The sequence below is a fragment of the Methylobacterium sp. Gmos1 genome, from assembly GCF_053764715.1.
This window is the reverse complement of sequence record NZ_JBSNCC010000016.1, coordinates 51709-109379: the sequence shown is the minus strand read 5'-3', so window position 1 is coordinate 109379 and position 57671 is coordinate 51709. Positions and strand designations below refer to the sequence as shown.

The 57671-nt window shown below is 71.8% G+C and carries 47 protein-coding genes (2 of these 47 only partly in view); 30 read left to right on the top strand and 17 right to left on the bottom strand.

The features are described from left to right. Positions 1-10, top strand: the final stretch of a protein-coding gene (locus ACS5PV_RS24845; RefSeq protein ID WP_455398024.1) for an aminopeptidase P family protein. 1826 nt of this gene lie to the left of the window's left edge; only the last 10 of its 1836 coding nucleotides appear in the window; the start codon falls outside the window, past its left edge; it ends in the stop codon at positions 8-10. A 300-nt stretch (positions 11-310) separates the two neighbouring features. Here ACS5PV_RS24845 and ACS5PV_RS24840 read toward each other — a convergent pair whose 3' ends face one another. Then, positions 311-481, bottom strand: a complete 171-nt coding sequence (locus ACS5PV_RS24840) for a hypothetical protein (protein WP_455398023.1) — start codon at positions 479-481, stop codon at positions 311-313. A 474-nt stretch (positions 482-955) separates the two neighbouring features. Here ACS5PV_RS24840 and ACS5PV_RS24835 point away from each other — a divergent pair, with 474 nt between their 5' ends. Next, positions 956-2134, top strand: coding sequence for a serine hydrolase domain-containing protein (locus ACS5PV_RS24835; protein ID WP_455398022.1), 1179 nt, complete (start codon positions 956-958; stop codon positions 2132-2134). A gap of 27 nt (positions 2135-2161) precedes the next feature. On the opposite strand, the gene ACS5PV_RS24830 is transcribed toward ACS5PV_RS24835, so the two are convergent. Further along, the gene (locus tag ACS5PV_RS24830) at positions 2162-3412 is read right to left on the bottom strand and encodes a NupC/NupG family nucleoside CNT transporter (protein WP_455398021.1); all 1251 of its coding nucleotides are present in this window, start codon (positions 3410-3412) and stop codon (positions 2162-2164) included. A 178-nt stretch (positions 3413-3590) separates the two neighbouring features. Here ACS5PV_RS24830 and ACS5PV_RS24825 point away from each other — a divergent pair, with 178 nt between their 5' ends. Continuing rightward, positions 3591-6047, top strand: coding sequence for a caspase family protein (locus ACS5PV_RS24825; RefSeq protein ID WP_455398020.1), 2457 nt, complete (start codon positions 3591-3593; stop codon positions 6045-6047). Between the two features lie 174 nt (positions 6048-6221). On the opposite strand, the gene prfB is transcribed toward ACS5PV_RS24825, so the two are convergent. From prfB to ACS5PV_RS24795, 6 genes are all read right to left on the bottom strand, one after another. Continuing rightward, a protein-coding gene (gene prfB, locus ACS5PV_RS24820) for a peptide chain release factor 2 (protein ID WP_455398019.1) occupies positions 6222-7350 on the bottom strand; the annotation gives its coding sequence in 2 pieces (ribosomal slippage) (positions 6222-7280 and positions 7282-7350; 1128 coding nt in all). A 78-nt stretch (positions 7351-7428) separates the two neighbouring features. Beyond that, on the bottom strand, positions 7429-7800 hold the full coding sequence (locus ACS5PV_RS24815; RefSeq protein WP_455398018.1) for a type II toxin-antitoxin system PemK/MazF family toxin: 372 nt from the start codon (positions 7798-7800) through the stop codon (positions 7429-7431). Continuing rightward, entirely contained in the window at positions 7800-8078 is a 279-nt protein-coding gene (locus ACS5PV_RS24810) for an AbrB/MazE/SpoVT family DNA-binding domain-containing protein (RefSeq protein ID WP_455398017.1), read from the bottom strand. Before ACS5PV_RS24810 ends, ACS5PV_RS24815 begins: the two co-directional genes overlap by 1 nt. Before the next feature lie 107 nt (positions 8079-8185). Continuing rightward, positions 8186-10453, bottom strand: a complete 2268-nt coding sequence (locus ACS5PV_RS24805; RefSeq protein WP_455398016.1) for an HAD-IIIC family phosphatase — start codon at positions 10451-10453, stop codon at positions 8186-8188. A gap of 281 nt (positions 10454-10734) precedes the next feature. Next, positions 10735-13164, bottom strand: a complete 2430-nt coding sequence (locus tag ACS5PV_RS24800; protein ID WP_455398015.1) for a penicillin-binding protein 1A — start codon at positions 13162-13164, stop codon at positions 10735-10737. Positions 13165-13358: 194 nt separating this feature from the next. Further along, entirely contained in the window at positions 13359-14669 is a 1311-nt protein-coding gene (locus ACS5PV_RS24795) for an N-acetylmuramoyl-L-alanine amidase (RefSeq protein ID WP_455398014.1), read from the bottom strand. A gap of 761 nt (positions 14670-15430) precedes the next feature. Here ACS5PV_RS24795 and ACS5PV_RS24790 point away from each other — a divergent pair. The 7 genes from ACS5PV_RS24790 (at position 15431) to ACS5PV_RS24760 (ending at position 23564) form a co-directional block, all read left to right on the top strand. After that, complete coding sequence (locus tag ACS5PV_RS24790; RefSeq protein ID WP_455398013.1) at positions 15431-18700, top strand: Rne/Rng family ribonuclease; 3270 nt, start codon at positions 15431-15433, stop codon at positions 18698-18700. 231 nt (positions 18701-18931) lie between these two features. Then, positions 18932-19321 carry a YciI family protein gene (locus ACS5PV_RS24785; protein WP_455398012.1) on the top strand — a complete coding sequence of 130 codons (390 nt, stop codon included), beginning with the start codon at positions 18932-18934 and terminating at the stop codon, positions 19319-19321. After that, positions 19318-20580, top strand: coding sequence for an RNA polymerase sigma factor (locus tag ACS5PV_RS24780; RefSeq protein ID WP_455398011.1), 1263 nt, complete (start codon positions 19318-19320; stop codon positions 20578-20580). Before ACS5PV_RS24785 ends, ACS5PV_RS24780 begins: the two co-directional genes overlap by 4 nt. Positions 20581-20662: 82 nt before the next feature. Beyond that, entirely contained in the window at positions 20663-21073 is a 411-nt protein-coding gene (locus ACS5PV_RS24775) for a VOC family protein (RefSeq protein WP_455398010.1), read from the top strand. 59 nt (positions 21074-21132) lie between these two features. Continuing rightward, positions 21133-21597, top strand: a complete 465-nt coding sequence (locus ACS5PV_RS24770) for an SRPBCC family protein (protein ID WP_455398009.1) — start codon at positions 21133-21135, stop codon at positions 21595-21597. A 19-nt stretch (positions 21598-21616) separates the two neighbouring features. Beyond that, positions 21617-22093 carry a VOC family protein gene (locus ACS5PV_RS24765; RefSeq protein ID WP_455398008.1) on the top strand — a complete coding sequence of 159 codons (477 nt, stop codon included), beginning with the start codon at positions 21617-21619 and terminating at the stop codon, positions 22091-22093. 91 nt (positions 22094-22184) lie between these two features. After that, positions 22185-23564, top strand: coding sequence for a sulfatase family protein (locus tag ACS5PV_RS24760; RefSeq protein ID WP_455398007.1), 1380 nt, complete (start codon positions 22185-22187; stop codon positions 23562-23564). Between the two features lie 141 nt (positions 23565-23705). Here the strand turns inward: ACS5PV_RS24760 and ACS5PV_RS24755 are convergent, their stop codons facing one another. After that, entirely contained in the window at positions 23706-24497 is a 792-nt protein-coding gene (locus ACS5PV_RS24755; RefSeq protein WP_455398006.1) for a class I SAM-dependent methyltransferase, read from the bottom strand. A 17-nt stretch (positions 24498-24514) separates the two neighbouring features. After that, on the bottom strand, positions 24515-25681 hold the full coding sequence (locus tag ACS5PV_RS24750) for an aminotransferase class I/II-fold pyridoxal phosphate-dependent enzyme (protein ID WP_455398005.1): 1167 nt from the start codon (positions 25679-25681) through the stop codon (positions 24515-24517). 183 nt (positions 25682-25864) lie between these two features. Between ACS5PV_RS24750 and ACS5PV_RS24745 the strand changes: the two genes are divergently transcribed. From ACS5PV_RS24745 to ACS5PV_RS24710, 8 genes are all read left to right on the top strand, one after another. Then, the gene (locus ACS5PV_RS24745) at positions 25865-26677 is read left to right on the top strand and encodes a DsbA family protein (protein ID WP_455398004.1); all 813 of its coding nucleotides are present in this window, start codon (positions 25865-25867) and stop codon (positions 26675-26677) included. Positions 26678-26845: 168 nt separating this feature from the next. After that, positions 26846-27337, top strand: a complete 492-nt coding sequence (gene accB / locus ACS5PV_RS24740; protein WP_455398003.1) for an acetyl-CoA carboxylase biotin carboxyl carrier protein — start codon at positions 26846-26848, stop codon at positions 27335-27337. A 117-nt stretch (positions 27338-27454) separates the two neighbouring features. Continuing rightward, positions 27455-28810 carry an acetyl-CoA carboxylase biotin carboxylase subunit gene (gene accC / locus ACS5PV_RS24735; RefSeq protein ID WP_455398002.1) on the top strand — a complete coding sequence of 452 codons (1356 nt, stop codon included), beginning with the start codon at positions 27455-27457 and terminating at the stop codon, positions 28808-28810. A 245-nt stretch (positions 28811-29055) separates the two neighbouring features. Beyond that, positions 29056-29343 (top strand): hypothetical protein, encoded by a 288-nt coding sequence (locus ACS5PV_RS24730; RefSeq protein WP_455398001.1) that lies wholly within the window; start codon positions 29056-29058, stop codon positions 29341-29343. Between the two features lie 169 nt (positions 29344-29512). Further along, complete coding sequence (gene aat, locus ACS5PV_RS24725; RefSeq protein ID WP_455398000.1) at positions 29513-30175, top strand: leucyl/phenylalanyl-tRNA--protein transferase; 663 nt, start codon at positions 29513-29515, stop codon at positions 30173-30175. A gap of 276 nt (positions 30176-30451) precedes the next feature. Beyond that, complete coding sequence (locus ACS5PV_RS24720) at positions 30452-32917, top strand: TonB-dependent receptor (RefSeq protein WP_455397999.1); 2466 nt, start codon at positions 30452-30454, stop codon at positions 32915-32917. A gap of 173 nt (positions 32918-33090) precedes the next feature. Continuing rightward, entirely contained in the window at positions 33091-34503 is a 1413-nt protein-coding gene (locus ACS5PV_RS24715; protein ID WP_455397998.1) for an ATP-binding protein, read from the top strand. Beyond that, on the top strand, positions 34500-35132 hold the full coding sequence (locus ACS5PV_RS24710; RefSeq protein WP_455397997.1) for a response regulator: 633 nt from the start codon (positions 34500-34502) through the stop codon (positions 35130-35132). The genes ACS5PV_RS24715 and ACS5PV_RS24710 overlap by 4 nt, the downstream gene beginning before the upstream one ends. Before the next feature lie 21 nt (positions 35133-35153). On the opposite strand, the gene ACS5PV_RS24705 is transcribed toward ACS5PV_RS24710, so the two are convergent. Together ACS5PV_RS24705 and ACS5PV_RS24700 are read right to left on the bottom strand one after the other, a co-directional pair. Beyond that, positions 35154-36101, bottom strand: coding sequence for an AEC family transporter (locus ACS5PV_RS24705; RefSeq protein WP_455397996.1), 948 nt, complete (start codon positions 36099-36101; stop codon positions 35154-35156). 411 nt (positions 36102-36512) lie between these two features. Further along, positions 36513-37796 carry an FAD-dependent monooxygenase gene (locus ACS5PV_RS24700; protein WP_455397995.1) on the bottom strand — a complete coding sequence of 428 codons (1284 nt, stop codon included), beginning with the start codon at positions 37794-37796 and terminating at the stop codon, positions 36513-36515. A 129-nt stretch (positions 37797-37925) separates the two neighbouring features. Here ACS5PV_RS24700 and tesB point away from each other — a divergent pair, with 129 nt between their 5' ends. From tesB to ACS5PV_RS24680, 4 genes are all read left to right on the top strand, one after another. Further along, the gene (gene tesB, locus ACS5PV_RS24695; protein WP_455397994.1) at positions 37926-38819 is read left to right on the top strand and encodes an acyl-CoA thioesterase II; all 894 of its coding nucleotides are present in this window, start codon (positions 37926-37928) and stop codon (positions 38817-38819) included. A gap of 254 nt (positions 38820-39073) precedes the next feature. Then, entirely contained in the window at positions 39074-39412 is a 339-nt protein-coding gene (locus ACS5PV_RS24690; protein WP_048450383.1) for a P-II family nitrogen regulator, read from the top strand. A gap of 87 nt (positions 39413-39499) precedes the next feature. Further along, a complete protein-coding gene (locus ACS5PV_RS24685; protein WP_455397993.1) occupies positions 39500-41002 on the top strand; it encodes an ammonium transporter in 1503 nt (500 codons plus the stop codon). A 515-nt stretch (positions 41003-41517) separates the two neighbouring features. After that, entirely contained in the window at positions 41518-44136 is a 2619-nt protein-coding gene (locus ACS5PV_RS24680) for a DNA translocase FtsK (RefSeq protein WP_455397992.1), read from the top strand. A 234-nt stretch (positions 44137-44370) separates the two neighbouring features. Here ACS5PV_RS24680 and ACS5PV_RS24675 read toward each other — a convergent pair whose 3' ends face one another. Beyond that, positions 44371-45492 (bottom strand): NADH:flavin oxidoreductase/NADH oxidase, encoded by a 1122-nt coding sequence (locus tag ACS5PV_RS24675; protein ID WP_455397991.1) that lies wholly within the window; start codon positions 45490-45492, stop codon positions 44371-44373. A gap of 137 nt (positions 45493-45629) precedes the next feature. Further along, positions 45630-46037: a hypothetical protein gene (locus tag ACS5PV_RS24670; RefSeq protein ID WP_455397990.1), complete on the bottom strand. Its 408-nt coding sequence runs from the start codon at positions 46035-46037 to the stop codon at positions 45630-45632. A gap of 413 nt (positions 46038-46450) precedes the next feature. Here ACS5PV_RS24670 and ACS5PV_RS24665 point away from each other — a divergent pair, with 413 nt between their 5' ends. After that, positions 46451-47698 carry a sensor domain-containing phosphodiesterase gene (locus ACS5PV_RS24665; protein ID WP_455397989.1) on the top strand — a complete coding sequence of 416 codons (1248 nt, stop codon included), beginning with the start codon at positions 46451-46453 and terminating at the stop codon, positions 47696-47698. A 210-nt stretch (positions 47699-47908) separates the two neighbouring features. Here ACS5PV_RS24665 and ACS5PV_RS24660 read toward each other — a convergent pair whose 3' ends face one another. After that, positions 47909-49819 carry a propionyl-CoA synthetase gene (locus ACS5PV_RS24660; protein ID WP_455397988.1) on the bottom strand — a complete coding sequence of 637 codons (1911 nt, stop codon included), beginning with the start codon at positions 49817-49819 and terminating at the stop codon, positions 47909-47911. Between the two features lie 362 nt (positions 49820-50181). Further along, positions 50182-50928, bottom strand: a complete 747-nt coding sequence (locus tag ACS5PV_RS24655; protein WP_455397987.1) for a glucose 1-dehydrogenase — start codon at positions 50926-50928, stop codon at positions 50182-50184. Positions 50929-51033: 105 nt separating this feature from the next. Here ACS5PV_RS24655 and ACS5PV_RS24650 point away from each other — a divergent pair, with 105 nt between their 5' ends. The 4 genes from ACS5PV_RS24650 (at position 51034) to ACS5PV_RS24635 (ending at position 55007) form a co-directional block, all read left to right on the top strand. Next, positions 51034-51399, top strand: coding sequence for an ArsR/SmtB family transcription factor (locus ACS5PV_RS24650; protein ID WP_455397986.1), 366 nt, complete (start codon positions 51034-51036; stop codon positions 51397-51399). A 339-nt stretch (positions 51400-51738) separates the two neighbouring features. Further along, the gene (locus ACS5PV_RS24645) at positions 51739-52914 is read left to right on the top strand and encodes an acyl-CoA dehydrogenase family protein (RefSeq protein ID WP_455397985.1); all 1176 of its coding nucleotides are present in this window, start codon (positions 51739-51741) and stop codon (positions 52912-52914) included. 14 nt (positions 52915-52928) lie between these two features. After that, positions 52929-54023, top strand: coding sequence for an LLM class flavin-dependent oxidoreductase (locus tag ACS5PV_RS24640; RefSeq protein WP_455397984.1), 1095 nt, complete (start codon positions 52929-52931; stop codon positions 54021-54023). 36 nt (positions 54024-54059) lie between these two features. After that, a complete protein-coding gene (locus ACS5PV_RS24635; RefSeq protein ID WP_455397983.1) occupies positions 54060-55007 on the top strand; it encodes an ABC transporter substrate-binding protein in 948 nt (315 codons plus the stop codon). A 5-nt stretch (positions 55008-55012) separates the two neighbouring features. Here ACS5PV_RS24635 and ACS5PV_RS24630 read toward each other — a convergent pair whose 3' ends face one another. After that, complete coding sequence (locus ACS5PV_RS24630; protein ID WP_455397982.1) at positions 55013-56260, bottom strand: Hsp70 family protein; 1248 nt, start codon at positions 56258-56260, stop codon at positions 55013-55015. 183 nt (positions 56261-56443) lie between these two features. Between ACS5PV_RS24630 and ACS5PV_RS24625 the strand changes: the two genes are divergently transcribed. The 3 genes from ACS5PV_RS24625 to ACS5PV_RS24615 all read left to right on the top strand — a co-directional run. Beyond that, positions 56444-56647: a CsbD family protein gene (locus tag ACS5PV_RS24625; RefSeq protein WP_455397981.1), complete on the top strand. Its 204-nt coding sequence runs from the start codon at positions 56444-56446 to the stop codon at positions 56645-56647. Between the two features lie 131 nt (positions 56648-56778). Then, positions 56779-57150, top strand: coding sequence for a CsbD family protein (locus ACS5PV_RS24620; protein WP_455397980.1), 372 nt, complete (start codon positions 56779-56781; stop codon positions 57148-57150). Positions 57151-57289: 139 nt separating this feature from the next. Next, positions 57290-57671: the 5' portion of a NepR family anti-sigma factor gene (locus ACS5PV_RS24615; protein ID WP_455397979.1), read on the top strand. It continues 356 nt past the right edge of the window; the window shows 382 of its 738 coding nt (coding positions 1-382); it begins with the start codon at positions 57290-57292; the stop codon falls past the right edge of the window.

The window sequence follows — 57671 nt, the reverse complement described above, 5'->3', positions numbered from 1 at the left end:
CTTCTCGTAGGGTCCGTCGACGGTCACGTTGCCCGGGAATGGTGGAGCGCCATCCGATCGCGTTGCAACACGGCACACGACACGGGAGGCTGCGCACCGTGGCGCGGCACCCGAATGGCGCTCCAGATACCTGATTTCGCGTTCTTTTCTTCGACGAGCCGGCATCTGCGCCGTCGGAAGATGCTCAAGCCTTCGAGGCTCGCTCCGTTCGCACCTCGGGGTAAGGTCGCGGGTGAGGCGCCCCGGCCCGTCGTGGACAGGGAGAACCGACCACGATCCATGACGGCAGCGCGAGAGCCCGGCGCCGCCGTCAGTTGGCGTCGCAAGGGGCGGCATCCTCGAGATGCGCGCGCAGGGTGATCTCGCGGGTGTCGATGCTCGGGCCGGGCCGGGCCTCGCTGGTCGGCGGGCGGGTCAGCATCGTGCCCCAGAACAGTCCGGTGGCGAGGGCGAGGGCGCTGAGAGCGGTCAGAACACGCATGTCGGCCTCCTGCGGCCCGTCACGTGCGGGCCGGCTGGTCACGGGTCGGCGTCGGTCGAGCGGGCATGCGGCACCGGCCGGCCCGTGAGGGCACGGGTCCAGGCGGACCGCATCTCCTTAAGGTTCGCTCCGGTTGCGCGATCGGATGCTTGGTCCGGCCCGCTGAAGACGAGCGGACGCCCTCCCGCCGGGACAAAGGCCCGACGGCGTGCGCTCACGCCTGCTTCTTTATTGAAGAGTGTCGTAGAGGCAGAACTTGGCGATGTCATCCGCCATTTTGATGAGACGGCGCCGTCTTGGCGACAATACCGGCGCGTTAGGCCACTTGATTGTCGGGCGCCAATCTAAATTGAGAACGAGACGATCGCGCCCTCGTGATGGGCGCGCGGTGGTCGCAACCTCCTGCGGGCCTGACACGACGACACGCGGCAGGGTAGGCTGCCCGCATAAGAACGAGGATCGGGAGGACGCGGGATGGACGACGATCTCAAGCGAGCGGCCGATGCGATCCTGCGGCGCGGGGTGGAGCAGGCCCCGCACCTGCCCGGGATCGTCGCCATGGCGACCGACCGGGAGCGCACGCTCTACGCCGGCGCCGCCGGGCAGCGGGGCGAGGAGGCGCCGATGACCCCCGACACGGTCCTGGCGATCTTCTCCACCACCAAGGCGGTCACCGCTACCGCCGTGCTGCAACTGGCGGAGGAAGGCCGGCTCGACCTCGACGCCCCGGCCTCTTCCTACGTGCCGGACCTCGACGGGATCCAGGTGCTCGACGGCTTTTCGGACGACGGCGCCCCGCGCCTGCGCCCGCCGGCGCGCCCGATCACCACCCGGATGCTGCTGCTGCATACCGCCGGCTTCGGCTACGACATCTTCAACGAGGCCTACGCCCGGCTCCTGCGCCAGAGCAAGCGGCCGGGGGTGACCAGCGGCACCCGCGCCTCGCTGATGATGCCGCTGCTGTTCGATCCCGGCGAGTCCTGGGAATACGGCAGCAACCTCGACTGGGCCGGCCAGGTGGTCGAGGCGGTGACCGGCCACCGCCTCGGGGCGGTGTTGCGGGAGCGGATCCTCTCGCCTCTCGGCATGGATTCGACCGGCTTTACGCTCACCTCCGCCATGCGCGCCCGCCTCGCGCGGATGCACCAGCGGGCCGAGGACGGCAGCCTGTCGGTCATCGCCGGCTTCGAGCTGCCGCAGGAGCCGGAGGTCGAGATGGGCGGCCACGGGCTCTACTCGACCGCCGAGGACTACCTGCGCTTCATCCGGATGTGGCTCAACGACGGCGCCGGCCCGCACGGGCCGGTGCTGCGGCCCGAGACCGTCGCGATGGCGGCGACGAACGGCCTCGGCCCGGCGCTGAAGATCCGCGCCCTGCCGGGGGTGAAGCGCCACCTCTCGCACGACGCCGAGTTCTTTCCGGGCATGCCGAAATCCTGGGGCCTGAGCTTCATGATCAACGACGAGGCGGCGCCGACCGGGCGCTCGGCCGGCTCGCTCGCCTGGGCGGGGCTCGCCAACCTGTATTTCTGGATCGACCGGACCGCCGGGATCGGGGGGTTCTGGGGCACCCAGCTCTTCCCCTTCGCCGATCCCGCCGCGGTGGAGAACTTTCTGGAGTTCGAGACTGCCGTGTACCGGAGCGTGTCCTGACGGCCAGCCGGTCCGACGGTCCCGCCCTCACGCCCCGATGAACACCCCGGCGATCGCCGCGCTGGTCAGGTTCGACAGGGTGCCGGCGAGGATCGCCCGGAGCCCGAAGGCCGCCACCTCCGCACGGCGCTCCGGCACCAGGCTGCCGAAGCTCGCGAGTTGGATCGCGATCGACGACAGGTTGGCAAAGCCGCACAGGGCAAAGCACAGGATCGCGGTCGTGCGGGGGCCGAACTCGCCGCTCTTCAGGATCGGCGAGAGGTTGGCGTAGGCCAGGAACTCGTTGAAGGCGAGCTTCTGGCCGATGGCGCCGCCGACGAGCGTCGCCTGCTCCCACGGCACGCCGAGGAGCCAGGCGAGCGGCGCCAGCGCCGTCCCGAGCAGCCCCTCGATCGAGGCGCCCGGCATCCCGGCGAGACCGCCCGCATAGGCGACGAGGCCGTTGACGAGCGCGATCAGCCCGACGAAGGCGATCAGCATCGCGCCGACCGCGGCGGCGACCGCCAGGCCCTTCTGGGTGCCGTCGGCGGCGGCCTCGATCACGTTGACCGCCCGGGTCTCGCCGAAGGTCACCCGCATGGTCTTGACCCGGCTCGGCTCGGTCGAGGGCACCAGGATCTTGGCGTAGAGGAGCCCGCCGGGAATCGCCATGAACGAGGCGGCGAGCAGGTAGGGCATCGGCACGCCGAGGGCGGCGTAGCCGGCGAGGATCGAGCCGGCGGTGGAGGCCGCGCCGCTCGTCATCACGGCGAACAGCTCGGCGCCGGTGAGGAGGGCCAGGAACGGCCTGAGCGCCACCGCGATCTCGCTCTGCCCGATGAAGATCGTGATGACCGCCGAGAAGGTCTCGATCCGCGAGGTGCCGAGCACCCGCTGCAAGGCCGCGCCGAGCGCCCGGGCGAGCGCCTGCATCACCCCGAAATGGTAGAGCACCGCGATCAGCGCCGAGACGTAGATGATCTGCGGCAGGACCCGCAGGGCCAGCACGAAGCCGCCGCCGCCGAACAACTCGAACATCTTCGGCTCGACGAGGCCGCCGAACAGGAACGCGACGCCCTTGTCGCCGTAGGACAGGACCGCCTGCACCGCGTCGGCGACGGCGCCGAGCGCCGCCTGGCCGGCGGGCCAGAACAGCACCAGGGCGCCGATCCCGACCTGGACCGCGAGCGCGGACAGCACCACCCGCGGCCGGATCGCGCGGCGGTTGGTCGAGAACAGGACCGCGATCGCGATCAGGACCGCGATGCTGGCGGCGGCGTGGATCAGGCGGTCCGGCATGCAGTCTTCCTCTCGGTCAGGGCCCAGCAAGCCTGATGCCGCATCGTTCAGTGCCGGTTCAAGCGCGACGGTCCGAGATGGGGCACGCCACGGTGCTGCCCGGATCCGAGGCGATCCAACGCGAAAACCCGGAGCGAACGCTCCGACTTCGATCGTCCGCCACGGGAGGGCAAACGCCATGCCGCCGCTCCGACCCCTGCTTCTTGCCCTCGCGGCCCTGGCGGGTCTCCTCGCCACCGCGCTGCCCTCGGCCGCGGCCGAGCGGCGAATCGCCCTCGTCGTCGGCAACGGCGCCTATGCGGGCGGCGCGATCCCGACCGCCGCCAACGATGCCGGCCTCGTCGCCCAGACCCTGCAGGCGGCGGGGTTCGACGTCGTCGGCGCCCGCGACCTCGACGAGGATTCCTTGCGCCGCAGCTTACGCGACTTCACCGACAAGGCCGCGGCCGCCGGCTCGGACGCGGTGGCGTTCGTGTACCTCGCCGGCTACGGGCTGCAACTCGAGAACGAGGCCTATCTCGCCCCCGTCGACGCCCGGATCGAGACCGCCTCCGACGTGCCGCTCCAGGCCCTGCGGGTCTCGGACTACGTCAAGCGCCTGGCCGCGCTGCCGCTCAAGGCCCGCTTCGTGGTGCTCGACGCGGCCCGGACCGCGCCGTTCCGCCTGCGCGGCGATCCGCTCGCCGGCGGCCTGCCGCTCGTCGAGGCCGAGCCCGGCAGCCTGATCGCCTACAATGCCGCCCCCGGCACCGTCGGCCCGGCGGAGACCGGACCCTACGGCGCCTACGCCCTGGCGCTCGTCGAGATGATCCGCGAGGGCGGCCTCGCGCCCGCCGCCCTGTTCGAGCGGGTGCGGCTGCGGGTGGCGGAGGCGACCCGCGGGGCCGAGGTGCCGTGGAGCGCGTCGCGCATCGAGGCGCCGTTCGTGTTCCTTGAGCGCGAGGCCGGGGCGCCGTCGCTCGCCGGGTTCGCGCCGCCGCAGAAGCCGCTGGGCGAGATCGGCGCGCGCGAGGCCTACGCCGCCTGCCTCGGCCGCGACACGCTCGCGGGATACGAGGAGTTCGTCGCCGCCTATCCGCACGACCCGCTCAGCCGGCGCGTGCGGGCGATCATCGCGGCCCGGCGCGAGGCCCTGACCTGGCGGCGCTCCGCGCTCGCCAACACGCCGGAGGCGTACTGGTCGTATCTCGGCCGCTATCCGCGCGGGCCGCATGCCTGGGACGCGCGCCGGCGCCTCTCGGCGCTCGCCGCCGCCCTCGCACCGCCGCCAGACTATCCCGTGCTCGCCTACGACGTGCCGCCGCCCCCGCCCGACGAGGTGATCTACGTCGAGCGCCCGGCCCTCTACCTCGACGACCCGGCCTACGCCCTGCCGCCGCCGCCCATCGCCTTCCTGCCGCCGCGGCCGACCGTGCTGGTCGAGCTGGCCCCGCCTCCGCCGCAGGTCGAGGCCTACCTCCTGCCGGTGCCGGCCTACGTGCCGGTGCCGACCTACGTCGTCGCCCCACCTGCCGTGGTGCCGCCGCCGAACCCGGTGCTGTTCCAGAACCTGCACGTCCAGACCACCACGGTCGTGAACGAGCACGCCCCCGAGCCGCTGCAGCCCGGCGCCTCCCGCCTCGCGCCGGTGGTTGGCACGGTCGCGGGCGCGGCGCTCGGGGCCGCCGCCTCCCGGGTCGCCCTGCCGCCGGCCCTCGCCCAGAAGGCGGCACTCCGGCCCGATCCCCGGACCGCACCGAACCAGGGCGCGCCGGGCCAGATCCCGCGCGCCGGCGGGCCGATCGGGGGACCGCCTCCCGGCGCGACCGCCCTGCGGCCGGGCCTGCCGGGTCAGGCACTTCCTGGCCAGATCCCGTCCCAGGCCCCGGCCGGACCGCGCCCGAACCCCGCGCAGGCGCTGCCCGGCGCCGGCGGCACGCCGCTGCCGGCCGTCGCCGGCCGGCCCGGCGGTCCCCAGCCGGGCGGGCGGCCCGTCGGGCTCGGCCAGATTCCCAGTCAGGGACCAAATCAGGCTCCTGGGCAGACCCCTGGCCAAGCGCCCCCTGGCCAAGCGCCCGGTCAGGCTCCCGGCCGGATCCCGCCGGCCGTCGCGCAACCGACGGGCACGCCGGGCCAGCCCGCGCTCGCCGCCCGTCCCCCGCAGGGACCGGCCGCCGCGGCACCGCCGCAGGGCTTGCAGCCTCAAGGCGTGCGGCCCCCGGTCGTGCCCTCGCGCCCGGTCCAGCCGCCGCGGATGGTCGCTCCCGCGCAAGCCCCGCGACCGCCGATGCCGCCCCCGGGCGCGTCCGCGCCCCGCATGGCCGCCCCCGCCCGGGCGCCGCGGCCCGACGACGTGTTGCACCGGATGCGGATGGAGCAGCAGGTGCGCCAGCAGGCGATGCAGCGCCAGCAGATGATGCAGGCCCAGCAGGCGCAAGGCCGCCAGCGCGTCGAGGCGCAGCAGATGATGCAGCGCCAGCAGCAGCAGATGCAGGACGCGATGCGGCGCCAGCAGGCCCAGGCCCTGCGCCAGCCGCAGATGATGGCGCCGCGGCCACAGCCGATGCAGCCGCCCCAGGCCGCGCCGCGACAGGCCCCCCACGCCCCGCCGCCGGGCCATGGCTGCGGGCATCCGGGCGCACCGCCCTGCCGGTAGAGCGTTTTCCGACGAACCGGACACCGGTTCGTCGCGGAACCAGAGGTCGTTTTCAACGGCCGTCGGCCGAGGGAACCGCACTCAGGGCCTAGGCGAAAACGCAACGGGCGCAGCCCCTCCCCCGCTTCGGAGAAGGGACCGCGCCCGTTCGCGTCATCCAGAACCCGAACGATGTCAGTCGATGTCTTCGACCGCCTCGGCCCCGCCATAGACCCGGTGGGCGAGCGACGCCTCGATCAGGTCGTCGATGTCGCCGTCGAGGACGTCGTCGGGGCTGGTCGACTGGGCACCGGTGCGCAGGTCCTTCACCAGCTGATAGGGCTGGAGCACGTAGGAGCGGATCTGGTGGCCCCAGCCGATATCGGTCTTCGAGGCCGCCTCGGCGTTGGCCTTCTCCTCGCGCTTCTTCAGTTCGAGCTCGTAGAGCCGGGCGCGCAGCATGTTCCAGGCGGTGGCCCGGTTCTTGTGCTGCGAGCGCTCCTGCTGGCACGCCACCACGATTCCCGTCGGGTTGTGGGTGATGCGCACCGCCGAATCGGTGGTGTTGACGTGCTGGCCGCCCGCGCCCGACGAGCGGTAGGTGTCGATCCGGCAGTCCGACTCCTTGATCTCGATCGTGATCCGGTCGTCGATGACCGGGTAGACCCAGACGCTGGCAAAGCTGGTGTGCCGCCGGGCGTTGGAATCGTAGGGCGAGATCCGCACCAGGCGGTGGACGCCCGACTCGGTCTTCAGCCAGCCATAGGCGTTGTGGCCCTTGATCAGGAGCGTGGCGCCCTTGATCCCGGCCTCTTCGCCGTCGGCCCACTCGACGATGTCGACCTTGTACTTCCGGCGCTCGGCCCAGCGGGCATACATGCGCTGGAGCATGTTGGCCCAGTCCTGGCTCTCGGTGCCGCCGGCGCCGGCATGGACCTCGAGGTAGGTGTCGTTGGCGTCGGCCTCGCCGGAGAGCAGGGTCTCGATCTGGCGGCGGGCCGCCTCGACCTGCACGGCGCGGATCTGCTCCTCGCCCTCACGGATGCTGGCGGCATCCGCCTCCATCTCGCCGAGTTCGATCAGCGTCGCGCCGTCCTCCAGCCCCTGCTCCAGGCGCCGGATCGCCGTCACGGCCTCGTCGAGCTGCGTGCGCTCGCGCATGACCTTCTGGGCCTCCTCCGGATCGTTCCAGAGCGAGGGGTCCTCCGAGCGGGCGTTCAGCTCCGCGAGGCGCTTGTCAACGGTATCCCAGTCAAAGATGCCTCCTCAGCAGTCCGATCGACTGCTTGGCGGCATCCGAGAGTTGCTCGATCTCGGCGCGCATCTGGTGTGGGTTCACTCGCGTGAGGGTGGGGCCAGGGTGATAGCGCCGGGGGGCGCGGGTGTAAACGGCGGGGCGGGCTCACGTCTCGGGCGCGGGGTCGATGAGGCTGGCGACGCGGGAGGCGATCTCATCGACCGTCGCGGCATCAGCAACGCCAGCAAGGCGCGCTGTCCCGTCCGCAAGCCGGGCTCGGAGGTCGAAGCTGCGCAGATGCGTGCAGACCGCCACACCCGTGACGCCGCCCCCGCTCGCCCGGACGGTCAGGCCAGCGGCGCGGGCACCCGTCGCGGCGGTGGAGATGGCGACAGCGACCGCGACGCCGTGGGCGTTCACGGCTTCGGGCGTCAGCACGATCCAGTAGTGCCGGTCTCGCATCTCGCGTCCGGCCACCGGGTTTGGATCGATGGAGTAGATTTCGCCGCGCTTGGGAACCTTCGGGCGAGATCCCATCAGCCCGGCTCGCGGCCGACCGGATCGCCGTCGAGCGCTCCTGCGATGCTGTCGTAGATCTCGGGCAGGTGCTCGGCACCGATCAGAAGCTCGGCCATCGTGTAGCGTCGGCGAGGCTTCACCGTCTCTTCCTGGACCGGGACCGCCACGATAGCCCCGTCCTTCACGTCCAGCGCCAAGGCGGTTCCGACATCCGCGCCGATCCGTTCGAGGAGTGCGCCCGGCAGGGTGACAACGCGCGCCCCGCCCTGCTGACGCACCTTCATGATGGTCGACATCCGCCTACCTTCCAATTTTGTGCTACATAAGTAGCACGGATCGGGCGGTTAAGCGAAGGCCATTCTCTCCAGGCGACGAACCGGCATCCGGCTCGTCGCAGTCGGCGCTACCGCCGCCCGAGCCCGAACAGCCGCTTGGTCCACCCCAGGCCGCCGGCCCGCGCCGCGGGCGCGGCCGGGCCCGAGGCGTCGTTCGCCGCCCGCTTCAGCCCGATATCGGGCGTCACAGCGACGTGGGCCGGGGCGACGACGTCCTGGTCCGGCGCGAGCCGGAAGGCGGGGCCGTCGCCGTCCTCCACCGGCGCGAAGCCGGCGCGCGCGAACACCTCGCGGCAGGGCCCGTTCGCCGGGGTCTCGACGAGCCGACCGATGATGGTGCAGGCGGGCCGGGTCTCGCGCAGCCGGGCGCAGAGATAGGCGAGCGCCGCCTTCTCGACCTCCATGCCGAGCACGCGGCAGCTCATCACGAACTGCACGACCTCGGCGCCGCTCTCGCCGGCCCTGGCGTAGAGGATGCCGACGAGGCCGTACTCCGAAAACTTGTCCCTGACCGTGAAGGCGTGGATCTCGCCGCCCTCGGCCAGGAAGGCCAGGATCTCGGGATGGGTCCAGCGCCGGCCCGTCGTGTTGAACTGGTTGGTCTTGTTGGTGAGTTCCAGCACCCGCGGGAATTCCGGCTGGTCGGGCGAGGTGACGCGGGTGAAGGCGACGGCGCAGCCGAGGCCGGCGAGGAACTCCTCGCGGCTGAGTTTCACCCGGGTCTCCTCGCGGGCGGCCTGGTTTCGGATCGAGGTCTCGCGCAACCGGGCCTCGGCCGAGAGCCGGGGCAGTTGCAGCTCGGGCGCCCAGAGCAGGATGCGGCGAGTCAGGTAGGGGTTCGAGCCGATGGTGCGGATCTCCGGCAGGGCGTGGCGCACCGCCTCCCGCTCGACCGGGTTGTCGTCGACGAACACCACGCTCTTCGGCGTCAGGTTGAAGGCGCGGCAGATCTCGGCGACGTTCTCGGCCTTGGGCTGCCAATTGATCTTGGCGAGCGCGAAGTCGGACAGCTTCAGGAAGGGCGGATCGACGACGTTGTCCCAGTGCGCCTCGACGATGTGGTGGTCGTTCTTGGAGCACACCGCGACCAGGATGCCGCGGGCGCGCAGGTGCTGGATCGCCTCCCAGATCCCGTTCTGCCAGCCGCCGCGCGGCCAGGGGAAGCGGTCGGGGTGGAAATCCTCGGCGATCAGGCCGCGCCAGAGCGTGTTGTCGAGGTCGAAGATCACCGCCTTGACCTGGTCGATCTGCCGGACCGTGCGGTAGGTCGCCACCGCCTGCTCGTAGACCGCGAGCAGGAACTCGCGCTGGCGCGACTCGTAGAAGGTGTTGAGGAGCGGCACCGGCTCGATCCGGGCCGAGGGCACCAGGTCGACCCCGTCCTGCTGGACGTTGGAGCCGTGGGCGAAGAAGCCGGTGATGTCGTCGAGGAAGTAGCGCTTGCCGAGGCTCGAGGCGACCGCATCGACGTCGCACAGGAAGACGTTCTGGTACGGCTTGATCGCTTGCGCGATGTAGTGGTTCAGCCGCCGGATCAGGAAGGCGAGGTCGCCGTCGGCCGAGCGGCGGTCGAGGCTCGCCGCGATGTCGAGCTGCGGCACGATGAAGGTCGCCACGAAGGTCAGGAGCCCGTGCGCCCGGTTGTAGGCGAGGCCGGCCTCCAGCATCGCGTCGATCATCACGCAGCCGTCGCGATAGGTTTCTTCCAGGAAGGCCGGATCGAAGATGCGCCCGCCGGTGATGATCCGGTCGGTCAGCACCGTGCGCAGCGGGATCTGGAGGTACTGGAAGTCGTAAGCCGCGACCGGCTGGGGCGGGTTCGCCGGCAGGTCGCTGGCGCTGTTGAACAGCACGTAGTCGAAGGCGACTTCGGGAATCGCCTGGGCGTAGGTGCGCTGATAGAGCTCGGTCAGGCACGAGCCGACGAGCAGTACCCGGGTGATGCCGGTCGGCGTGACCTGGAGGTCGCGGGGAAACAGGAACTCGCCCGCCGGCAGCCCGGCCTGGCCGCCGAAGCCGAGATGGCCGTCGGGGGTGCACTCGTAGAGCAGCGCCTCCCGGCCCGGATCCTCGACCCCGCGCAACGCGACGTGCAGGCTGCCGTCGCGGACGTAGAGGTGGTCGGCGCGCCACGAGTCCTGGCCCTTGGCCGAGGCGAGGTGAAACTCCTCGCCCTCGATCGCCCAACGGTCGCCGCCGAGCGGGCCGTCGCCGGTGATCGCGCCGTTGGGGGCGAAGTGGACGTTCGTCGATAGCGGGTGGCCTTCGGCGGTGGCGAAGGCCCAGCGGGTCGCCACGAGCTTCTGGGCCGGGAGGCTTTTGGTCAGGTGCAGCATCGCCGAAGGCGTCCGTCTTTCGCAGCTAATGAAGCTTTTGCTCGATCGAGCTTGGAATAAAGCACGAGATACCCTGTCGCGTGCGGCAGGGCCGCCCAACGACAGGAACTGGAGCGGGCTTCCCCCTCTCCCTACGGAAATCCCTGCTCAGGCGGGGAGAGGGAGAAGCCCGCTCCACCTATGTCTTCGACTGAGCAAGCGGTCGTCGTATGGGCGCCGACCATACCGGCACCCCCGACACGAAACGGGCGGGGCCCTGGCCCCGCCCGCATCTCACCCCGTCAGTACAGCCCGCCGGCCTGCGCCGCCCGGTCCGCATCCGCCGGCACCGCCGCGGGAGCCGCCGGCTGGGAACTCGCCGGCGCCGAGTAGCTGTCCGGCGGGGCGGTGCCGGGCTTGAACGCCTCGAGCAGGCCCCCCTCCGATCCGCCCGCGCGGGTGCCGGTGGCGGCGTTGACGCGGATCAGCTTGATGCCCGGGGGCACGCGGAACGGCGTCGGCGGCTTGTCCTTGAGCGCGGCCTTCAGGAAGTCGCGGGCGATCGGGGCGGCGAGTCCGCCGCCGGTGGCGCTGTCGCCGAGCGAGCGCGGCTTGTCGTAGCCGATGTAGATGCCGACCGCGAGGTCGGGCGAGAAGCCGACGAACCAGGCGTCCTTGGAGTCGTTGGTCGTGCCGGTCTTGCCGGCGAGCGGCTTGCCGATCTCCTTCAGGATCGTGGCGGTGCCGCGCTGGACCACGCCCTCCATGATCGAGACGATCTGGTAGGCGGTGAGCGGGTCCAGCACCTGCTCGGAATCGTCGACCAGCTTCGGCTCGTCCTGGCCCGACCACTTCTCGGCGTCGCAGCCGATGCACTTGCGGGTGTCGTGGCGGTAGATGGTCTCGCCGTTGCGGTCCTGGATCCGGTCGATCAGGGTCGGGCGGATGCGCCGGCCGCCGTTGTCGAGCATCGAGTAGGCGGTGACCATCCGCATCACGGTGGTCTCGCCGGCGCCGAGCGACATCGGCAGCACGGGCAGCATGTCGTCGTAGACGCCGAAGCGGCGGGCATACTCGGCGATCAGCGGCATGCCGACGTCCTTGGCGAGCCGCACCGTCATCAGGTTCTTCGAGTGCTCGATGCCGTAGCGCAGGGTGTGGGGGCCGCCGCCGGCCTTGCCGCCGTAGTTGGTCGGGGTCCAGGCCTCCTGGCCGGGGCCCGCCTCGATGGTGATCGGGGTGTCGAGCACCATCGAGGACGGGGTGTAGCCGTTGTCGAGCGCCGCCGAGTAGACGATCGGCTTGAACGACGAGCCGGGCTGGCGCATCGCCTGGGTGGCGCGGTTGAACTCGCTCTCGTCGTAGGAGAAGCCGCCGACCATCGCGTGCACGCGGCCCGTATAGGGATCCATGGCGACGATGGCGCCCGACACTTCCGGGATCTGGCGCAGGCGGTAGGCGTTGCCGGCGCCCTCCATCCGCTCGACGTAGACCACGTCGCCGGAATTGAGCGCCGAGGCGACGCTGCGGCCGGTCCAGCGCACGCCCTCCGCCGTGATGATGCCGGTCTCGCGGTCCCGCGAGACTTGCCCCGAGCTCTCGCGCTTCGGCTGCAGGCCGATCGTGGCGCGGCCGCCCGAGGTGTCGAGCACCACGGCGAGACGCCAGGGCTGCACGTCGCCGAGCGCCGGCACCTCGGCCACCGCCATGCCCCAGTCGCGGCCGGCGAGCTCGACCCGGCTCTTCGGCCCGCGCCAGCCTCTCGCCTGGTCGTACCGCACGAGGCCGTCGACGAGGGCGCGGCGGGCCATCGCCTGCATCTTCGGGTCGAGGGTGGTGCGCACCGACAGGCCGCCCTCGTAGAGCTTCTTCTCGCCGTAGCGCTCGGAGATCTCGCGGCGGACCTCCTCGGCGAAGTAGTTCGCGTTGGCGGTGTTGGGCGAGACGCTGCGCGGGTTGACGCCGAGCGGCAGCTTGCGCTCCGATTCGGCCTCCTCCTTGGTGATGTACCCGTTCTGGGCCATCAGGCCGATGATCTCGTTGCGGCGCGCGAGCGCCTGCTGGGTGCGGCGGTAGGGGTGGTAGTTGTTCGGGCCCTTCGGCAGCGCCGCGAGATAGGCCGCCTCGTGGATCGTCAGCTCGTGCACCGACTTGCCGAAATAATCGAGGGCTGCGGCGGCGATGCCGTGCAGGTTGCGGCCCGGAACGATCGTGCCGAGGAAGATCTCGTTGAGGTAGAGCTCGAGGATCTTGTCCTTCGAGTAGGTCGATTCAATGCGCAGCGCGATCAGCGCCTCGCGGACCTTGCGGTCGAAGGTCTGCTCGGAGGAGAGCAGGAAGTTCTTGGCGACCTGCTGGGTGATGGTCGAGGCACCCTGCTTCTTGCCGCTCGAGGCGTTGGTCAGGATCGCCCGGACGATGCCCTCGGGGTCGATGCCGCCGTGCTTGTAGAAGTTCTTGTCCTCGGCCGACAGGAAGGCCGCGATGACGATCTTCGGCATCGCCTGGATTGGCAGGTAGAGCCGGCGCTCGCGGGCATATTCCGCGAGCAGGCTGCCGTCGGCGGCGTGGACCCGGGTCATCACCGGCGGCTCGTAATTGGCGAGCGCCGCGTGGTCGGGCAGGTCGCGCGAGTACTTCCAGAAGAAGTAGCCGCCCACCGCGGCACCGATGACGACCGCCATCGCCGCGATGCTGAACAGGAAGCCGAAGAAGCGGAGGATGAAGCGCATCGAAACCCGATCCGTCGATGATGCCGCGCGGCCCCACGGGGCCCGAAACTCAAGCCCGAGGCAACGCCCGGGCACGGCTCCTCACGGAAAACGCGACAGCCATGGCGACGCGGGACGCCGTCCCCGCGCTTAGCGGAAGAGGCGTGCGAAAGCCAGGACAGCGAGGGGCCGACGAGGCCCTATCGACACGGGATCTATGGTGAAACTGGGGCGGGTCCGATCTGGGCGGCGCGCCCGAGCCGGGGCGCGTCGGCCCCGCGGGCGGTCACGGTGGCCGGCAGGCGGCCGGCGAAGAAGGCCTCGATCGCCCCGGCCATCTGCCCGGTGACGTTGGCGCGCCACTCCTCGGAGAGCAGCAGATCGAGGTCGCGCTTGCTCGACAGGTAGCCGAGCTCGACCAGCACCGAGGGCACGTCGGGCGAGCGCAGCACCCGGAACCCCGCCTCGCGGTGGGGCTTCGCGCTCATCTCCATCACGCCGGAGAGGCGGGTGAACAGCCCCTTGGCGAAGCGGGCCGAGAAGCCGCGGGTCTCGCGCAGGGTGAGCTCCTGGAGGATGTCGGCGACGTCGCCCGGGCCGTCGCCCTGGTCGGCGCCGGCGGCGGCATCCGCCTTGTTCTCGCGGTCGGCGAGCCGGGCCGATTCGGCGTCGGTGGCCTTCTCCGAACCGGTATAGATGGTGGCGCCGCGCACCTGGGGCGCGGCCGAGATCGAATCGGCGTGGATCGACACGAACAGGTCGGCGCGGGTGTCGCGGGCGATGCGCACGCGCTCGTTGAGCGGCACGAACACGTCGCGGTCGCGGGTCATCCGCACCCGGATGCGGCCCCCGGCCTCGAGGCGCTGGACGAGGCCTTGGGCCACCCCGAACACGATGTCCTTCTCGTAGACGCCGCTGCCCGCGATGGCCCCCGGATCGATGCCGCCATGGCCGGCATCGACGATGACGAGGGGGCGCGAATCGACGCCCTCGCGGGCCGGCGCCTCGGCCGCGCGGGCGGGCTCGGGGGCCTGCGCGGCGCGCCGGAAGGCCTCGCGGTCGCTGCGGGAAAGATCGATGGTGAGCAGGGTCGCCCCGTCGCGCGGGCGGGTGGTGGTGGCGACCCGCGCCACGGTCGCGGCCTGGGCGAGGTCGATGACGATGCGCGAGCGCCCCGGCGCGAATAGGCCGTAGCGGTAGGAGGCGACGAGGCCGTCGCGCTTGCGCCCCGCCTCGGGCGGCAACTGGAAATTGACCTCGGGCAGGTCGACGATCGCGCGGTCGGGCCGCTCCATCACGAAGGCCCGCGCCTCGACCGGGCGCGACAGCACCACCGTCAGGCGGGTACCGCCCTCCGGGATGACCGCCGTCTCGGCGGCGATGGCGACCGCCGGCCGCTCCGCCGGGCGATCCGCGGCGGCGCCCGGCGCCGAGGGCGTGGCGCCGGCTGCGGCCGGCGCGAGAAGGCCCGCGGCCAGCAGGGCGGCGCGGACGAGCAGGCGGATCGGACGTGCGCGTGTCGGCATGGTCTCGCGGCGACCTCAAGCGGCATCCCGGTTACGCGATAACCGCGCCATGGTTAACGCTTCGCGAAGGCCTCCGGATCGCCGGCGCGAGGCTGTGGCCGCGCGGGTACACAGGGGATGGCGGGGCCGCCGGCCTCCGCCCCGGCGATGATGCTTGCAAATCCCGTCGGACACTCTGTAATGATGACGACCCCTGCCCGTTGCCGCCGGCTTTTCGCCGCGGACCTCGGGCTCGCCCGGGCGCTTTCGCAGCGGCTTCGGCGCTGGCCGGCCGCCGGCGGATCGTCCGACGATCTCGCGAGCCGGGCAGGAGTCGCTGATCCGCGGCGGCGTTCGTGAACGTCGTCGCCCGTTTTTACCGGCGGCCGGACCTTCGCGTCCCGGCGCCTCGATTCGAAAGGTCGGTGGGAGTATGCGTGGACGCACAGCCTTCGGTCTCGAAGCTGCCGTCCCCGGCGCACGCGTCCGGCGTCGCGCCCGTCCGCGCCCCCTGCCCCCGGCCCTCGTCAACCCCTCGCGCGCGTGGATGCGCGCAGCGGCGATTGACGGCACCCCCCGCACGACATCATCCGCCGCGCCCGACCGGGCACGGCACGGGACGGCCCTCCCGGCGCAAGATTCCGCGCCCGGGACGGCACCGGACTACGGAGGCTCGTCCTCCCGCGCACGGCCAGGATCCTCGGGGCTTTCGTCCTCGGGATCCGTTCCCGGATGCCCCCGTCCAGCGGCGCTGCCGTCGGTCGCCATGCCGAAAGTTCGTCATGGCCAACAAGATGCTCATCGATGCCGCCCACCCGGAAGAGACCCGGGTGGTGACGGTCAAGGGTTCGAAGGTCGAGGAATTCGACTTCGAATCGGCTAGCCGCCGCCAGCTGCGCGGCAACATCTATCTCGCCAAGGTCACGCGGGTCGAGCCGTCGCTGCAGGCCGCCTTCGTCGAGTACGGCGGCAACCGCCACGGCTTCCTCGCCTTCAGCGAGATCCATCCCGACTACTACCAGATCCCGATCGCCGACCGGATGGCGCTCCTCGAGGAGGAGGCGCGGGCCGAGCGCGAGCACGAGGAGCGGCCCGAGCGCCAGGAACGCGGCGAGCGCCAGGAGCGCGGCGAGCGTCCGGAGCGGGCTGAGCGCAGCGACCAGCCGCGCCGCCGCCGCCGCCGCGGCCGTCGGGCCGAGGCCTCGTCGCGCCCGGCCGACGCTGTGGTGACCGCCCCCGCCGGGGAGGCGCAGGAGAACGGCCACGAGAACGGCGCCGAGGCGACCGGCTGGCAGGACGCGCACCCCCAGGCGATGATCGGGCAGGAGACCTTCGCCCAGGAAGACGCCGCGCAGGAGGCCCCGCGGCCGGAGGGCTTCGAGCCCGAGACCGGCGAGCACCCGGCGCAGGAGACCGCCTCGGCGGGCGAGCCCCAGGACCGCGCCGAGGCGCCGGCCGGAGACGCTCCCGCCCAGGAATTCCCAACTCAGGAACATTCGGCTCACGAGCACCCGGCCGAGGCTTCGTCCCCGCAGGAAGCCCCCGCCGAGGCCCACGCGCAGGCCGGCGAGACGCAAGCGGCCGAGGCCGCCCCGGTGCAGGATACTGTGAGCGGCAGCGTCACCGACGTCGCGCCCGAGCCGCCGGCGATCGCCGCCGCCGTCTCGGCGGAGCCGGCGCCCGTCGCATCCGCCGCCGACGAGGCGCCCGCGTCCCAGGCTACGTCCGAGGCGTCCGACGAGGGCGTCCTGCCCCAGCCCGTCGCCGCCTCGCAGCCGGTCGATGCCGCGGACGCCGCCGAGGATGAGGACGAGTCCGACGAGGACGAGGACGACGATTCGGACGAGGACTCGGAGGACGACGCCGACGAGGACGACGACGAGGACGACGACGAGGACGACGGGGAAGACGAGGACGACGACGAGGACCACGAGGAGCCGGTCGTCGAGCAGGTCGGCGGCCGCGGCGACGCGCTCGCCGAGATCCCCGAGCGGCCGCGCACCCCGCGCCGGCACTACAAGATCCAGGAGGTGATCAAGCGCCGGCAGGTCATCCTGGTCCAGGTCGTCAAGGAGGAGCGCGGCACCAAGGGCGCGGCGCTCACCACCTACCTGTCGCTCGCCGGCCGCTACTCGGTGCTGATGCCCAATACCGGCCGGGGCGGCGGCATCTCGCGCAAGATCACCAGCGCGGCCGACCGCAAGCGCCTGAAGGAGATCGCCACTGACCTCGAGGTGCCCGAGGGGATGGGCGTCATCCTGCGCACGGCGGGCGCCTCGCGCACCAAGCCGGAGATCAAGCGCGACTTCGAGTACCTGATGCGGCTGTGGGAGAGCGTGCGCGAGCTCACCCTGTCGTCGGCCGCGCCGGCTCTGGTCTACGAGGAGGGCTCGCTCATCAAGCGCGCCATCCGCGACCTCTACAACAAGGACATCGATGAGGTTCTGGTCGCGGGCGAGGAGGCCTACCGCGAGGCCAAGGACTTCATGCGGATGCTGATGCCGACGCAGTCGAAGGTGGTGAAGCCCTACCGCGACCCGACGCCGGTCTTCGCCCGCTTCGGGATCGAGCAGCAGCTCGACGCGATGTTCTCCAGCCACGTCTCCCTGCGCTCCGGCGGCTACCTCGTCATCAACCCGACCGAGGCCCTGGTCTCGATCGACGTGAACTCGGGGCGCGCCACCCGCGAGCACGACATCGAGGATACCGCGTTCAAGACCAACCTGGAGGCCGCCGAGGAGGTGGCGCGCCAGCTGCGCCTGCGCGACCTCGCCGGGCTCATCGTCATCGACTTCATCGACATGGAGGAGAAGCGGAACAACCGCGCCGTCGAGAAGAAGCTGAACGAGTGCCTGAAGAACGACCGCGCCCGCATCCAGGTCGGCCGGATCTCGCCCTTCGGCCTCTTGGAGATGTCGCGCCAGCGCATCCGCACCGGCGTGCTCGAATCGTCCTCGGTGCCCTGCCCGCATTGCGGCGGCTCGGGGTTCGTGCGGGCGACCGCCTCGGTGGCCCTGCTGATCCTGCGGGCGATCGAGGAGGCGCTGATCAAGTCGAGCAGCCACAACCTGATCCTGCGCACCCGGACCGAGGTGGCGCTCTACATCCTCAACCAGAAGCGCGCCCACCTCTCCGAGCTGGAGGCGCGGTTCGGCGTCGCGATCATCATCGCGGCCGACGAGCGGCTGGCCGCCACCTCGGCCTTCCACCTCGAGCGCGGCGACGTCGCCCAGCGACCCGAGCCGCGCCCCGTCACCAGCATCCGGGCCGAGGCGGTGCTGCCGCCGCCGCTGGAGGAGGATGACGAGGACGAGGAGGAGATCGTCGAGGAGGCCGAGGCCGACAGCGACGCCGATGCGGAGGCCGAGGGCGAGGGCGAGGCGGAGACCGCCGAGGGCGCGCCCGGCGAGGACGAGGGCGGGGGCAAGCGCCGCCGCCGGCGTCGCCGCCGGCGCGGCCGGGGCGAGCGCGGGGCCGACGAGGCCGAGGGCCAGGAGACTGAGGTGGACGAGGCCGCCGAGCCGGGCTCCGAGGCCGTATCGATCCCGATCACCGAGGACGGCGCGGCACCCGAGCGCGAGAGCCGCGAGGAGGCACTGAGTCGGCGCCGCCGGCGCGGCCGCCGCGGCGGCCGCGGGCGCGACCGCTTCGATGAGAATGTCGGCACGATCGGCGACGAGGTCGTGGCCGGCGCCGAGCCGGGCGAGACCGGCGGCAGCCTGGTGCAGGACGCGCTGGCCGAGGAGATCGTCGCCCTCGACGAGATCGCCGGCCCGGCGCCCGAGGCGGTCGGCAGCCCGGTCGCCGCGCCGGACCTTCCGGCTCCCGATCTCCCGGCGGTCGAGCGCGAGGCCCTGACTGCCGAGGCGATCGAGGCCCCGGCCGGCGAGTCCGAGCCCGCCCGGGCGGCGGACGCTCCCCCGGCGCCCGAGGCCCCCGCACCGGAGCCGGAGCCCGAGCCGGTCGCGGTCGTGCTGACCCCGCCCGATCCGGACCGTCCGAAGCGGGCCGGCTGGTGGTCCCGCACCAAGGCGGCGATCGGCGGCGAGTGACCTGATCCTCGGGACGGGCGTCGGGCCCGTCCCATAGGCAGCATGACGATTCGCGGCGGGCCGCGCTCCGGGAGGGGCGCGGCCCGTCTCGTTCGGGTCGACGCCGCCGATCCCGCCGCCGAGGGGTCGGCGCGGCCGCGAACGCGAGCCGGTTGGCCGCTCGGGGAATTTTCGGCGATCCTCGTCGGAGTCGCGCCGCGCCGCGCGTCCTGGCAAGAGGGAGGACCGCCCATGCTCTACGCCATCCTGTGCTACAAGGACGAGGACGTCGTCGCCGCCTGGAGCGCGGCGGAGGACGAGGCCGTGATGGAGCGGCTGGGGCACGTCCACGAGCGGCTGGAGCGCCGGGGCCAGCTCGGGCCCTCGCTGCGGCTCTTGCCGACCACCGCCGCCACCACCCTGCGCAAGGCGAGCGAGCCGCCGCTCGTCATCGACGGCCCCTTCGCCGAGACCAAGGAGCAGCTGCTCGGCTTCTACGTCGTCGACGTCGCCGACCTCGACGAGGCGCTGGGAATCGCCCGCGACCTCGCGAGCGCCAATCCGGGCGGCGCCTACGAGCTGCGCCCGGTCCTGCTCTACAATCCCGACCCCCGCCCGATCCCCGCGGCGGGATCCCGGTGAGCGAGGCCTCGCCCGACGCCGCCTGGCTCGCCGGCGCCCTCGCAGCGGCGCGGCCGCGGGTGGTCGCCGCCCTGCTGCGGGTGTTTCGCGACCTCGACACCGCCGAGGAGGCGTTTCAGGACGCGAGCCTGCGGGCGCTGCGCACCTGGCCCCGCACCGGCCCGCCGCGGGACGTGGCGGCCTGGCTGATCCTGGTCGGGCGCAACGCCGCCCTCGACGGCCGTCGCCGCGTGGCCCGCGAGGCGCCCCTGCCCGAGGACGAGGCGCTGTCGGAGCTCGACGACGCCGAGACGCCGCTCGCCGAGGCAATCGACGCGCAGGCCTACCGCGACGACATCCTGCGGCTCCTGTTCATCTGCTGCCATCCGGAGCTGCCGGCGACGCAGCAGGTCGCGCTGGCACTCCGCGTCGTCTCGGGACTCGGTGTCGCGCGCATCGCGCGCGCCTTCCTGGTCTCGGAGGCGGCGATGGAGCAGCGCCTCACCCGCGCCAAGGCCCGCATCGCCCGGAGCCCGGTGCCATACGGGACGCCTGGGCCGGCCGAGCGGGCGGCGCGGCTCGATGCCGTGGCGGCGATGCTCTACCTCGTGTTCAACGCCGGCTACTCGGCGGCCACCGGCTCGGAGCGGGCGGCTCTCTGCGACGAGGCGATCCGCCTAGGCCGGCTGCTCCTGCGGCTGTTTCCCACCGATCCGGAGGTGATGGGCCTCCTCGCGCTGATGCTGCTCCAGCACGCCCGGTCGCCCGCGCGCTTCGACGCCGACGGCGAGATCGTCCTGCTGGACGACCAGGATCGCGGGCTGTGGCGCCGCCCCGTGATCGCCGAGGGCCTGGCCCTGGTCGACAAGGCGATGCGCCACCGCACCCCCGGCCCCTACCAGGTGCAGGCGGCGATCGCGGCGCTCCACGCCCGCGCCGGCCGGCCCGCCGACACCGACTGGGCGGGGATCGACGCGCTCTACGCCGCGCTGGAGCGGATGCAGCCCTCGCCGGTCGTGACGCTCAACCGGGCGGTCGCGACCGCCAAGGTCGGCGGTCCGGCGGCCGGGCTCGCCCTTATCGAGCCCCTGGCCGGGCCGCTTCACGGCTACTTCCACTTCCACGGCCTGCGCGGCGCCCTGCTGATGCAGCTCGGCCGGGCTGCCGAGGCCCGCGAGGCGATGGGCTGGGCGATCGCGCTCGCCGGCACCCCGGCCGAGGCCGCGCATATCCGCCGCCAGCTCGACCGACTTACGCAAGACGAACCCGAAAAAATCTGACCTAGGCTGTCGGGACGCGCCGGACCCGCCCGTCCTTGAAGCGAGGCCGCGCGAAAACCGGCCCGGCCGAGGAGAGGACCACATGAGCGACGACACCCCGAGCATCGCCCCCGTGAAGGGCGGCCTCGTCACCTACCTGATGCTGGACGGCGCCCTGAAGGCGGCCGAGTTCTACGTCCGCGCCTTCGGCGCCGAGATCGTCGCGGCGATGCCGGCCGATCCGCAGGGCCGGACGCCGCACGTGCACCTCCACGTCAACGGCTCGTCGCTGATGCTGAGCGACGCGTTTCCCGAGCACGGCGCGACGCTCCAGGCGCCGCAGGCCTTCACCCTGACCCTGATGGTCGAGGACATCGACGCCCGCTACGCCCACGCCGTCGCGGCCGGCGCCACCGCGGTGAGGCCGCCGGCCGAGATGTTCTGGGGCGACCGCTACGGCCAGCTGCGCGACCCCTTCGGCGTCGTCTGGGCGATGAACCAGCACAAGCGCTGACCCTGACGCCGGGACCGGGCCCGACCGGTCCCCCTCCCCTCGCCCGGAAGCCCCGACCGATGACCGATCCGACCGGACGCGACCTCGTCCTCACCCGCCTCATCCCCGCCCCGCCGGCCGCGCTCTACCGGGCCTGGACCGAACCGGCGCTGATCAAGCAGTGGTTCGCCCCCAAGCCCTTCACGGTGGCGCAGGCGGAGACCGAGCTTCGCCCCGGCGGGGCGACCCGCATCGTCATGCGCGGCCCGGACGGGACGGAGTTCGCCAGCAGCGGCGTCTATCTCGAGCTCGTCGAGAACGCCCGCATCGTCTTCACCGACGCCTACACGCGCGCCTGGGAGCCGGCGCAGAAGCCGTTCTTCACCGGCATCATCACCTTCGCGGCGGAAGGGGACGCCACCCGCTACACGGCGCTCGCCCGGCACTGGAGCGCGGAGGACCGCGCCGCCCACGAGGCGATGGGGTTCCACGACGGCTGGGGCCGCTGCGCCGACCAGCTCGCCGACCTCGCCGCCCGGCTCTGACCCCAGGGGAGAACGCACCATGGCGACCGTCAGCACCTGCCTGTGGTTCGCGCGCGACGCCGAGGAGGCCGTGCGCACCTACGTCGCCCTCGTTCCGGGTTCGCGGATCGGGCCGATCCTGCGCGCGCCGGGCCCCTGGCCCGGGGGCGAGCCCGGCGCCGCGATCCTGGTGAGCTTCACCCTCGGCGGGCAGAGCTTCCAGGCGCTGAACGGCGGCAGCACCGCCGAGTACGGCACCGCCGCCTCGATCGCGGTCGCCTGCCCGGACCAGGCCGAGATCGACCGGCTCTGGGACGCGCTGATCACGGGCGGCGGCAGCGAGATCCAGTGCGGCTGGCTGCGCGACCGCTGGGGCGTGCCCTGGCAGATCTTTCCCGAGATCCTGCCGCGGCTCCTCGCCGATCCGGACCCGGCGATCGCCGCCCGGGTGTTTGCCGCGATGCAGGGCATGGTCCGGATCGACGCCGCGGCGCTGGAGCGGGCGGCCGCGGGCTGATCCGTCCGCCGGTTGCCCCACGGTCCGCCGCCCCGTAGCATCGAACCAACAATCAGGGGGGATCGGCATGGCGGGCGTGACGCGGAGGCGCGTGCTGAGCAGTGCGGTCGCCGGGGCGGCGGCGCTCGCCGGGTCGCGGGCGGCCCGGGCGGGGCAAGCGCCCAACATCGTCTTCATCATGGCCGACGACCTCGGCTACGCCGACGTCGCCTGCTACGGCCGGCCCGACCTCGCCACCCCACATATCGACCGGATCGCCGCGCGGGGCGTGCGCTTCACGCAGGCCTACGCCAACTCGGCGGTGTGCTCGGCCACCCGCACGGCGCTGATCACCGGGCGCTACCAGTACCGGCTGCCGGTCGGGCTCGAGGAGCCGGTCTCGACCCGCTTCACCGGCGGCCTGCCGGCCGACCACCCGACCCTGCCGGGGCTCCTGCACCGGGCCGGCTACCGCACGGCGCTCGTCGGCAAGTGGCACCTCGGCAGCGTGCAGGATTACGGGCCGTTGCAGCGCGGCTACGACGCGTTCTGGGGCTTTCGCGGCGGCACCATCGACTATTTCAGCCACCGCGGCACCGACGACAAGCCGGACCTGTGGGACGGCGACGTGCGGATCGAGGAGGTCGGCTACGCCACCCATCTCCTGGGCCGGCGGGCAGTCGAGACGATCGCGGCCTCGGCCAAGGCCGGACGCCCGTTCTTCCTCAGCCTGCACTTCAACGCCCCGCACTGGCCGTGGGAGACGCCCGACGACGAGGCCGAATCGCGCCGGATCGCCGGCAGCAACCTGCGTCACTTCGACGGCGGCACCCAGGCGACCTACCGGCGCATCGTCGCCGAGATGGACGCCCAGATCGGCCGCGTCCTCGACGCGCTGGAGGAGAACGGGATCGCCGAGGACACGATCGTGGTGTTCACGAGCGACAATGGCGGCGAGCGCTTCTCCGACACCTGGCCCTTCACCGGCCGCAAGACCGAATTGCTGGAGGGGGGCCTGCGCATCCCGGCGATCGTGTCGTGGCCGCGGCGGCTCGGGGCAGGAGCGGTCTCGGCCCAGCCGATGATCAGCATGGACTGGCTGCCGACGCTTCTATCCGCCGCCGGCGCGCCGCCGGACCCCGCCTACCCGTCGGACGGCATCGATCTCCTGCCGATCCTGACCGGCGCGGCGCCGGAGCGCCCGCGCACCTTCCACTGGCGCTACCGCGCCAACGCGCAGGCGGCGATGCGCGACGGCGACCTCAAGTACCTCAAGATCCGCGACCAGACCTTCCTGTTCGACGTCGTCGCCGACCCGCTTGAGCGGGCAAACCTCAAGGCCCGGCGCCCGGAGGATTTCTCGCGGCTCCAGTCGGCGTGGGCGGCCTGGAATGCGACCATGCTGCCGGAGCGGGCCGACAGCTTCTCGGAGACCTATACGGGCGCGCAGCTGGCGGACCACTTCGGGGTGGCGCCACCGCCGGCGAAATGACGGCTCGGTGCGTGGACGGTGCGGCCCTGCATACCCGCGAGCCGGCTTTTCAGGGGGCTCCCCGTCATCCCGGAGCCGCGCGGCGGGACCCGGGACGACACGGTGGGGATGGACATCGAGACGAGCCCATCGAACGGCCGCTCACGACACCCGCTCGCACCAATATACCTGGGTCCGGTACGGAAACGTCACCCGGTCCCGCCCGGCCAGCTCCGGGGTGCGGGCGATCAGCTCGCGCACGCCCTGCGCCACGCGCTCCCGCTCCCCCTCCGGCAGCGCCGCGATGAAGCTCACCGACAGGGTGCGATCGAGGATCACCTGCTCCGGGGTGCCCGCGTGGCCATGCGCGAAGGCCGCCTCGTGCAGCGGCCCGAATCCTTGAGCCGGAAACGGCCGGCGCCACGCCCCGGTGTGGAAGCGCGGCGCGTCGCCCTCGTGGGCGTTCATGATCGCGGTCAGCTCCGCCACCCAGGGAGCCGCCGCCTCGTCGCGGACGTTCCAGACGAGGCCGAGGCGGCCGCCCACCCTCAACACCCGGCGGATCTCGGCGAGCGCCGCGGGTGTCGAGAACCAGTGGAAGGCCTGGGCGCAGACGAGCGCGTCGAGGCTGCCGTCGGCCAGCGGCATCGCCTCGGCGGACCCGGCCACGGCCGTTACCCCGGGGAGCGCGGCGGCGAGGCGCGCCCGCATCGCGTCGACCGGCTCGACCGCCGTCACCGCGGCGCCGGTGGCGGCGAGCACCGCGGTGAACTTGCCGGTGCCGGCACCGAGATCGGCGACCCGGCGGCCGGGCCCGAGGCGCAACGCGTCGCGCAGCCAGATGGCGAGCGCCGCCGGGTAGTCGGGCCGGCCCCGGGCGTAGGTATCGGCCCCGGCGGAAAAGCCGTCCGCGGCGGCAGGGTGCAAGTCGCCCACTGTGTGCAAATCGCTCATGATCGCGTCTCCTCCGGTCAGCGCAGCCAGCCTTTCAGCCGCCGCACCGCCTCGTGCGCCTCGGCCTCGCCGCCGGCGAAGGAGAGGCGCAGGTGGTGGGCGCCGGCCTCGGGGTCGAAGTCGAGGCCGGGCGTCGCCGCGACGCCGGCCTCGTCGAGCATCCGGCGGCAGAAGCCGATCGAGTCGTTGGTGAGCCGGGCGACGTCGGCGTAGAGGTAGAAGGCGCCGTCGGCCGGGTGCACGTCGCCGAGGCCGAGGGCCGGCAGCTCGTTGAGGAGCAGCGCGCGGGCGCGGGCGTAGTCGGCCTTGACCGCCTCCAGCTCCTCGGTGGCGTCGAAGGCGGCGAGCGCGGCTACCTGCGACAGGTAGGGCGCCGAGATGTAGAGGTTCTGCGCCAGGCGCTCAATCGGCCGCACCAGGGCCTCCGGCACCACCATCCAGCCGATACGCCAGCCGGTCATGCAGTAGTACTTGGAGAACGAGTTGATCACGACCGCGTCCGGATCGACCGCGAGCGCGGTCGCCGCCGGCACGCCGTAGGTCAGGCCGTGGTAGATCTCGTCCGAGATGAAGCGCAGGTTCAGGGCGTGGCAGGCCTGAGCGAGGGCGGCAAGGCCGGCCTGGTCGATCATCGTCCCCGAGGGGTTCGCCGGGCTCATCACCAGGAGGCCGGAAAGCGGCGCGGCGGCGTGGGCGGCGCGCAGGGCGTCGGCGGTCGGCACGAAGCCGTCCTCGGCCCGCAGGGTCAGCCCCACGGGCTCGAGGTCGACGGCCTGGAGCACCGAGCGGTAGGCCGGGTAGCCGGGCGCCGCGATGGCGACGCGCCCGCCGGCATCGAACAGGCTCAGGAAGGCGAGGACGAAGCCCGCCGACGAGCCGGTGGTGACGACGATCCGCTCTGGCGCCACCGCAACGCCGTAGGCCTCGGCGTAGTGGCGCGCGATGCGCTCGCGCAATGCGGCGATGCCGAGGGCCTCGGTGTAGGGGATGCGGCCGGTGGCGAGCGCGGACTGCGCCGCCGCGATGGCGCTCCTCGGCGCCGGCGCCGAGGGCTGGCCCACCTCCATGTGCACCACGCTGTCGCCCTGCCGCTCCCGCCGCGCCGCAGCGGTGAGCACGTCCATCGCCAGGAAGGGCGCGACGCGGGCGGCGCGGCGGGAGACGAGCGAGGCGGGATCGGACATGACGAACTCTTGAATCGGATGCGCGGGTGCGCCCCCGCACATAGCGGGTTCCGCCGGAGATTGCGCCCACCGTCAGCGCAGGCGTGATTTGACAAGACTGCCGCGAAACCGCCTAACCGGCGGCCCAAGGAGCGCGCCGGACCTGTGCTCCAGCCGACGTTGGACGACCCGATGAGGACGACGATGCTGCCCCTGCCCCGCCTTCTGCCCGCCCTTGCGCTCGCGGGCCTCGTCGCCACCGCCGCCCCGACCCGGGCGCAGGCCCCGACGACGACCCCGGCGGCGCCCGGCGCTGCGGCTGCCGCCCCGATGAGCGACGCCCAGCGCCAGGCGATCGAGACCGTGGTGCGCGACTACCTCCTGAAGAACCCGGAGGTGCTCCAGGAGGCGATGGCCGAGCTGGAGAAGCGCCAGCAGGAGGCCCAGAAGGTCGCCCAGACGAGCGCCCTGAAGGAGACCCGCGACACCCTGCATAACTCGCCGCACGGCTTCGTCGCCGGCAACCCCAACGGCGACGTCACCCTGGTCGAGTTCTTCGATTACAATTGCGGCTACTGCAAGCGCGCGCTCACCGACCTCCAGACCCTGATCAAGGGCGACCCGAAGCTGAAGGTGGTCCTGCGCGACTTCCCCGTGCTCGGCCCCGATTCGCTGGAGGCCAGCAAGGTGGCGCTCGCCGCCAAGCAGCAGCTCAAGGGCGACAAGCTGTTCGACTACCATACCCGCCTGCTCGAGAGCCGCGGCCGGGTGAACGGCGAGCGGGCGATCGCGGTGGCCAAGGAGATGGGCCTCGACATCGCCAAGCTCCAGAAGGACATGCAGGCCCCCGACATCCAGGCCGCCCTCCAGGAGAACGTGGGCCTCGGCGACAAGCTCGGCCTGTCGGGCACCCCGGCCTTCATCATCGGCGACGAGATCATCCCGGGCGCCGTCGGCGTCGAGCCGATCCGCAAGACGGTGGCCGGCGTGCGCCAGTGCGGCCACGCCACCTGCTGAGCCCCTGACGCCCCGCCCGTGCCGGCCGGCGCCCCTATCGCGCGCCGGCCGCATGGTCTATGAGGCCCGCCGATCGCCCGCCGGACACCACGACGCTCCCGCGTCGTCCGGGATACGGGTCCCGGCGGGCCACCCCCGCCCCCCAATCACGATTGCCGAAGACCCGCCGTGCCCTCCAACAACAAGCATGATCCCTTCGACCCCGAGCTCGTTCGCGAGCTCGCGACCCTGATCGCCGAGACCGATCTCAGCGAGATCGAGGTCGAGAAGGGCGACCTGCGCATCCGCGTCGCCCGCGAGCGCGTGGTGCAGCAGGTGCAGGTCCCGGTGGCGGCTGCCGCCGCCCCGCCCCTGCCCGCCGCCGCGATTCCCGCCGCCGCCCCGGCGCCGGCCGCCGATGCCGATCCGAAGGCGCTCGCCGCCCATCCGGGCGCGGTGCTCTCGCCGATGGTCGGCACCGCCTACCGCAAGCCCTCGCCGGATGCGAAGAACTTCGTCGAGGTCGGCTCGCGGATCGAGAGCGGCGCCCGGGTGCTGCTCGTCGAGGCGATGAAGACCTTCAACGACATCGTGGCGCCGCGCTCCGGCACCGTGACGGCGATCTTCATCGAGGACGGTCAGCCGGTCGAGTTCGGCGAGCCCCTCCTGCTGATCGAGTGACCGCTCAGCGGATGAAGCATTGGCAGGCCAATGCTTCATCCGCTTCACTCCTTTCTTTGTCGCAGGTTTTCACCGCAAAACCGGCGGCCACTTTTGCGAAACCTGCTTTAGGGCCCCATGTTCGACAAGATCCTGATCGCGAACCGGGGCGAGATCGCGCTCCGGATCCTGCGGGCCGCCAAGGAGCTCGGCATCGCGACGGTGGCGGTGCACTCCACCGCCGACGCCGACGCCATGCACGTGCGGCTCGCCGACGAGAGCGTCTGCATCGGCCCGCCGCCGGCCCGCGACAGCTACCTCAACATCCCGTCGATCATCGCCGCCTGCGAGATCACCGGCGCCGACGCGGTGCATCCGGGCTACGGCTTCCTGTCCGAGAACGCGCGCTTCGCCGAGGTGCTGGGCCATCACGGCATCGGCTTCATCGGCCCGAAGGCCGAGCACATCCGGGTGATGGGCGACAAGATCGAGGCCAAGCGCACCGCCAAGCGCCTCGGCATCCCCTGCGTGCCGGGCTCCGAGGGCGGCGTCACCGATACCGACGAGGCCAAGCGCGTCGCGGCCGACATCGGCTACCCGGTGCTGATCAAGGCGGCGTCCGGCGGCGGCGGCCGCGGCATGAAGGTCGCCCGCAGCGAGGCCGATCTCGAGAACGCCCTGATGACCGCCCGCACCGAGGCGAAGGCCGCCTTCGGCGACGACGCGGTCTACATCGAGAAGTACCTGGAGAAGCCGCGCCACATCGAGGTGCAGGTGCTCGGCGACGGCCGCGGCAACGCCATCCACCTCGCCGAGCGCGACTGCTCGCTCCAGCGCCGGCACCAGAAGGTGTGGGAGGAGGGCCCCTCCCCGGCGCTCAACGCCGAGATGCGCGAGCAGATCGGCGGGGTCGTCGCCCGGGCGATGCAGGAGCTGGGCTATACCGGCGCCGGCACGATCGAGTTCCTCTACGAGGACGGACAGTTCTACTTCATCGAGATGAACACTCGGATTCAGGTGGAGCACCCTGTTACCGAGATGATCACCGGGATCGACCTCGTCAACGAGCAGATCCGGGTGGCGGCGGGCGCGCCCCTGTCGGTGCGCCAGGAGGACGTGCGGGTCGAGGGCCACGCCATCGAGTGCCGCATCAACGCCGAGCACCCGGCGACCTTCCGGCCCTCGCCCGGCACCATCACCTACTTCCACCCGCCCGGGGGCCTCGGCGTGCGGGTCGATTCGGCGGCCTTCCAGGGCTACCGCATCCCGCCGCACTACGATTCGCTGATGGGCAAGCTCATCGTCCACGGCCGCACCCGCAACGAGTGCCTGATGCGGCTGCGCCGGGCGCTCGACGAGTTCGTGGTCGCGGGCGTCGACACGACCCTGCCGCTGTTCCGCACTCTGGTGCGCAACTCCGACATCCAGAACGGCCTCTACGACATCCACTGGCTCGAGGAGTTCCTCAAGACCGGCGGGCTCGAGATCGACTGAACACAGCAAAGAGGCTCGATCGTCGGGACAGGGGGCGCCGCAGGGCGCCCCTTTCTCGTTTCCGGTTGCGGCATCGCAGCAATCAATGGTGCGCGAGAATTTTGCGGGCAATGCGGAACGCGGTGACGTTTCGTCAGTTCTTCCGGCAACAACGGACAGCACGGACTGGGCCAACCCTGCGTCAGGCAGCGGTCGATTCCGGTCGTGCCCGTGACCGCACTGTTCACATCTCGGAGACACTGACGATGCGCGTGATCACGCTCGCCACCCTGGCCGCCCTGCTCGCCACCCCCGCCCTTGCCCAGGCCCCCGTCTACCAGGGCCCGGTGCTGCCGAACCCGGCCGCTCCGGTCGTCGACCCGCTCACCACCGGCAGCGTCGTACGCAACCCGGGCGTCCCGGCCCGCGTCGGCGGCGCCGGCGAGAACACGCTCCCGACCGACATCGACTCGTCCGCCGGCGGCAACGCCGAGATGCCGAGCCGCCTGAACCCGAACCTCGGCAACACCTCGGGCGGCCCGCTCCTGCGCTGATCGCGACCGGGCCGGGGCGGCGCGCCGCCCCGGTTCCGGAGCGAAGGGTCCGCGGCCCACGGCCGCGGGCCCTTTTTCGTCGGGCGGCGTCCCGTGCCCTATCTTTGCCAGGGCTCGGCCATGGGGGAGAATGCTTCCCCGCGCTCCTTATCGCCCGGAACCCCCGCCGATGCACGGCAGCCTGAACGTCGAGATCACCGCCGAGATCCTGCTCAAGGCCTACGCGGCCGGCATCTTCCCGATGGCGGAGGATGCCGACGACCCGACCCTGTACTGGGTCGAGCCGAAGGAGCGGGGCATCCTGCCCCTCGACCGTTTCCATCTCGGCCAGCGCCTCGCCCGCACGGTGCGCAACGGCGATTTCGAGGTGGTGACCGACCGCGACTTCGACGCGGTGATCGAGGGCTGCGCCGCGCCGCGGCGCGACAGCGACCGCACCTGGATCAACGCCCGCATCCGCGCCCTCTACGGCGAGTTGTTCGACCTCGGCCATTGCCACACCGTCGAGGTCTATGGCGGCGAGCCCCGCGCCCTGGTCGGCGGGCTCTACGGCGTCTCCCTCGGCGCGGCCTTCTTCGGCGAGAGCATGTTCCACGTCGCCCGGGACGCCTCGAAGGTCGCGCTCGTCCACCTCGCCGCCCGGTTGAAGCGCGGCGGCTACACCCTGCTCGACGCCCAGTTCGTCACCAGCCACCTCGCGCAGTTCGGCGCCGAGGAGGTGCCGCGCCACGTCTACAAGGCGATGCTGCGCGCCGCGATCGAGCGGCCGGCGCAGTGGGACAGCGCAGCGCTCACCGGCGCGGAGGCGGTCGCGGCGCTCGGGCAGCCCTGAACGCGGGCGATCACCTCGGGGATAGTCGATCGTTCGGGAACACCAAGCAAATCCGATTGCCGGATCTTCCCGAAAGAAGTCTCCCCGATCCTGCGAAACGTTGCCACGAGGTCACGGCGTGCGGGGTTCCGGCGCCGATTCTGCCCCAGAACTACGGGATCGTGCAATGCCCCGTCTGGCGGGATTGCGGCGGAACGGCGAAGCTCGCTATCTCTTCTCCCCAGGGAGGCGCCGCGCGGCGTCACGAAGAATAATCGGTGAGGGAGCGGGTCGGGCATGACGGCGTCGCGCTGGGGATTTCTGGTCACGACCGCTCTCGTCTCGGCCGCGCTGACCGTGCCGGCGGCGGCGCAAGGCACCATCGCCCTCGACACGATCGACGTCGTGCCGGTGACGCCGGTCGGCGGCGCGGCCGGCACCCGGAGCGCCGGGACCGGCGAGCGGATCGAGAGCGGCGGCGCCCTGCCGCTCGCCAAGGTGCCGTTCACCGTCGAGACCGTGACGGCGCGGCAGTTCGAGCAGGACCGCGCCACCCTCGATCCCACCTTCACGCTCGCCCGCACCACCCCCGGCGTGAGCCTGTCCGACGGCCAGGGCAGCAGCTTTCGCCAGACCCTGACCTATCGCGGCTTCGATGCCTCGCCGCTGCTCGGCGCGCCGCAGGGGCTCGCCGTCTACCAGAACGGCACCCGCATCAACGAGGCCTTCGGCGACGTGGTGAACTGGGACCTGATCCCCCAGGTCGCGATCAACCGCATCGACATCGTCACCGGCAACCCGATCTTCGGCCTCAACGCGCTCGGCGGCGCGGTCAACATCGAGATGAAGAACGGCTTCACCTGGCAGGGCAAGGAAGTCTCGGTGATGGGCGGCTCGGACGGCCGCATCCTCGGCACGCTGCAATATGGCGAGGTGATCGGCCCCTGGAGCTTCTACTTCGCCGGCGAGGGCCTGCGCGACGCCGGCTGGCGCTACCGGTCGCCGTCCGAGATCGGCCGGGTCTACGCCGATCTCGGCCACCGCAGCCTCGATTCCGAGTTCCACATCATCGCGTCGGGCGCCAAGACCTATTTCGGCGCCGCCGCCGCCACGCCGGTCGACTTCACCCGCACCAACCAGCGGGCGATCTTCACCTCGCCGCAATCGATCGACACCGCGGTCGGCCAGATCCAAGTCACCGGCAAGGTCAACCTCTCCCCGACCTGGGATCTCTCGGGCAACGCCTATGTCCGCCGCCTGAGCCAGTTCGTGGTCGACGGCAACGACGGCAACTTCGAGAATTGCTCGTCGCGTTCGAACTTCCGCGGCTCCCTGTGCTACGAGGATGACGGGTTCTCCGCCGCCCCGGGCCAGACCCGGGCGCAGTTCGCCAACCAGTTCCTGATCTTAGGGCCCCAGAACCAGCGCATCCCGTTCCGGGCCGGCGTGCCCTACGGCACCCTCGACACGGTCCGGACCGAGGCGACCGGCTACGGCGGCACGCTGCAGGCCACCAACCGCGACCGGATCTTCGATCGGCCGAACACCTTCATCGTCGGCGGCAGCATCGACGTCGCGACCTACGGCTTCAAGTCGTCGAGCACGCTCGGCGTCATCAACCCGGATCTCAGCGTCACGACCGACCCGCTCAACCCGACCTACGGCAATATCCCGGGCCTCGGCACCGGACCGATCCGCACGGCGGCGGCGCTCGGCATCGCGCCGAGTTCGGTCACCGGCTCGAACCTCTACATGGGGCTCTACGCCCTCGACACGCTCGACCTCACCGACCGGCTCTCGCTCACCGCCGGGGCGCGGCTGAACTTCGCCCGCATCACCACCCAGGACCTCACCGGCTTCTCGCCCGACGTCACCGGCACGCACTATTACAGCCGGATCAACCCGGTCGCCGGCCTGACCTACCGGGTCACCGACTGGCTCGGCGTCTACGGCGGCTATTCCGAGTCGAACCGGGCGCCGACGCCGCTTGAGCTCGCCTGCGCCAACCCGGACCGGCCCTGCCTGTTGCCGAACTCGCTCGTCGCCGATCCGCCGCTGCGGCAGGTCGAGGCGCGCACCTACGAGGCCGGCATCCGCGGCTCGGTGCCGAACGTCTACGAGGACGGGCTCCTCACCTACAAGCTCGGCGCCTTCCGCACCGACCTCACCAACGACATCCTCCAGGTCGCGGTGCCGGGCAACGCGGCGCGCGGCTACTTCGTCAACGTGCCGGCGACCCGGCGCCAGGGCATCGAGGTCGCGGCCGAGTACACGACCGGCCGCCTGAGCCTCTACGCCAACTACGCGCTGATCGACGCCACCTTCCAGTTCCGCGGGGAGCTGTCCTCGCCCAACAACCCCCTCGCCGACGACGGGCTCATCACCGTGCGCCCGGGCAACAAGGTGCCGCTGGTGCCCGACCACCAGGTCAAGGCCGGTTTCGATTACGCCATCACCCCGCAATGGCGCTTCGGCATGAACATGCAGGCGTTCTCGTCGTCCTACTTCCGCGGCGACGAATCGAACCTCAACCGCAAGCTGCCGGCCTACTTCACCGCCAACCTCAACACCAGCTTCCAGCTGACGCCGACGGTGCAGATCTTCGGGCTGGTGACCAACCTGTTCAACAACCGCTACGCCAATTTCGGCACCTTCCTGGAGCGTGACACCGCGTTCGCCGGCCGCTACGTGCTGAATGACCCCCGCACCACCACCCTGGTGCAGCCGCTCTCGGTCTATGGGGGCGTGCGGATGACGTGGTAGCGCCGCGCCCGATTGACACGAGGGCGCCTGGCGGGCTCGTGTCACGCGGCGGCCGTCGACAAAACCTTACGATGGAAGTGGCGCGGGATCCTTCCTCCCACACGGGAGAGGGGAGGCGCGCTTCGTTCCTTCCCCGCGCAGCCGGCCTACCGCGAAGATCCCCCGAGGCCCCGTTGCGCCCGACCCTTCCACCATCCACCGCCGCCCCGCGCCGGCTCCTGCCCGCGCTCTGGTCCGGCCGCCCGATGCGGGCACGGCTGCTGGTGGTCGTCGTCCTCATCAACGCGGTGGCGGCGGCGATCTCGGGCGCGGTCATCATCCACAAGGCGCGCACCGCGACGCAGGTCGAGACCGCGGCCTCGATGGCGGTGGTCGAGCCGCTGGTGGCCGAGACCCTGCAGGCTTTGCAGGACGCGCCCCTGCCCGGCCTGTTCCGCACCCTCTCCTTGCGCTTCCAGGGCCTGCGCCACGTCCGGGTGACGCTCGTCGACGCCATGAACCGGCCGACCGAGGCCGGGACGCCGCGGGAGGGCACCCGGCGGGCGCCCCACTGGTTCGCCCGCCTGATCGCCCCGGCCACTCAGCGCCACGAGGTGCCGCTGCTGCTGCGGGGTGAGCGCATCGGCACCGCGCTCGTCACCGCCGAGCCCTCGGACGAGATCGACGAGGTCTGGGGCTACGCCCTGGCGCTCGGCCTCACCGGCCTCGCCTTGAGCCTCGCGATGCTGGCGATCCTCTTCCTCGCCTTCGGGCGGATCCTGAGCCCGCTCGCCCAGCTCGCCGCCGGGCTGACGCGCCTGGAGCAGCACGATTACGACGCGCGGGTGGATCGGCCCGACACCCGCGAGCTCGCGGTGATCGCGACCCGGTTCAACCGCCTCGCCGAGGCCTTGGGTGCGGCGCGCGCCGCCAACCTCCGGCTCACCCGCCGCCTCCTCACCGCCGAGGAGGACGAGCGCCGGCGCACGGCGCTCGAACTGCACGACGAGTTCGGCCCGTGCCTGTTCGGGCTGGAGGCCAACTCCTCCTCGATCGCCCGCATCGCCAAAACCCTCGACGAGCCGGCGCGCAGCCGCCTGACCCAGCGCACCGACGACATCGCGGCGATCGTCACGCGGGTGCAGACCATCAACCGGGCCCTGCTCAACCGCCTGCGCCCGGCCGGACTCGGCCAGGTGCCGTTGAGCCGCTGCCTCGAACTCCTGGTGCGCGAGGCCGCCCGGCACCATCCCGAGATCGCGGTCGAGGGGCATGTCTCGTCGCTCAAGGCCGGCTACGGCGACCTCGTCGACCTCACCGTCTATCGCTGCGTGCAGGAGGGCCTGACCAACGCGCTGCGCCACGCTCGCGCCTCGCGGGTGGCGGTGACGGTGACCGAGCGGGGCGGCAGCCTGCACCTCGCCGTCGAGGACGACGGGGGCGGCCTTACTGCGGAGCCGGACGGGGAGCGGAAGGGCCGGGGCCTCGCCGGGATGCGCGAGCGGGTCGAGGCGCTCGGCGGCCGGCTCGCCCTGATGCCGCGCGAGCCCGGCACGTCCTTGCGCATCGCGCTCCCGGCCGGGACGCCCGAGGAGGAGGCCCCGTGACCCGCGTCGTCGTCGTCGACGATCACCCGATCGTGCTCCAGGGCGCCCGGCGCCTGCTGGAGGATGCCGGCGCCGAGGTGCGCGCCGCCGCCGCCCTGCCGGAGGGCTATCGCGCGATCCTGCGCCACCGGCCCGCGGTGGCGGTGATCGACCTCGCCTTTCCGGGCCGGGAGCTGGCCGGCCTCGCGCTGATCGGCCGGGTGCGCAAGCGCGCGCCTGCCACCCGGGTTCTGGTGTTCAGCATGCACGCCGACCCGGCGGTCGTCGCCCGGGCGCTCGCCGCCGGCGCCGTCGGCTACGTGCTCAAGGACGCGCCGGCCGCCGACCTGGTGCGGGCCTACGAGCAGGTCCGGGCCGGGCGGCCCTACCTCGACGGGCGGCTGGCCACCGAGGTCGCCCTGCTCCAGGCCGACCCGCGCCGCTCGCTCCTCGGGACCTTGAGCCCGCGCGAGCGCCGCATCCTGGCGCTGCTCGCCGATGGCCGGGGCTACGCGGCGATCGCCGAGGATTTGTCGGTCAGCTACAAGACCGTGACGAATGCCTGCGCGGCCCTGCGCCAGCGGCTCGGCGTGGCGACGCTGACCGAGCTGACGCATTTCGCGGTCAGGCACGCGGCGGATCTGCGCTGACGCCCCGGGATCCGGGACCGATCAGAGGGCCGTCGAGATGATGGCCGTGAGCGTCGCCACCGAGACGACCGTCGCAACGACGACCGTCGCCGCCGAGACCTCCATCATCGCGCCCGAGCGATGCGCGAGGAGGAAGGCGTTGGCGCCCGTCGGCAGGGCTGCCGTGACGACCATGATGATCGCGGCCGGCTGCGGAACGGACGCCGCCGCCACGGCGAGCCCCATGCAGAGCGGCATGACCGCGAGCTTGATGGCGACGGCAGCGAACACCGGTGGGCCGACATTGCCCCGGCGCAGCACCGGCAGCGAGGCGCCGAGGCTGATGAGTGCCAGCGCCGGCGCGGCCTGCGCGAGAAGCTCGAGTATGCGCCGCAGCGCCTCGGGCACGGGCAGGCCGGTCCAGTTCCAGGCCGTCGCCGCCATGATCGAGGAGATGATCGGGTTCTTGAGGCTGCCGACGACCGTGTCCCGCACCGTACGGACGAGGGACCGCCGATGCTCGCCCCTGTCGAGTTCGACGAGGACCGTCGCCGCGGGCAGGAGGAGGAGCGAGTGCGCCGCGATGATCGACAGGAGGATGGCGAGGCCCGCCGCACCCCAGATCGCCCCCACGATGGGGATGCCGAGGAGGACGGTGTTGCCGAACGCGGCGTTCAGCCCGAACAAAGCCGCCTGCGCGACGGTCATGCGCATCAGCGCGATTCCGCCCAGCACCGACACGGCGAAGAGCGGCAGCGCGACGGCGAAGTAGAGGACGATCACGTCGAGGCGCGGCGGGGTCCGGCTGCCGACGATCGACAGGAACAGCAGCGACGGCAGCAGGATCCAGAAGATCAGGCTCGTCAGCCCCTTCGTGTCGCCCTTGTCGACGACGCCGAGCCGGATGATCAGGCGGCCGATCGCGATCAGGCCGAAGACCGGAAGGATCACGGAGACCAGGGTCGACGCGATCGTCGCGAGGTGTGACATGCGCTCGAGGCTCGTCCTGCCGGGTTCGACCTTAGCGGGAATCCCGTCGCCGGATCGATGCGAGAGGACGGAGCCGGCGCTGCCCACAGGGCTTTTCGGGGTCGCCGCCGGCGATGGCGCGGCGCGCGCCGGGCGGGGACGGCGTCTTCCTGTCCCACCCGCGAGCTTCATCCTGAAGTGACCGGCGATCGAAGATCGCGCTGCGTAGCGGCCTCGAAGGAGGGCTCCAGTTCTCTCCCGAGACGTCTGGAAGCCTCCTTCGAGGCTCCCTCCGGTCGCACCTCGGGATGAGGTTCGTGGGCGGGATAATATCCTGCCGACCGATCGAACAGGCCGCCAGTCGCTCGTCGATCGACTGACCCCGAAAGGAGGCTTCAGGAGCCGCGAGGACGGCGGGAGCCCGCCTTCACCCTACAACGCCTCCCCCCGCATCAACCGCGGCTGGCGCCCGCGCAAGCCCGCCGCCTCGCGGATGAACAGGCGCTTCAGCCCCGGCAGCCGGTCGACGAGTCCGAGGCCGAGGTCGCGGGCGAGGCGCACCGGCAGGGCGTCGTTCGAGAACAGCCGGTTGAGGCCGTCGGTCGCCGCGCCCATCGCCAGCGTGTCGAAGCGGCGGCTGCGCTCGTAGGTCTCCAGAGCCTCCGGGCCCCCGGGATCGAGGCCGAGGCGCATCGTGTCGGCGAGCGCCTCGGCCAGGGCGGCGGCGCTGCGCAGGCCGAGATTCAGGCCCTGGCCGGCGATCGGGTGGATGACGTGGGCGGCGTCCCCCAAGAGCATCAGGCGCCGGGCGCCGAAGCGCCGGGCGATGCCGAAGGAGAGCGGATATGCCCGCAAGGGCGATTCGAGCGCGATGCGGCCGAGGCCTAAGCCGAAGCGGCGCTCGACCTCGATCAGCGCCTCCTCGGGGCCGCCGCCGAGGAGGGCCGGCACCTCGGATTGCCGCTCGGTCCAGACGATCGAGGAGCGGTGGCCGAGCGACCCGCCGGGGGGCAGCGGCAGCACCGCGAAGGGGCCCGACGGCAGGAAGTGCTCGATCGCCCGCCCCTCGTGGTCGCGCTCGTGCGCCACCGTCGCGACGATGCCCGACTGGGGATAGGACCAGCCGACCCAGCCGATCCCGGCGGCCTCGCGCAGGCGCGAACGGGCGCCGTCCGCCGCCACGACGAGGTCGGCGCGGATCGAGCGTCCGTCCGGCAGGCGCGCGGCGATCTTGTCCGTCTCCGGCACGGCGGAGAGGACGGGACTTCCCTCCAGCGCCACGCCGGCCGCGACCGCGGCCTCGCGGAGCGCCGCGAGCAGGCCGCCGCCCTCGATCATGTGGGCGAAGGGCTCTCCGTCGGCCACCTCGCCCTCGAAGGTCAGGAAGGTCGGCCGCACGGGATCGGCGAGGCGGCTGTCGGTGATGACCATCTCGCGGATCGGCTGGGCGCTCAGGCCGACCGCGTCCCACACGCCGAGGCGCTCCAGCATCCGCCGGGCGGCGGCCGCGACCGCGTAGGCGCGCAGGTCCCGCGAGGCATCCGCACGGGCGAAGGCCGGATCGCAGACCGTGACCCGCACCGATTCGCCCAGCGCCTGCCGCAGGGCGAGCGCCAGCGCCAGCCCCGGGAGCCCGCCGCCCGCCACCACGATCTCCCGCGCCGCCCCGCGCCGCCCGCTCACGCCTTCGTCCTGCGCCATGCCACCCTGCGCCATGCCATCGTCGCCCGCTGCTCGCCCGATGGGCAGGGCTCATAGCATGACGGCGAGCGGTTGGCGTCGCTTGACGGCGCGCATCCGCCTGCGTCAGCTACGCGCCCCTCCCCCATCTGCGGAACCTGTCCCTTGCGCGCGGTCGCCGACCTCCTCGACATCCTCGACCTGGAAAAGCTGGAGGAGAACCTCTTCCGGGGCCGCTCGCCCAAGGATCGCTGGCAGCGGGTCTTCGGCGGCCAGGTGATCGGCCAGGCCTTGGTCGCGGCGACCCGGACCGTGCCGCCGGAGCGCCGGCCGCACTCGATCCACGCCTATTTCCTGCTCGGCGGCGACCCGAAGGTGCCGATCGTCTACGAGGTCGACCGCATCCGCGACGGCCGCAGCTTCACCACCCGCCGCGTGGTGGCGATCCAGCACGGCCGGCCGATCTTCTCGATGTCGGCCTCCTACCACGTCGAGGAGCCGGGCTTCGACCATCAGGCCGAGATGCCGGCGGTGCCAAGCCCCGAGGACCTGCCCGGCGAGGGCGCGCTCAAAGCCAAGATGCTCCAAGACAAGATGATGCCGGGGATGCCCGATCCGGTCCGGGCCTATTTCGAGCGCGAGCGGCCGATCGAGCTGCGCCCGGTCGAGATCGAGCGCTACGCCTCCCGCACGCCCGGGCCGCCGCGCTTCCACGTCTGGATCCGGGCGACCTCGCCCCTGCCGGACGACCCGGCGATCCACCAGGCGGTGCTGGTCTACGCCTCCGACATGACGCTGCTCGACACCTCGCTGATCCCGCATGGCCGCACGGTGTTCGAGAGCGAGATCCAGCCGGCGAGCCTCGACCACGCCCTGTGGTTCCACCGGCCGTTCCGGGCCGACGAGTGGCTGCTCTACGCCCAGGACAGCCCGAGCGCGTCGGGCGGCTGCGGCGTGTCCCGCGGGCTGATCTTCACCCGCGACGGCACCCTCGTGGCCTCGGTCGCGCAGGAGGGCATGATCCGCCAGAAGCGGACCGCGCCCGAACCCGACGCGTGACCCGCTCCGCCTTCTGTTTAGGCATTTGCTGATCTTTTAAGCGGCAATGCCGCCATGAGCGGCTTCATTATCCGCAATCGGCCCAGGAACCGGGCAGCTTGTCCGTAGGTCCGCTGCTGCGCCGTGGCACGTTCCTTGATTGATGGTTGTCGAGACCGGTGCCGCGGCCCGACGGGTTCGCCGCGGTGCCGGATCACGCCTCGCTCCGGCGCGTCCGGGCGTGGGGACGCCATAATCGAAAGGGGGCTCGTCCCATGAAGATCGTCATGGCCATCATCAAGCCGTTCAAGCTGGAGGAGGTCCGCGACGCCCTCACCAGCATCGGCGTGCACGGCCTGACCGTGACCGAAGTGAAGGGCTACGGCCGGCAGAAGGGGCATACCGAGATCTATCGCGGGGCCGAGTACGCCGTCAGCTTCCTGCCCAAGCTCAAGATCGAGGTGGCGGTGGCCGTCGACCTCGTCTCGAACGTCGTCGACACCATCGCGGCCGCCGCCCGCACCGGCCAGATCGGCGACGGCAAGATCTTCGTGATGCCGCTCGAGAAGGCCGTGCGCATCCGCACCGGCGAGACCGACGTCGACGCCCTCTGACGGCGCCTCCCGCGCGGGGCCGCCTCGAGCGCCCCGCCGCTGTTTCCCTACGTCATGGCCTTTGATTCCATCGGGAGTTCCTCTTCCATGAAGCTTCGCAACGTCCTGGCTCTCGGCCTGGGAGGCGCCGCGCTGGCGCTGATCCTGGTGGAGCCGTCCCTGGCGCAGACGCCGACCGTCGAGGCGGCGCCGGCCGCCGCGGCGGCGCCGGTGCCCAACAAGGGCGACACCGCCTGGATGCTGATCTCGTCCGCGCTCGTGCTGATGATGTCGATCCCCGGGCTGGCGCTGTTCTACGGCGGCCTGGTGCGCACCAAGAACATGCTGTCGCTGCTGACCCAGGTCTTCGCCATCGTCAGCCTCGCCTGCATCGTCTGGGTGTTCTTCGGCTACAGCCTCGCCTTCACCAACGGCGGCGGCCTCAACGATTTCGTCGGCGGCTTCTCGAAGGCGTTCCTGCGCGGCGTCGACGCCAACTCGGTCGTTGCGACGTTCTCGAACGGCGTCGTCATCCCCGAATACGTCTACATCTGCTTCCAGATGACGTTCGCGATGATCACCCCGGCGCTGATCGTCGGAGCCTTCGCCGAGCGGATGAAGTTCTCGGCCCTGATGCTGTTCTGCCTGCTGTGGCTGATCTTCATCTACTTCCCGATGGCGCACATGGTCTGGTACTGGGGCGGCCCCGACGCGGTCGGCAACGCCGCCAAGGCGCTCGCCGCGGCCACCGACGAGGCCTCGAAGAAGGCGGCCCAGGACGCGCTCGACGCCGTCAACGCCGATGCCGGCCTGCTGTTCAAGTGGGGCGCCCTCGACTTCGCCGGCGGCACCGTGGTGCACATCAACGCGGGCATCGCCGGCATCGTCGGCTGCCTGATGATCGGCAAGCGTATCGGCTACGGCCGCGACCTGCTCGCCCCGCACTCGCTCACCATGACGATGATCGGCGCCTCGCTGCTCTGGGTCGGCTGGTTCGGCTTCAACGCCGGCTCCAACCTCGAGGCCAACGGCTCGGCGGCGCTCGCGATGATCAACACCTTCGTGGCCACCGCCGCGGCCGGCCTGTCCTGGCTCCTCGTCGAGTGGGCCGCCAAGGGCAAGCCCTCGCTGCTGGGCATGCTCTCGGGCGCGGTCGCCGGCCTCGTCGCCGTCACCCCGGCCTGCGGCTTTGCCGGCCCGATGGGCTCGATCGTGCTCGGCCTCGTCGCCGGCGCCGTCTGCTTCGTGATGTGCTCGACCGTCAAGAACGCCCTCGGCTACGACGACAGCCTCGACGTCTTCGGCGTGCACTGCGTCGGCGGCATCATCGGGGCGCTCGCCACCGGCATCCTGGTCAACCCGGCGCTCGGCGGCGTCGGCGCCCCCGACTACGCCACGAAGCCCGGCGAGCTGGTGGCCGCGGCCTACGAGTTCGGCCCGGCCTTCCTGTCCCAGGCCAAGGCGGTCGGCTTCACCATCCTGTGGTCCGGCATCGGCTCGGCGATCCTCTACAAGATCGTCGACGTGGTGGTCGGCCTGCGCGTGACCCAGGACGAGGAGCGCGAGGGCCTGGATCTCGCCGATCACGGCGAGCGGGCTTACAACTACTGAAGACTGTTGTGGGCCGGGGTGCGGTTCGCGCTCCGGCTCATCGGCGAGGCTGGAAAAGCCCCGGTGCGGTTGCGCCGGGGCTTTTTCTTTGTCCGAGATATTCCGCTCGACCACGTTCGAGGCCGCCGGGAGATTGTACCTACGATTCCCCTCACAAGATCATCCCGGGCTCCGCTGCGCGGCCCCAGAATGACGATGGTGGTCTTCAGGCATATCGATGAGATCGGTTAGGCGCCCGTCCGCGGTCCGGCGATCGGATGCTGTCCACGATCCGCATGCGGCGCAGAAAGATCCGGGCCGCGTGCGCGGTCTCGGAATCCGGCAGGACAGGAGGGGGCATCGATGCCTCGCGCGCAGCAAACGGGCCGACGGCGCCCGTTCACGGAAACCCTAGCAGATCCAGCGTCTTCGCGCCGCCCTCCCGCGACGCCGCAAGACGCGGTTAGCCTTAAACCACCATTAACCGCACCGCCCCATCCTCACGGTCCAGTTCCGCGTACCCGGTCTCGTCCCGCATGCGTTCGCTTCGTCGCTCGGCCTCGCCCTACGATGGCCTCATCGACACGTTCCGCGCGTTCCTGACGCGGCGGGCGACAGAGGTCACCGGCCTCGCCCTGCTCGTCGGGGCGGCGTGCTTCACCGTGGCCCTGGCGACGTGGTCGATCGACGACCCGAGCCTCAACCACGCCACCTCGCGCACGGCCCGCAACCTGCTGGGCTTCGGCGGCGCGGTGGTGTCGGATCTCGGCATGCAGCTCCTGGGCCTCGGCGCGCTCGCCTTCGCGCTGCCGCCGGCGGTGTGGGGCATGCGGTTGCTGCGCACCCACCGGCTGGCGCGGCTGCAATTGCGGCTGGTGCTCTGGATCATCGGCTTTGGCGCGGCGAGCGGCATGGCGAGCGCGCTGCCGCCGACCGCGCGCTGGCCGCTGCCGACCGGCCTCGGCGGCGTCGCGGGCGACGCGCTGCTCGGCGCCGCCAAGGCGATCGCCGGCCCGGCCGGAGCCTTCGCAGGCTTCCTCTACGCGGCGGTCGCGGTAGTGAGCCTGACCGGCGCCTGCGGCTTCGGCTTGATCGAGGACGAGGAGGGCGAGGACGAGACCGAGTCCTACGCTCCCGTGGTCAGCCGCTACGACGACCGCCAGCCCCGCCGCGGCGCCGGGTCGGCCCACGACGACGACGCGCCCGGGCTCGGCCTCGCCTCGCTCGGGGCGCTCGCCCACCTGGCGATCAGCGCGAAGAGCGCGGTCGCGCAGAAGATCGACGCGATCCGCGACGGCTCCTGGCGCCACAGTGCCGCCGACCCCTACGCGGGCAATTCTCCTGCGCTCGCCGCGCGCCGCGCCTTCGCCGAGCCCGGCGAGGACGAGGCCTGGGACGAGCCCGAGCATCCGGCCGAGCGACCGACCAAGTCCGGCCGCCGGGAGCCGGTCTTCGCCGAAGGTGCCCCGCGCCGGGTCGAAGCGACCGGACCTCGTGGAACGCTCGGCCGGGCCGAGCCGATGTTCGACGACGAGCCCCTGGACGAGGACGAGGCGGAGGCCCCGCGCGGCCGCGTCGCGCCCCCTCCTCCGCCGATCCAGACCCGCCGCGCGCCCGCTCCCGCGCCGGCGTCGCCGGATTCCTACGAGATGCCGGCGCTGACGCTGCTCGCCGAGCCGCGCCACCCGGCCCCGAGCGCCGCGGTCTCGACCGACGCCCTGGAGCAGAACGCCACCCTGCTCGAATCGACGCTCGAGGATTTCGGCGTGCGCGGCGAGATCCTGGCGGTCCGCCCCGGTCCCGTCGTCACGCTGTACGAGCTGGAGCCGGCGCCGGGCACCAAGTCGAGCCGCGTCATCTCGCTTGCCGACGACATCGCCCGCTCGATGTCCGCCATATCCGCCCGCGTCGCCGTCGTGCAGGGCCGCAACGCCATCGGCATCGAGCTGCCGAACGCCAAGCGCGAGACGGTGTACCTGCGCGAGCTCCTGGCCTCGCCGGCCTTCGCCGAGACCAAGCAGAAGCTCGCGCTGTGCTTGGGGAAAAACATCGGCGGCGAGGCGATCATCGCCGATCTCGCCCGCATGCCCCACCTGCTCGTCGCCGGCACCACCGGCTCGGGCAAGTCGGTCGCCATCAACACCATGATCCTGTCGCTGCTCTACCGGCTGAAGCCGGAGGAGTGCCGGCTCATCATGGTCGACCCGAAGATGCTGGAACTGTCGGTCTACGACGGCATCCCGCACCTGCTCTCCCCTGTCGTCACCGATCCGAAGAAGGCGGTCATCGCCCTCAAATGGGCGGTGCGCGAGATGGAGGAGCGCTACAAGAAGATGTCGAAGCTCGGCGTGCGCAACATCGACGGCTTCAACGCCCGGGTGGCGGAGGCGCGCGCCCGCGGCGAGGTGATCACCCGCACGGTCCAGACCGGCTTCGACCGCGAGACCGGCGAGGCGATCTACGAGGACGAGGTCATGGACCTCGCCCCCCTGCCCTACATCGTGATCGTGGTCGACGAGATGGCCGACCTGATGATGGTGGCGGGCAAGGACATCGAGGGCGCGATCCAGCGCCTCGCCCAGATGGCGCGGGCCGCCGGCCTGCACCTGATCATGGCGACGCAGCGCCCGTCGGTGGACGTGATCACCGGCACGATCAAGGCGAACTTCCCGACCCGGATCTCGTTCCAGGTGACGAGCAAGATCGACTCGCGCACGATCCTCGGCGAGATGGGCGCCGAGCAGTTGCTGGGCCAGGGCGACATGCTGTTCATGGCGGGCGGCGGGCGCACGACCCGGGTGCACGGCCCGTTCTGCTCGGACGACGAGGTCGAGCAGGTGGTGGCCCACCTCAAGCGCCAGGGCCGCCCGTCCTATCTCGACGCCGTCACCGCCGAGGAGGGCGAGGAGGAAGCCGACGCCCCCGTGATGGACCAGGGCAGCTTCGGCGACCCCTCGGCCGACCTCTACGACCAGGCGGTGGCGGTGGTGCTTCGCGACAAGAAGGCCTCGACGAGCTACATCCAGCGACGCCTGCAGATCGGCTACAACCGGGCGGCCTCGCTGATGGAGCGGATGGAGCGCGAGGGCATCGTCGGCCCCGCCAACCACGCCGGCAAGCGCGAGATCCTGCTGGAGGACGGGCAGGACGCGTGAGGGCCGGCCTGGGTCCCGGAGACTGCTCCCTTCTCCGATGATCGACCTCATCCTGAGGTGCCGGACGATCGAAGATCGGCTGGCCTCGAAGGAGGCCTCCAGAGATCGCGAGGGCTCTGGAGGCCTCCTTCGAGGCTCACTTCGTTCGCACCTCAGGATGAGGTGGGAGGGTGGGATCCTCTCGATCCCGCCCCAGGCCTGGGCAGCAAGACCCGCCCCAATCTGATCTCGCGATCACCGCTGCCCGAAGCTCGCCTCTTTGAACAAGTCCTTCAGGTGGTGCGGCTGCGAGCGCCAGTACTGCTTGGGCGCCCGGACCTGCGCGCCCAGCTCCGCCGCGGCGTGCCAGGGCCAGCGGGGATCGTAGAGCATCGCGCGGGCGAGCGAGACCGCGTCCGCCTTGCCCTCCGTCAGGATGCCTTCCGCCTGGCGCGGCTCGGTGATGAGGCCGACCGCGATGGTGACGAGGTCGGTCGCCGCCCGTACCCGCTCGGCGAAGGGCACCTGGTAGCCCGGCCCGACCGCGATCTTCTGGCGGGGCGAGACGCCGCCGGTCGAGACGTGGATCGCCGCGGCGCCCAGCGCCTTCAGTCTTTCCGCGAAGGCGATGGTCTGCTCGACCTCCCAGCCCTCCTCGACCCAGTCCGTCGCCGAGACCCGGGCCCAGACCGGCTGGCCGCTCGGAAACACCTCGCGCACCGCCTCGAACACTTCGAGGGGGAAGCGCATCCGGTTCTCCAGGCTGCCGCCATAGGCGTCGGTGCGCTGGTTCGACAGCGGCGACAGGAATTGGTGCAGCAGGTAGCCGTGGGCGGCGTGGATCTCCGCCGCCTCGATGCCGAGGCGCACCGCGCGCCGGGCGGTGGCGGCGAACCCGTCGCGGATGCGCTTCATGTCCTCGCGGTCCAGCGCCCGGGGCGCCACCTCGCCCTCGGCATGGGCGAGCGCCGAGGGCGCCTCGGTGAGCCAGCCGCGGGGGGAGTCCGGCGCCACCTGGTGGCCGCCGCGCCACGGCGGCTCGCTCGACGCCTTGCGGCCGGCATGGGCGATCTGGATGCAGACCGGCACCGGGGCGTAGTCCCGCACCGCGTCCAGCACCTTGGCGAGCGCCCGCTCGGTCCCGTCGTCCCACAGGCCGAGATCGCCATAGGTGATCCGCGCCTCCGGCGACACGGCGGTGGCTTCCAGCGTCAGAAGCCCGGCGCCCGACATCGCGAGCTGGCCGAGATGCATCATGTGCCAGTCGGTCGCCGCGCCGTCGCGGGCCGAGTACTGGCACATCGGCGCGACGATGATGCGGTTCTCCAGCGCGAGGCCGTCGAGGCGCAGGGGCTGGAACAGGAGGGGAGAGCTCATACGGGGTACTCCGGTGCAGGATAGCCGCCAGGGTACCGGCAATGTGGCGCGGGGCCGCGGGCCCGGCCAGCGCGGGCGATGCAGGGCGCCTGCGCGCGGGGGGAGCGCCGCGGCGTGCGCCGGCGCACCGCGGGCGGTTACCAGCCGCGTCCGAGGCTGACGGCGATCCGGCTCGGGCGCGTGTCGACCAGGGCCGCCGCCAGGGCCTTGAGCGCCCGCGTCGCCGCACCGCGCGTCGCCGCCAGCGACCGGCGCGGCAGACCCTCGGCCTGGGCCAGCCGCTCGCCCGCGCCGAGAAGGCGCTCCACGATGCGCAGGACCCGCGGGTCGGTCTCGGTGAGCGCGCAGATATCGGACAGGGCGCTGCGCAGGGCGTGCATCGTCTCGCGCACCTCCGCGCCGGGCCCGAGGCCGACCGCCAGGTCGGCGAGGCGCTGCTCGATCCGGTCGAGCAGCACCCGGAGGGGCGGGGGCACCCTGTCGAGGATCGCGACCGCGCCGGGACCGGGGGCGCGATGGCTGGCGTGGGTTTCCGAACCGAGCATGGCGACTTCTCTAGTCAGATCGACTACGACCGCTTGGCCTTGTCACCATGCCAATTCTATGGAATTTTTGCAAGTGCTTGTATCGTCGTGACAACCTGAGCGTATCGAGATGCCTGTTCTGACCTTGAGTACAACGCCCATGCCCCGGGCCGGCAAAACATGTGGTTGTATCTCACCACTGCGTCGACACCATCCGGGCAGCATCGCGGCCCCGATGTATTTCTTGTCTTCACTTGAGAAGCGTCGATACTGACTTCGCGACGGCACAGAATCCTTTGAAGGAACCGAATTTAAGACTAAATTCCAAATGTGTGTTCGATAAAAATGAAGTTACCCTGTCTGCCGAGGCCGCCGATCGTGCAATTTTTGGTTGCAAAAATGGCACATTCCCCCTCCTCCGACCGAATTGAACGATGCCTCTGAGATCAGTCTTCGGTGACCATGCCGGCAGCACCAGCGAACAGATCCTGTCGGTGCTTCGCGCCGTCCGCCGCCATCTCGCGATGGATGTCGGCTTCATCTCGGAATTCGTCGCGGGCGACCGGGTGTTCTGCTTCACGGATGCCGGGACGACGCACAATCCGATCGTCGTCGGGAGCCGGGCGCCGCTCGAGGAGAGCTTCTGCTACTACGTCGCCAAGGGGCTGATGCCCGGCCTGATGCAGGATGCGAGCGAGGACCCGGTGGCAGCGCAGCTGCCGGCCACCCGCGACCTGCCGGTCGGGGCGCATCTGAGCGTCCCGCTGCGCCACGCCGACGGCGAGACCTACGGCACGCTGTGCTGCTTCAGCTACGCGCCGGACCGGAGCCTGACGAACCGCGATCTCGGGATGCTGCGCCTCTGCGCCGACGTCGTCGAATCCATCCTGCGCAAGGACCGCGACGCGGCGCGGGAGCGGGAGCGGGAGGCCAAGCGCCGGCGCATCGCCGGGACGATCGCGGCGGACGCCGTCGAGATGGTGTTCCAGCCGATCTACCGCACGGCCGACGGCGGCCTGGCCGCCTTCGAGGCCCTGGCCCGCTTCGCCGCCCTCTCGGACAAGAGCCCCGACGCCTGGTTTGCCGACGCCGCCGAGGTGGGCCTCGCGGAGGAGCTCGAATTCCTCGCCGTGCGCAAGGCCCTGCGCGCGCTGCCGGCCCTCGCGCCCGGGATCCGGCTGTCGCTCAACCTGTCGCCGGCCTCCCTCGCCTCGCCGCAATTTCACGAGGTGATGGCGGGGGTGGCCCTCGACCGGGTGGTGATCGAGCTGACCGAGCACGCGGCGGTCGATTCCTACGAGGCGTTGCGCGAGGTGCTGGGGCCGTACCGGCGCCGGGGCCTGTGCCTTGCCATCGACGATGTCGGGGCCGGCCACGCGACGATGCGGCACGTCCTCGACCTGTCCCCCGAATTCATCAAGCTCGACATGAGCCTGATCCGCAACATCGACGCGCATTCCGGCCGCCGGGCCCTGGCCGAGGCGCTGACCGGCTACGGCCGGCGCATCGGCTGCGAGATCGTCGCCGAGGGCGTCGAGACCGCGGCCGAGTACGCGGTGCTCCGGGGGCTCGGCGTGACCCGGGTGCAGGGCTTCCTGACCGGCCGGCCGATGCCGCTCGATGCGGCGGCGGCGCTGCCGCTCTCGGCGACGGACGGGTGGGAGCGATCGCCGACGGGGTGACGGGTACCTAAGCAGACTTGCGTTGGCAGGCCAACGCTTCGTCCGCTTAGGTTCTTGTTTTGCCGCAGATTTTTGGCGCCGAACCGGCAACCGCTTCGTCGAAATCTGCTTGGAGCACTTCACGATCGCGCTGCAATCGCGAAGCTCTCTAAGTCCTTGTTTTGCCGCATTTTCTGCGACGAACCGGTATCCACTTCGTCGGAAAATGCTCTAGCCGAGCCCCCGCTCCCGCAGCGCCCCGCCGATCTCCTCCAGCACGGCCGAATCCTCGATGGTCGGCGGCATCGCCCAGGCCTCGCCGTCGGCGATTCGCTTCATCGTGCCACGCAGGATCTTGCCCGAGCGGGTCTTCGGCAGGCGCCCGACCGTGAGCGCGAGGCGGAAGGCCGCGACCGGGCCGATGCGCTCGCGCACCAGCGCCACCAATTCGCGCTCGATGACGTCCGGACTTTTCGCGACACCGGCCTTCAGCACCACGAAGCCGCAGGGCGCCTCCCCCTTGAGCGCGTCGCGGATGCCGATCACCGCGCATTCCGCCACGGCCGGGTGGGAGGCCAGCACCTCCTCCATGCCGCCGGTCGAGAGGCGATGGCCGGCGACGTTGATGATGTCGTCGGTGCGGCCCATCACCGAGACGTAGCCGTCCGCGTCGAGGAAGCCGGCATCCGAGGTGTTGTAGTAGCCCGGATAGGCCGTAAGGTAGCTCTCGCGGAAGCGCGCGTCCTGCCGCCACAGGGTCGGCAGGGCGCCGGGGGGCAGCGGCAACTTGATCGCGATCGTCCCCATCGTGTCGGGCGGGAGCGGCTTGCCGGATTCGTCGAGCACCTGCACGTCCCAGCCCGGCATCGGCACCGTCGGACTGCCGTGCTTGACCGGAAGCGCCCCGAGGCCGACCGGGTTGGCGGCGATCGGCCAGCCGGTCTCGGTCTGCCACCAATGGTCGATCACCGGCACTCCGAGGATCCGCTCGGCCCACGCGACGGTGTCGGGGTCGGCCCGCTCGCCGGCGAGGAACAGGGTGCGGAAGCGCGAGAGGTCGTGGCCCTGCATCAGCCTGGCCTCCGGGTCCTCCTTCTTCACGGCGCGCAAAGCCGTCGGCGCCGTGAACAGCGCGACCGCCCCGGTTTCGGCGATGACGCGCCAGAACGCGCCGGCATCCGGCGTGCCGACCGGCTTGCCCTCGTAGAGCACCGTGGTGCAGCCGTGCAGCAGCGGCCCGTAGACGATGTAGGAGTGGCCCACCACCCAGCCGACGTCGGAGGCGCACCAGTAGGTCTCGCCGGGGGCGACGCCGTAGAGGTTGGGCATCGACCAGGCGAGCGCCACGAGGTAGCCGCCGGTGTCGCGCACCACGCCCTTCGGCTTGCCGGTGGTGCCCGAGGTGTAGAGCACGTAGAGCGGATCGGTGGCGGCGACCGGCACGCAGGGCGCGGCCCGGCCCGCGGCCTTCGCCGCCGCGACCTCGTCCGCCCAGTCGCGGTCGCGCCCCGCGACCATCCCGGCGGGCCCTTGCGGCCGCTGCAGGATCAGGCAGGCCTCGGGCGTGTGGGACGAGAGGCGGCAGGCCTCGTCGAGGAGCGGCTTGTAGGCGACGACCCGCGCCGGCTCGATGCCGCAGGAGGCGGCGAGCACCACCTTCGGGGCGGCGTCCTCGATGCGGGCGGCGAGCTCCCGGGCGGCAAAGCCCCCGAACACCACCGAGTGCACGGCGCCGATGCGGGCGCAGGCCAGCATGCCGAACAGGGCTTCCGGCACCATCGGCATGTAGAGCACCACCCGGTCGCCGCGCTCCACCCCGAGATCCTGGAGCACGGCGGCGAGCGCCGCGACCTCGCTTAGCAGCTCGGCATAGGTGATCCGGCGCTTCGACCCGGTGACGGGCGAATCGTACAGGATCGCCGCCTGGTCGCCCCGCCCGGCCGCGACGTGGCGGTCGACGGCGTTGTGGCAGGCATTGACCTCGGCCCCGACGAACCAGCGGCCGTAAGCCCCCTCCTCGGGGGCGAAGACCCGGGACGCGGGCGTGACCCAGTCGATCGCCGCGGCGGCCTCGGCCCAGAACGCCTCCGGGTCGCGCTGCCAGGCGGCGTAGGTGTCCCGGTAGCGGCTCGGTCCCGGCATGGCGTCCCTCTCTCCTGGTCCGCCGTCGGCCGGCGGTTGCCTGGATTGTCGAGGACAAGGCGGCGGCGGGCAAGATGGTGGTGCTTCCACGCGACCGGACCGTCGCGATCGCCGATGCTCGCCCCCGTCCCCCTCGACCGCCACCGGGTGACAGGCACCTGGAGCATGTCCCGATCGCGCTGCAACCGGGACGTGCGCCAGGTCTTTGATTGTGCCGCGCTTTCTGCGACGAGCCAGTATCCGCCTCGTCGCAAGATGCTCTAAGCAGACTTGCGTTGGCAAGCCAACGCTTCGTCCGCTTAGGTTCTTGTTTTGTCGCAGATTTTCGGCGCCGAACCGGCAACCACTTCGGCGAAATCTGCTTAGCGGATGCCGCCGCTGGCGGTGATCACCTCGCCGGTCAGCCAGCGGGCGTCGTCGGAGGCGAGGAACGCGACCACGCCGGCGATGTCGTCGGGCTGGCCGGCGCGGCCGAGCGGCGTCTGCGCGACGAGGCCGGCTTCCATGTCGGAGCCGACGACCCCGGCCGTGTGCGTCCCCTCGGTCACCACGAAGCCGGGGCTGACCACGTTCACGCGGATCCTGCGCGGGCCCAGCTCGTTGGCGAGCACGCCCGAGATGGCGTTCACCGCCCCCTTGGTTCCCGCATAGGCCGCGGCCGACGGCGTGTGCACGTGCGTGATCGCCGAGGAGATGTTGACGATGCTGCCGCCCTCGCCGAGGTGTTCGACGGCTGCCTGCGTCGTCAGCAGGACGCCGAGCACGTTGGTGTCGAACTGGCGGCGGTAATGGTCCTCGGTCAGGTCCTCGATCGGCGCGAATTCGTAGATGCCGGAATTGTTGACCAGCACGTCGAGCCGGCCGAAATGCGCCACGGCCGCCTCGATAAGGCTCCTCGCCTCGGCCGCCTTGGTCACGTCGGCCCGGACGGCGACGGCCCGGCCGCCCGCCGACGCGATGGCGGCGACGACGGCGTCGGCGCCCGCCCGGCTCGACGCGTAGTTCACCACCACGGCCGCGCCCTCCCGCGCCAGGGCCTTGGCGATGCCAGCCCCGATGCCTTTCGACGCGCCGGTCACCACGGCGACCTTACCCTCGAGCTTGGGCATGTGTGCTACTCCCGGTTATGGGCCACCTCCAGAGCGAGCAATGGTCCCATAGTTCGGAACTTCGGAACTATGGGACGGGAGTTCAAGGCCCCATATGGACGGATCATGAGACCGCTGTTCCACCCCGCGATCGAGGACGTCAGGCCGGAGGCGATCCTGCACGCGCTCGCCGACCCCGACCGCGCGGCCATCTTCGCCCGGATCATGCGGGCCGGCTGCGTCGAGGCCTGCTCGGCCTTGTCGGCGGTCGGGGACCGGGTCATCCCCAAATCCTCTTTGTCCAACCACTTCAAGGTGCTGCGCGAGGCCGGGCTGATCCGCAGCGAGCGCCACGGCGTCGAGGTGCGCAACCATTCCCGCTGGACCGAGGTGGAGGCCCGCTTTCCCGGCCTGCTGACGGGGATCATCAACGCCTACGCGTCGGAATCCGGCCCGGTGTCGCGCGCCGCGGAGACGGCCGGTCCGCGGTAGAGCGGACGGCGATCGGGATCGGATCGGGGCGGGCGCCCAAGCCGACGAGGCCCGCGCCGGGAGACCGCCGAGAACGCACCTGCCGCAGGGCGGCGGCGGAGGGCGACGGCATCACGTTCTCGGCGACTTTCAGGAAAAATACTCCCAAATCGCACCGCATATTCAGAACATCATTTTTGTTGACGCCAAGCTGCGACAAGATCAGATTTCGACGATCGAAGACATCATCGCATCTCCGGGCCGAGATCTCGGAGCCGCCTGCATGGCTTGTCCACGAAGGTTGACGATCATGATCCCGTGCCACCCGCTCCGGCGGACCGACACAGGTGCCGCCCGGACATGACGGCCGAGCCGCGCCGGTTCGGGCCCGCGGACCGCGATCCCCTCGCCGCCGCCCGCGCCCTCGTCCCCATCCTCGCTCCCTTCGCCGCGGCCGACGACCGCGACGGGTGCTTCGCGCATCGGAGCCTCGCGGCGATCCGGGACGCGGGGCTCGCCGCCCTGACGGTGCCGGAGGCGCGCGGCGGCCTCGGTGCCGGCCTCCAGGTCGCCGCGGCGGTCATCGGGACGCTGGCCGAGGCCGATCCGGCGGCGAGCCTCGTCCTGGCGATGCAGGCGGTCCACCACGCGAGTCTCGCCCAGGCCGGTTCGGCGGCGACGTGGCCCGAGGGCGTCGCGGCGCGGTTGCAGCAGGCGGCGGTCCGCGAGGGCGCCTTCGTCAACGCGCTCAGGGTCGAGCCGGCGCTGGGCTCGCCCGCCCGCGGCGGCCTGCCCGCGACGGTGGCGCGGCGGGTGCCGGAGGGCTGGCGGGTCACCGGCCGCAAGATCACCTCGACCGGCGCGCCGATCCTCGGCTTCGGGCTGGTCTGGGCCCGCACCGACGAGGCCGAGCCGCGCACCGGGTTCGTGGTGGTGCCGATGGCGGCGCCCGGCGTGCGGATCGAGGAGACCTGGGACCATCTCGGCCTGCGGGCGAGCGGCAGCCACGACGTCGTCCTCGACGGGGTCCTGGTGCCGGAGGACCACGCCGTCGACTGGCGCCCGCCCGGCGCCGGAGCCGCCCCCGACCCGGTGACGCTCGCCTGGAACACCACGCTCATCGCCAGCCTCTACGACGGCGTGGCGCGAGCGGCGCAAGCCTGGCTCCGCACCCATCTGAACGAGCGCGCGCCCGCCAATCTCGGCGCGCCGCTCGCGAGCCTGCCGAGGATCCAGGAGGCCTTCGGCGAGAGCGAGCGCCTGCTCGCGGTCAATCGCCGGCTCCTGCGCAGCGCCGCCGCCGAGACCGATGCGGGGGCGCCGCCCTCGCCCGCCGAGAGCGGCCTCGTCAAGCTCACCGTCACCGACAACGCGATCCAGGTGGTGCAGGGCGCGGTCGCGCTCGTGGGCAATCCCGGCCTCTCGCGCAAGAACCCGCTCGAACGCCACCTGCGCGACGTGCTCTGCGCGCGCATCCACACGCCGCAGGGCGACGCGGTCCGGCTGGCGGCCGGGCGCGCGGCGCTCGGCGCCTGACAGGAGAGTTGTCCATGCAGGACGTGCACTTCATCGGCTTCGTCGCGGCCCAGTACGGGTCGGAGATCCACGCGCCGACCGGGCCGGTCGTCGACCGGGCCTATTTGCGCGCCTCGGCGCAGGCGCACGAGCATGGCGGCTTCGACCGGGTGCTGGTCGCCTTCCACTCGACGGCACCGGACAGCTTCGCGCTCGCGCAATACGTCGCCTCGGTCACCGAGCGGATCGGCCTGATGATCGCGCACCGGCCGGGCTTCCAGGCGCCGACCGTGGCGGCGCGCCAGCTCGCCACCCTCGACCAGCTCACCGACGGGCGCGCCGGCGTCCACATCATCACCGGCGGCAACGACGCCGAGCTGGCGCAGGACGGCGACGGGCTGACCAAGGACGAGCGCTACGCCCGCACCAGCGAGTACCTCGACGTCGTCAAGGCGTCCTGGACCAGCGCGAGCCCGTTCGACTACGACGGGCGCCACTACCGGGTCGCCGGAGGATTCGCGGCGGTCAAGCCGGTGCAGCAGCCGCACCTGCCGGTCTATTTCGGCGGCTCCTCGGAGGCCGCGATCGCGGTGGCGGGCAAGCACGCCGATACCTACGCGCTGTGGGGCGAGACCCAGGCGCAGGTGCGCGAGACGATCGCCCGGGTGCGCGCCGCCGCCCGCGCCCACGGGCGCGAGGACAAGATCCGCTTCAGCCTGTCGTTCCGGCCGATCCTGGCCGCGACCGAGGAGGCCGCCTGGGCGCGGGCGGAAGAGATTCTCCGGCGCACCAAGGCCCTGCGCGCCGCCCGCGGCCTGGGGCCCGCCGCCGTGCCGCAGAACGAGGGCTCGCGCCGCCTGCTCGCGGCCGCCGCGAAGGGCGACCGGCTCGACCGCCGGCTCTACACCGCGATCGCCGCCGAGACCGGGGCGCAGGGCAATTCGACGGCGCTCGTCGGTACGCCCGAGCAGGTCGCGGAAGCGCTCCGCGAGTACCACGCGCTGGGCGTCACGACCTTCCTGATCCGCGGCTTCGACCCGCTGGAGGACGCGGTGCAGTACGGGCGCGAGCTGATCCCGGCCTTCCGGCGCCTCGCCGGCCGGCCGGCCCGCCACCCCGCCGCCGCCTGACACCCGCCATCCGAGACCCGCCATCCGAGACCCGTTATGCGCCCGATCCTCGCCCTCCTCGCCCTGCTGCTTGCCGCGACTGCGCTCCACGCCGAGACGATCCTGCGCGTCGGCGACCAGAAGGGCGGCTCGCGCGCCCTGATGGAGGCGGCCGGCGTCCTCGACGGCCTGCCCTACCGGCTCGAATGGCGCGAATTCCCGGCCGCCGCGCCGCTGCTCGAAGCGCTCAATGCCGGGGCGATCGACACCGGCATCGCCGGCGACGCGCCGTTCACCTTCGCGGCCGCGGCCGGCGCGCCGATCAAGGCGATCTTCGCCATCCGCCAGAATCAGGCCGGCCTCGCGGTGCTGGTGCGGCCGGATTCGCCGGTGAAGACCTTCGCCGATCTCAAGGGCCGGCGCATCGCCACCGGCCGCGGCTCGATCGGCCACCAGCTCGTCCTGGCGCAAGGAGAGGCCGCCGGCTGGGGCACGGGCGACGTCGCGCCGACCTTCCTCCTGCCCGCCGACGCCCAGATGGCGCTGACCTCCGGCTCCGTCGACGCTTGGTCGACCTGGGAGCCCTACACCTCGCAGCTCGAGATCTCGGGGCGGGCCCGCATCGTCGCCGACGGGCGCGGGCTGACCCCGGGCCTGAGCTTCCAGGTCGCCCGCGACGACGCCATCGCGGGAAAGCGCGCGGCGCTGGAGGATTTCGTGCGCCGGCTCGCCCAGGCGCGGGTCTGGGGCACGGCGAAGCCAGAGTCCTTCGCCAAGCGCTGGTCGGCCCTGATCGGCCTGCCCGAGGCCGTGCCGCTCGCCTGGTTCCGCCGGGCCGACATCCGCCCGGTCTCGATCGACGACACGGTGATCGCCGACGAGCAGCGCGTCGCCGATCTCTACCACCGGGCCGGGCTGATCCCGCGGCGGCTCGAGGCGGGGAGCGTGTTCGACGCCTCGTTCAACGACGCCGCCCGGGCCGGGGCCGCGGCGGCGACACAGTAGAAAACTCAGCCGTAGCGCCGCGCCGCCTCCACGGTCAGCCCGAGCCCGACCGAGCCGAAGGTGTCGCCCTCGACCACCCGGGCCTCCGGCGCCGCCGCCAGGATGGCGGCGCGCACCGGCGCGAGGCGGGTCGAGCCGCCGGTGAGGAACAGGGCATCGATGGCCGAGGGCGCCACCGCGGCGTCGCGCAGGCAGCGGTCGACGCAGGCGCCGATGCGCCGGGCGAGATCGGCCGAGTGCCGGGCGAGGTCGGGCCGGTCGATCTCGGCGGCGAGGCCCGGCTCGACCCAGCCGAGGGGCAAGTCGACCCGCTCGACCTCCGACAGGGCGATCTTGGCGTCCTCGACCTCCATCGCGAGCGTGTGGCCGCGCTCGGCCTCGATCACCGCGGCGAGGCGGTCGATCAGGTCCGGCCGGGCGACCTCGCGGCGAAGTGAGCGCAGCTCGCGCAGGGTCTTGCCGTCGTAGAGCCGGTTGATCTGCGACCAGGTGGCGAGGTCGTGAAAGTAGGCCGAGGGCACGTCGAGGCCGGGGCGGCGCATCGGGCTGCCGAGGCCCAACAGCGGCATCACCTCGCCGACGCTGAGCGTGCGGTCGAAGTCGGTGCCGCCGATCCGCACGCCGTCATTGGCCAGGATGTCGCCGGCCCGCTCGACCGCCCGGTGGCGCTCGGGGCTGAGGCGCACCACCGAGAAGTCCGAGGTGCCGCCGCCGATATCGGCGATCAGCGCCACCTCCTCGCGGGAAAGCCCGCGCTCGTAGTCGAGCGCTGCGGCGATCGGCTCGTACTGGAACGACACCTCGGAGAAGCCGACCTCCCGGGCGATGCCGGCGAGCGCGTCCTCGGCCCGGCGGTCGCCCTCCGCATCGCCGTCGACGAAGTGGACCGGGCGGCCGTGCACGACCTCGGTCAGGGGCCCGCCGGCTTGGCTCTCCGCCCGCGCCTTCACGGCGCTCAGGTAGCGGGCGATCACCGCCCGGAACGACAGCCGCCGGCGCCCGACCGGGGTGGTCTCGTCGAGGAGCGACGAGCCGAGCACCGATTTGAGGCTGCGCATCAGCCGCCCGGGCTGGCCCTCGACATAGGCGTTCACGGCGGCCCGGCCGATCGCCGCGTCGCCGGCCGGCGGGAAGAAGATCGCGCTCGGGATCGTGACCGCCTCGCCTTCCAGTCGCGCCAGCGCCAGCCCGCCGGCCCCGATCAGGCCGAGGGTGGTGTTCGAGGTGCCGAAATCGAGGCCGCAGGCCGCCATGCCGAATCTCTGCCGGTGCCGAGGGGGGAGGGCGCGCGACCTAGCGGGTTCCGCCGCCCCGGTCCAGCCTGCGCGGTCCGGCCCCGGCGGGATTTCCGCATCTGTCGCTGCGGAACAATGCGCCGTCTCGGCGGTTCGTCAGACCTGAGCAGTCGTTGAACTGCAAGAGACGAGGAGCTTCCCATGAGCAGCACCACCGACAAGATCAAGGGCCTCGCCAACGAGGCTGTCGGCAACATCAAGCAGGGCATCGGCAACGCCACCGGCAACGAGAAGCTGCAGGCCGAGGGCAAGGCCCAGGAGCTGAAGGGCGAGGCCCAGAAGACCACCGGCGACGTCAAGGACGGCATCAAGAATGCCGCCGACACGGTGAAGAGCAAGCTCTGATCGCGGCGCGGGCCGGCCTCGCGCCGGCCCGACCTCTTGGACGATCGGGCCGGTTTCCCGCGACGCACGCGGGAGGCCGGCCTTTCGTTTTTCCGCGACCGCTCGTCACCCGGATATTTCAGGAGACCACGATGAACAGGGACCAGTTCGAAGGCGGCGTGCGCCACCTCAAGGGCCGCGGCCAGACCGCGCTCGGCGCCGTCACCGGCCGCGCCCGGCCGCAGGCCGAGGGCGCGCTCAACCAGGTCGTCGGCGGTGCGCAATACGCCTATGGCCGCGGCCGGGAGGTCGCCGAGGACCTGTCGCATGACGGCCGGGCGCTCGCCGGCGAGATCGAGAAGCGCGGCCGCCACGCCTACGCCCGCGGCCGCGAGGTCTACGGCGAGGCGCGCCACCGCGGCCGCAAGGCCCTGCATCGGGCCGAGTCGCACCCGACCGAGACCCTGCTCGCCGTCGCTGGCCTCGCCTTCGCGGCCGGCTGGCTGCTGAAGGGCCGCCGCTGACGCTGCGGGTTCGGAGTGCCGCCGCGGCCACGCGGCGGCCCCGATGTTGCACTGCGTCGAGGCGAGGCCGGCTTCGGCCTCGCCTCCGGGCCGCTTATGGTCTAGCTTGGCCGCAATCCCGCGCCAGCCGAACGACCCGATGACCCAGAGCCCACCCTCCGGCCCCCCGAAGACCGCCCCGGTCCTGCCCCCCTCGGTGCAGGAGCACCTGGGCGAGCGGCTGCGCGCGCATTACGCGGCGGTCGAGGTGGAGGCGGCGCCCGCCGCCTTCGCGGACCTGCTCAGCCGGCTGGAACTGGCGCTCGCCGCCCTCGGCGCGCCGAAGCAGGACCGGTTCCGCGAGGACCTGCTGGCGGCGGCCCCCGCCCTGCGCCGCTTCGCCCTGACGCTCACCGCCAACCCGGCCCGGGCCGACGACCTGGTGCAGGACACGATGCTGAAGGCCTGGCAGAACCGCGATCGGTTCGAGGCCGGCACCAATCTCAGCGCCTGGCTGTTCACGATCATGCGCAACGCCTTCT

Coding starts and splice junctions, on each gene's coding strand:
- ACS5PV_RS24840 (WP_455398023.1), bottom strand. CDS start 481: ATGCGTGTTCTGACCGCTCTCAGCGCCCTCGCCCTCGCCACCGGACTG.
- ACS5PV_RS24835 (WP_455398022.1), top strand. CDS start 956: ATGGACGACGATCTCAAGCGAGCGGCCGATGCGATCCTGCGGCGCGGG.
- ACS5PV_RS24830 (WP_455398021.1), bottom strand. CDS start 3,412: ATGCCGGACCGCCTGATCCACGCCGCCGCCAGCATCGCGGTCCTGATC.
- ACS5PV_RS24825 (WP_455398020.1), top strand. CDS start 3,591: ATGCCGCCGCTCCGACCCCTGCTTCTTGCCCTCGCGGCCCTGGCGGGT.
- ACS5PV_RS24815 (WP_455398018.1), bottom strand. CDS start 7,800: ATGGGATCTCGCCCGAAGGTTCCCAAGCGCGGCGAAATCTACTCCATC.
- ACS5PV_RS24810 (WP_455398017.1), bottom strand. CDS start 8,078: ATGTCGACCATCATGAAGGTGCGTCAGCAGGGCGGGGCGCGCGTTGTC.
- ACS5PV_RS24805 (WP_455398016.1), bottom strand. CDS start 10,453: ATGCTGCACCTGACCAAAAGCCTCCCGGCCCAGAAGCTCGTGGCGACC.
- ACS5PV_RS24800 (WP_455398015.1), bottom strand. CDS start 13,164: ATGCGCTTCATCCTCCGCTTCTTCGGCTTCCTGTTCAGCATCGCGGCG.
- ACS5PV_RS24795 (WP_455398014.1), bottom strand. CDS start 14,669: ATGCCGACACGCGCACGTCCGATCCGCCTGCTCGTCCGCGCCGCCCTG.
- ACS5PV_RS24790 (WP_455398013.1), top strand. CDS start 15,431: ATGGCCAACAAGATGCTCATCGATGCCGCCCACCCGGAAGAGACCCGG.
- ACS5PV_RS24785 (WP_455398012.1), top strand. CDS start 18,932: ATGCTCTACGCCATCCTGTGCTACAAGGACGAGGACGTCGTCGCCGCC.
- ACS5PV_RS24775 (WP_455398010.1), top strand. CDS start 20,663: ATGAGCGACGACACCCCGAGCATCGCCCCCGTGAAGGGCGGCCTCGTC.
- ACS5PV_RS24770 (WP_455398009.1), top strand. CDS start 21,133: ATGACCGATCCGACCGGACGCGACCTCGTCCTCACCCGCCTCATCCCC.
- ACS5PV_RS24765 (WP_455398008.1), top strand. CDS start 21,617: ATGGCGACCGTCAGCACCTGCCTGTGGTTCGCGCGCGACGCCGAGGAG.
- ACS5PV_RS24755 (WP_455398006.1), bottom strand. CDS start 24,497: ATGAGCGATTTGCACACAGTGGGCGACTTGCACCCTGCCGCCGCGGAC.
- ACS5PV_RS24750 (WP_455398005.1), bottom strand. CDS start 25,681: ATGTCCGATCCCGCCTCGCTCGTCTCCCGCCGCGCCGCCCGCGTCGCG.
- ACS5PV_RS24745 (WP_455398004.1), top strand. CDS start 25,865: ATGCTGCCCCTGCCCCGCCTTCTGCCCGCCCTTGCGCTCGCGGGCCTC.
- accC (WP_455398002.1), top strand. CDS start 27,455: ATGTTCGACAAGATCCTGATCGCGAACCGGGGCGAGATCGCGCTCCGG.
- ACS5PV_RS24730 (WP_455398001.1), top strand. CDS start 29,056: ATGCGCGTGATCACGCTCGCCACCCTGGCCGCCCTGCTCGCCACCCCC.
- aat (WP_455398000.1), top strand. CDS start 29,513: ATGCACGGCAGCCTGAACGTCGAGATCACCGCCGAGATCCTGCTCAAG.
- ACS5PV_RS24720 (WP_455397999.1), top strand. CDS start 30,452: ATGACGGCGTCGCGCTGGGGATTTCTGGTCACGACCGCTCTCGTCTCG.
- ACS5PV_RS24705 (WP_455397996.1), bottom strand. CDS start 36,101: ATGTCACACCTCGCGACGATCGCGTCGACCCTGGTCTCCGTGATCCTT.
- ACS5PV_RS24700 (WP_455397995.1), bottom strand. CDS start 37,796: ATGGCGCAGGGTGGCATGGCGCAGGACGAAGGCGTGAGCGGGCGGCGC.
- ACS5PV_RS24690 (WP_048450383.1), top strand. CDS start 39,074: ATGAAGATCGTCATGGCCATCATCAAGCCGTTCAAGCTGGAGGAGGTC.
- ACS5PV_RS24685 (WP_455397993.1), top strand. CDS start 39,500: ATGAAGCTTCGCAACGTCCTGGCTCTCGGCCTGGGAGGCGCCGCGCTG.
- ACS5PV_RS24680 (WP_455397992.1), top strand. CDS start 41,518: ATGCGTTCGCTTCGTCGCTCGGCCTCGCCCTACGATGGCCTCATCGAC.
- ACS5PV_RS24675 (WP_455397991.1), bottom strand. CDS start 45,492: ATGAGCTCTCCCCTCCTGTTCCAGCCCCTGCGCCTCGACGGCCTCGCG.
- ACS5PV_RS24670 (WP_455397990.1), bottom strand. CDS start 46,037: ATGCTCGGTTCGGAAACCCACGCCAGCCATCGCGCCCCCGGTCCCGGC.
- ACS5PV_RS24665 (WP_455397989.1), top strand. CDS start 46,451: ATGCCTCTGAGATCAGTCTTCGGTGACCATGCCGGCAGCACCAGCGAA.
- ACS5PV_RS24660 (WP_455397988.1), bottom strand. CDS start 49,819: ATGCCGGGACCGAGCCGCTACCGGGACACCTACGCCGCCTGGCAGCGC.
- ACS5PV_RS24655 (WP_455397987.1), bottom strand. CDS start 50,928: ATGCCCAAGCTCGAGGGTAAGGTCGCCGTGGTGACCGGCGCGTCGAAA.
- ACS5PV_RS24650 (WP_455397986.1), top strand. CDS start 51,034: ATGAGACCGCTGTTCCACCCCGCGATCGAGGACGTCAGGCCGGAGGCG.
- ACS5PV_RS24645 (WP_455397985.1), top strand. CDS start 51,739: ATGACGGCCGAGCCGCGCCGGTTCGGGCCCGCGGACCGCGATCCCCTC.
- ACS5PV_RS24640 (WP_455397984.1), top strand. CDS start 52,929: ATGCAGGACGTGCACTTCATCGGCTTCGTCGCGGCCCAGTACGGGTCG.
- ACS5PV_RS24635 (WP_455397983.1), top strand. CDS start 54,060: ATGCGCCCGATCCTCGCCCTCCTCGCCCTGCTGCTTGCCGCGACTGCG.
- ACS5PV_RS24630 (WP_455397982.1), bottom strand. CDS start 56,260: ATGGCGGCCTGCGGCCTCGATTTCGGCACCTCGAACACCACCCTCGGC.
- ACS5PV_RS24625 (WP_455397981.1), top strand. CDS start 56,444: ATGAGCAGCACCACCGACAAGATCAAGGGCCTCGCCAACGAGGCTGTC.
- ACS5PV_RS24620 (WP_455397980.1), top strand. CDS start 56,779: ATGAACAGGGACCAGTTCGAAGGCGGCGTGCGCCACCTCAAGGGCCGC.